A 55,412-nucleotide genomic window follows, 5' to 3' on the forward strand; every position below is an offset into this window, starting at 1 on the left:
GGGCGCGGTGATGTCGTTCGTGGCCACCTTGCTGGTGCTGGTGTTCTTTGTCACCTCGGGCGACTCGGCCACGTTGGTGCTGGGGATGATGAGCACGGGCGGGCAAGAGAACCCGTCTGCGCGCGTCAAGATCATCTGGGGCGTGCTGGTCTCGGGCATCGCCATCAGCCTGCTGCTGGCCGGCGGCGTGAAGGCGGTGCAGACCGCCACCATCGTGTTCGCCTTGCCGTTCACCCTGGTCATCTTGCTGATGGCATGGGCGCTGTGGCGCGGCGTGAAGGCCGACTGGGAGGCCGACGACCGCCGCGACCGCGCACTGCGCCGCCGCATGCGCGAGATGGTGGAGCCACCGGCTGCCACCAAGGCCCCGCCACCGGCCTCACCGTAACGTTTTGCGCCTTTGATGCTGCCAGCGCCCGTCTGTTATGAGCTGGCAGCTATGAAAAACAGAGTGACACAAAAGACGCTGCCGGGGCGCGTGAGGGTGCGTCTATCATCCGCACCCACACCTGTGGTGCGGCGGCTGTCCGGGCATGTTCGGCACCGCTCCCCCTGACGCAGCCGACCGGCACCCGACACACGATCTCCTCCTCCCATGCAAATGCTCCTGTCCGCCTGGCCTGCCATGGTCCTGCTGTTGCCCGTGCTGTGGCTGGTGTCGGCCGTCGTGTTTCTGGCCAAGGGCAACCGGCGGGCGTTTGCGCAGCTGATGGCCCTGCTGGCCTGCTTTCTGATCGGCGCGCTGCTGATGGAGTTCTTCACCTTCATGGGGGCCCTCATGGCCCGCTCGGGCAGCCCGCAAGCCACCCCTGCGTTGGGCACCGGCACGCGCCAGTTGCTGGAGACCATCGCCAACCCGCGCTCCATCACCGCGCCGCCGCTGTCGCTGGCGGCGTTTGCGGCGTACAGCATTCCGGCAGGCTATCTGTGGCTGCTGGTCGCCTGGGTGCTGCACCTGCGGGGCAAGAAGTCGGGCCCCGCCAAGAAGAAGTCCACCAAAACCCCGCGCAAGGCGGCCAAGGACTGAAATTTGGGTATTTCTACCTTCTAGCGCTTGATGAATAAGCGCCTGCAGCTATTAATTAGGTAGCAGCGTCACGCCATGGCTTGACGCAAGGCAAAGCCCGCCCAGGCCCGCCCACCCACAATGGCGCGTGGCCTCCCCGCACCGGGGCAGGCGCTTTTTTTTTCACGCCATGACCACCCACCACAGCGACGTGCTCATCGTCGGCGCAGGCCCGGCGGGCCTGTCGCTGGCCATCTCCCTGGCACAGGCCGGGTTCACCGCCACCGTGGTGGAGCAGCAGAGCGACCGCGCGCTGGCCGCACCGGCGCCCGACGGCCGCGAGATCGCCCTCACCCACCCCAGCCGCGACACCTTGCAACGCCTGAGCTCCTGGGCCCTGCTGGCCGACCATGAGGTGGGCACCATCCGCGAAGCCCAGGTGCATGACGGCCCGCTGGGCCACCACGGCGCGCTGCAACTGAACACCCAGGGGCGCCCCGCAGGCGCCGCGCCCGGCGCGCTGGGCTTCATCGTGCCCAACCATGCGCTGCGCCGCACCGCCTATGCCGTGGCGGTGCGCACGCCGGGTGTACAGCTGATCACCAGCGCCCAGGTCACGCGCGTGGCCACGCTGGCCAGCCATGCAGAACTGGACCATGTCCCCGCCAGCCCTGCAGGCGCGCACTCTGCGGTGGGCGCTCCGCCCCATCGCCTGACAGCCCCGCTGCTGGTGGCGGCCGACAGCCGCTTCTCGGCCACGCGCCGCCAGTTGGGCATGGGCGCGCAGATGACCGATTTTGGCCGCACCGTCATCGTCTGCCGCATGCGCCACGCCCTGCCGCACGGCGGCGTGGCGCACGAGTGTTTTGGCTACGAGCGCACGCTGGCCGTGCTGCCCCTGCCCGACGACCCGCAGTATGGGTTCCCCCTGTGCTCGGTCGTGGTCACGGCAGGAGCGGCCGACGCCGCCGCGCTGATGGCACAGAGCCCGGACGCATTCGCCGCCCAGGTGCAGGCCCAGTTCAACGACCAACTGGGGGCCATGGTGCTGGTGGGCGATCGCCACGCCTACCCGCTGGTGGCCGTGTATGCGCAGCGTTTTGCAGCCCACCGCTGCGCGCTGCTGGGCGACGCCGCCGTGGGCATGCACCCCGTCACGGCCCATGGCTACAACCTGGGCCTGGCCGGGGTGGAGAGGCTGACCGCCGCACTGGTCAGCGCGCGCCAGCGGGGGCAGGACACGGGCAGCGCCGACGCACTCGCACCCTATGCCCAGGGCCACCACCGCCACGCCTGGCCCATTTACCAGGGCACCAACGCCATCGTGCGGCTGTACACCGACGCACGCCCCGTGCCACGCCTGCTGCGGCAACTGGTGCTGCAGGGCGCCCGGCACCTGCCTCCGCTGCAGGCGGCCATCGTGGGGCAGCTCACGGGCCAGGCGCCCCGGTGGATGCGGGTGCTGTCGCCCAGACAGGCGACAGCGCTGCACAAGACCTAGGGATCCTGTGCACGAATCAAGTGGTCAGGGTGCGCTGCGGATCGGGACGGGCTGCAAGGCGCAGAACGCAAAACGCAAAACGTAGCAATAGCGGTAGCCATTGCGAGTATTTGCAACACGGCAGACCGCCCGGGGCCGCAGATGCACACGGCACGCTGATTCGTGCAGAGGGTCCCTGGCCATTGCGGCTCAGGCGGGTCTGTCTCTTCCTCCATCGGGTCGGCATCATTGGACGTCCACACCGGTTCGGGCTGAACCTGTCGAAGCCTCGCGCGGGGCTCACACAGGCGCAGCGTGAACGGCTTCAGGTGCCTTGACGCCGACTCAGCAGCCATTGCAGCGGCAGCATCAGCTCACGGTGCATCAGTCTTTCACCGCCAAAGTGGCCACCCCATACACCGGCGCCCCCAGCCAGGGCCGCCACAGCGCATCCAGCGTGATGCCCGCCCAGCCATAGCCTTCCGCCGCACTCTGTTCGCGCAGCAGCCGCAGGCGCGGGTGCGCAGTGGTCAGCTCCACCATGCGGCCCACGCCCCAGCAAAACTCCGCCCCCGTAGGCCCCACGCTGGGGTGCCGGGCAGCATGGCCCACGGCCTGGCGCGTCAGCACATCCAGCACGATGCGCGAACCCGGCGGTGCGCACTGCGCAAACTCGGCCAACACGGCATGCACCTGTGTGGGCTGCAGGTACATCAACACGCCTTCACACACCAGCAAGACCGGCTGCGCGCTGCTGCGCGAAGGCAACCCCAGCCGTTTCCACCAGCCCGGCTGCGCGAGGTCTACCTCAGCATGGCGCGCACGTGGCGCACGCGGGGGCAGCAACGGCTGGCGCAACGCCATCACCTCGGGCAAGTCGGCATCCAGCCACTGGTTGGCCCCCGTGTCCAGCCACTGAAAATGGTGGGTCAGCCCACACCCCAGGTTGACGCCCAGGGCCTGCGGGTGCTCGGCAAAAAAGGCCCGCCCTGCGTCCTTGATGGCCCGGGTGCGCCACAGCACACTGAGCACCGTGGGCAGGTCATCCAGGGTTGCCGTGACGTCGGCGCCCAGCTGGGCCAGCAACGCCTTTGCCACCCCATCGTGGCAATCGAGCCAGGGAAAGTAGCGCCCGCCATGGGCACGCGCCGCCAAGGGAATCAACAAGGTGCTGGGCACGGGCTGCAGTTGAGCGCGCTCCAGCAGGCAGGCCTGACGATCGGGTGCAAGGTCATGGCAGGGTGCGGCGGTGGGGGTGTCGGTGGATCGAACACGGCGTCGGCTTCGGGGCTGCTGCACGGGGCTCTCCTCCTGTGGCGGAGTGCGCCACGGTTGTGTGGGGTGCGGGAGGCCCACGGCACAGGCCTGCGGCGTTCATTGTGAACGGGATATGCAGAAGATGAAGGACTTATTGCGCAGCCATGTCCCGGGTCTCTGCAGGCTCGTCGTCACACTCCTTTGCTTTCCGGGATGGCACAGCGCCATGGCCACATCTCTGCATGGGCGCGCCTATCAGCCAGGGCGTTATCACCACACGGGCCTCACACACATCCCAGCACTCACGGGACCTGCGGTCTATCCACTCAGCAAAGCGCACGGAGCTCCTGAGTCACGGGGCTTGGAACACACCATCACAGAGCCACAAACTCCCGCTAGTCTTTCACCAACGCCCACACCAGCGCCACCCCCGCCGCCAGCAAATCCCCCGTGAAGGAGCTGTCATCCGCATCGCTGGTGCCGGTGAATGCCCGCTTCTGACGTGCGCGCTCAGCCTGAGTGCGGTCGCGCTCCAGGGCCACCAGTGCGTCGCCGATGTCCACCGGTGATGCAGGCGCTGCCGCCAGGGCCTTGGCGCGTGCACCGGCCTGGGCGTAGCCTTCCATGGCACGCACCACGGCCTCGGGGTCGATGAGGGAGAACGCCGCACGGCAGTGGGGGCAGGCGTGGTCCTTGCGGATGTCCACCGGGGCGCCGCAGCTGGTGCAATAGATAGCCCCGACGCGCTTGGCCAGGTTGTCGATCTCAGGGCGCGTCATGTGGCGCACGAAACCCTTTTCGATCATGAACGATGAGAAGGTGCTGAAGCGGCCATGCTGGCGCGTGCAGCGGTAGATCATGTAGCGGCCGCTGCGGACCACATCGAAGCCCTTCTCCAGCGGGCGCACACAACGCGGGCATGCCATGCCGTCAGAAAGCGGCTGGTGCTGGTCCACACGGTGCTCATGCAGCAGGCGGAACAGCTCGACCACCGAGGTGGGTGTGAGCTTGAGGTTTTCGTGTTTGTCAAACCACAGGCCCTGGCAGGCAAAGCAGATGTCCAGCTCCAGTGTGTCACCCAGGTTGCTGGCAAATCGGTGTTGCTGCATGGGCTGGCGGCAGGAAGGACAGGACGGCAGGGGTGACATGGCGGCTCTACGGTGCAGTGCGAAACACGGGGTGGACCAAATCCTAACCCTTCGCGGGGCCACTGCCGACCCACCGGTTGGCTGCAGCGCACGCATTCAGCGACTAGCATCCACGCCTCTACAACAAGGAACCGACAACATGGGATTCATGAACTGGCGCGTGAAAAGCGCTGAGGTGTTGCAACAAGGCGGTGTCATTGCCCCCGACGAGCGGCTGCCCTGGCCGCAGACTGCGGTGATGGGCGTGCAGCATGTGATTGCGATGTTTGGCGCCACGGTGCTGGCGCCCATCCTGATGGGCTTTGACCCGAACGTCGCGATCTTGATGAGCGGCCTTGGCACGCTGATCTTCTTTCTCATCACGGGCGGCAAGGTGCCCAGCTACCTGGGTTCGAGCTTCGCTTTCATCGGCGTGGTGATTGCGGCCACGGGCTATGCGGGCCAGGGGCCCAACGCCAACATGGCCGTGGCACTGGGCGGCATCATCGCGTGTGGCCTGCTGTACACGCTGATCGGCGTGCTGGTGCAGGCCGTGGGCACGGGCTGGATCGAGCGCTTCATGCCGCCCGTGGTCACGGGCTCGGTGGTGGCGGTGATCGGCCTGAACCTGGCGGGCATCCCCATCAAGAACATGGCGGCCAGCAACTTTGACAGCTGGATGCAGGTGGTGACCTTTGTGAGCGTGGGCCTGGTGGCCGTGCTCACGCGCGGCATGGTGCAGCGTCTGCTGATATTGGTGGGGCTGATCGTGGCGAGCATCATCTACGCGGTGCTGACCAATGGCCTGGGCCTGGGCAAACCGATGGACCTGTCCGCGCTGGCCCATGCGGCCTGGTTTGGGCTGCCCAATTTTGCGGCCCCGGTGTTCGATGGCAACGCCATGCTGCTGATTGCGCCGGTGGCCATCATCCTGGTGGCCGAGAACCTGGGCCACGTGAAGGCCGTGACAGCCATGACCGGCCAGAACCTGGACCGCTACATGGGCCGCGCCTTTATCGGCGACGGCATTGCCACCATGGTCAGCGGCAGCGCGGGCGGCACGGGCGTGACCACCTATGCCGAGAACATTGGCGTGATGGCGGCCACCAAGATCTATTCCACCGCCGTGTTTTTGCTGGCGGGTGTGTTTGCGCTGGTGTTGGGTTTCTCCCCCAAGTTCGGCGCGCTCATCCAGACCATTCCGCTGCCGGTGATGGGCGGCGTCTCCATCGTAGTGTTCGGCCTGATCGCGGTGGCGGGCGCCAAGATCTGGGTGGACAACAAGGTGGATTTCTCGCAGAACAAGAACCTCATCGTGGCGGCCATCACGCTGATCCTGGGCACGGGCGACTTCACGCTCAAGTTCGGCCAGTTTGCGCTGGGCGGTATCGGGACGGCCACGTTCGGGGCAATCCTGCTGTACGCGCTGCTGCAGCGCAAAGGATGAGACCATTGCTCCGCAAAAAGGGGGGGATGTTCTTGTAAGGGTTAACCCTTGTTCTGTAAGGAACGCTTGCTAACATCTTTGGCTTTGCCTGGGGTCGCCCTTCTTTTCCCTGCGGGGCAGGCGGCCCAACTCTCTTGAGCGGAGCTTTTCACATGTCACTGGCCCACCGGGTGCTCTACCCCGATTTTCTCTCCCGCACCATGTCCGCCGACGAGGCCGCCGCCTTGATCCCGGCGGGCGCCCATGTGGGCATGAGCGGCTTTACCGGCGCCGGCTACCCCAAGGCAGTTCCCGGTGCACTGGCAAGGCGCATCCAGAGCCTCAACGCACAGGGCAAGGGCTTTCGGATTGGCTTGTGGACGGGAGCCTCCACCGCGCCGGAACTCGACGGTGCCCTGGCGCAGGTGGACGGCATCGAGATGCGCCTTCCCTACCAGTCCGACCCCACGGTGCGCCGTCAGATCAACGCCGGGCAAATGCAGTATGTGGACATCCACCTGTCACACGTGGCGCAGTTCGTGTGGTTCGGTTTTCTGGGCAAGCTCGATGTGGCGGTGGTCGAGGTGGCGGGCGTGCTGCCCGATGGCCGGCTGATCCCGTCGTCTTCGGTGGGCAACAACAAAACCTGGCTGGACCAGGCCGACAAGATCATCCTGGAAGTGAATGCCTGGCACAACCCGGCCCTGGAGGGCATGCATGATATTTACTATGGCACCGATGTGCCGCCGCACCGCAAGCCCATCCCGATGACGCGGCCCGATGAGCGCATTGGCGAGCCTTATCTGCGCTGCGACCCGTCCAAAGTGATTGCGGTCGTGATGACCGACCAGCCCGACCGCAACAGCGTGTATGCAGCGCCGGACGACACTTCCAACCGCATCGCGGGCCACATCATTGATTTCTTGCAGCACGAGGTGAAAAAAGGCCGCCTGCCCCAAGACCTGTTGCCGCTGCAATCGGGTGTGGGCAACATCGCCAACGCGGTGCTGGCGGGGCTAAACAACGGCCCGTTCGAGAACCTCACGGCCTACACCGAGGTGCTGCAGGACGGCATGCTGGACATGCTGCGCTCGGGCAAGCTGGCGAGCGCTTCGGCCACGGCGCTGTCGCTGAGCCCTGCGGCCATGCAGGACTTCAACGACCGCATCGACTACTACAAGCAGCGCATCGTGCTGCGCCCGCAGGAGATCAGCAACCACCCCGAGCTGATCCGCCGCATGGGGCTGATCGCCATGAACGGCATGATCGAGGCCGACATCTACGGCAACGTCAACAGCACGCACATCATGGGCTCGGCCATCATGAACGGCATCGGTGGCTCGGGCGACTTTGCGCGCAATGCGTACCTGTCGATCTTCATGACGCCCTCGCTGGCCAAGAACGGCAGCATCTCGTGCATCGTGCCCATGGCGTCGCATGTGGACCACACCGAGCACGATGTGCAGATCCTCGTCACCGAACAGGGCCTGGCCGACCTGCGTGGCCACTCGCCCACGCAGCGCGCCGAGATCATCATCGACCGCTGTGCCCACCCGGACTTCCGCCCGGCATTGCATGACTACGTAGCGCGCGCGAAACGCAGCGCCGTGGGCCAGCACACCCCGCACCTGCTGGGCGAGGCGCTGTCGTGGCACCAGCGGTATGTGGAGACAGGGTCCATGAGGAAGGGCTGAAGCCCCCTGTGGCTCTGCGTGCACGTTCCCGGAGGGGGCAACACCGCCAGTGGCGCGGAAAGCCTCTCACCATGAGGGAGGCAGTCAACATAGGCGACAGGCATTTGTCACACACACTCGGTAAAATAAGGGTTATCCCTAGGTCTATCGACCTGCTCTTATTCACCTCCACCAGCCCCCACCCGGGGCTGGTGGCTTTTTGTCTGCGAGTTTTTCTTCACCATGCAACGCCGTCAGTTCACCCAATCCATCGTGGCCGCCAGTGCGGGCCTGCTCCTTTCTGACCTGTCCCGCGCCGTGGGCGTGCAAGACCCCATGGACGCCAAGAGCGTGACCATTGGCTGCTCGCTCGGCACCAGTGGTGCGCTGGCCAGCCTGGGCAAAGAACTCAAGCAGGGCCTGGACGCCGGTTTTGCACAGGCCAATGCGCGCGGCATCCACGGCCGCGAGATCAAGCTGCTGGCCATGGACGACGGCTACGACGCCGCGCGCTCTGAAGACAACGTGCGCAAGCTCATTGCCGATGCCAACGTGGTGTCGCTGATCTCGTGCATGGGCACGGCCAACAACCAGCGCATCCTGCCGCTGGTGGACGAAGCCCAGATCCCCTACGTGGCCCCCCAAAGCGGCGCCACGTCGCTGCGCAAGGCCGAGTACCGATCGGTGTTCCACGTGCGTGCCAGCTACACCGACGAAGCCCAGCGCCTGGCCCAAAAACTGGTCTCGATGGGCATCACCGACCTGGCCATCGTGTACCAGGACACGGCGTTTGGCCGTGAGTTTCTGGCCGATGTGAACAAGGCGATGGCTGCGGCCAAACAGCCGGCGCCCAAGGCTTTCAAGCTCGATGCGCAAGGTGCGCAGGTGGCCGACGTGGTGGGCAAGGCCGTGGCCGCCAAGCCCACCGCCGTGCTGCTGGGCACAGCGGGTGACATCACCGCCACGCTGGTCAATGAGTTCAAGAAAGTCTCGCCCAGCACCCCGCTGGCGGCCACCAGCGTGGCACTCTCGGGCGACAACCTGCGCCAACTGGGTGGCAAGGCATCGGGCATTGCGCTGTCGATGGTGTTGCCCGACGCGGGCCGCACCAGCGTGGCCGTAGTGCGCGATTACCAAAAAGCCATGCGGGCGCTCGGTTTCCAGGAATTCTCGGCCCGCAGCTTTGAAGGCTATGTGAACGCCCGTGTGCTCGCAGAAGGCCTGGAGCGCGCGGGCCGCGACCTGAGCCGTGCCAAGCTGCGCACGGCATTGGCCGGTATTCGCAGCAACGACCTGGGTGGCCTGTCGATCGACTACGCAGGCGGCGCGCCGTACGTGGGGTCGCGCTTCCTGGACCTGGGCGTGATGGGGGCCAACGGCCGGTTCGTGGGCTGAGCGTTATCTGAGAACGTCGTCACGTTCTCATCGGGATGCCCGGCAGCGGCAACGCGCCGGACACCCCCCCGATCACCCCAGAAAACGGCCCGCGCCATTGAGCACACCGAGGTCAATGAAGCGCGAGCCCACATAGGGCGACTGGCCGCTGTAATCGACCACAAAACCACCCATGTCCCAGTTGCGGATGCCGGCCAATGCCGTGCGCAGCTTGGCGCGGCTGGGGTCTGACCCAGCACGCTCCAGGCCCTCGGCCAACACGCGCATGTTGACGTAGGCCTCCAGGCTCCCCAGCGTGAAATCCGGCTGTCCCTTGGCGCGCATGGCGGCCTGGTAATCGCGCACCAATTGGGTCTTGGCGCGGTTGGGGTCGGGCATGACCATGGTCACGGCAATGCCGCTGCCTGCGTCGCCCAGTTGCTTGAGGCCATCGCTGGTCAGCGTCACGCTCACGCCGGCCATGAGCACACCCGGCACCGTCTTTTTGATGCCACGCACCAGCTCGATGGATGCCGAACCTGCCGTGGCCAGCAACACCGCAGCGGGTCGGGCCTCGGCCACCTTGGCCAACACGTCTGCGAGGTTCTTGCCATCGGTGGCCAGAGCGGCCTGGACAGAAGGCTTGATGTTTTGCTCGGCCAACGAGCGGGTGGCGTCTTCCAGCATCTCGCGACCATAGCCGTTGTCGAGGTACACCACACCGATGCCCTTGAGCCCCATGCCCGCCAGGCGCTGCACCAGGCGGCGCACCTCGTCGGTGTAGCTGGCGCGCACATGGAACACGTTGCGCCCGCCCTTGCGCAGCGACGAAGCGCCGGTGAGCGGAGCCACATAAGGGATGCCTGCCTCTTCGATCAACGGCAGGATGGCCGTGTTGTTGGGTGTGCCCACACAAGACAGCAGGGCAAAGGCGCTGCCCTGCCCGATGATCTGCTTGATGTTGTCGGTGGTGCGCTGGGGCACGTAGCCGTCGTCCACCATGTTGAACTGCAGTGTGCGGCCGTGTACGCCACCCCGGCCGTTGATGTGTGCCAGAGCCGCCTCGGCGCCCTGCTTGATATCCTGCCCAAAGCCCGCCAAGGGGCCGCTGAGAGCGGCCGAGCAGCCGATGGTGAGCGTCTTGCCCGTGATACCCCCCTCTTGCGCCCATGCGTTGCGCATGAACACGGGGGCAGCCAGAACGGCGGTGGTGTGGGAGGCAAGGGTGACAAACTGGCGACGCTGCATGAGAAACCGACTCCGGGAAAAACGCACAATGCACAACCCGGACATGCAGGGAGAACCTGCATGCTGACCCGGCAAGCCGCCGACCCCCGGGGGAACCCAGCATTCTATGGAGACCGCTCGCTACGCGGTAGTGTGCTGCCTCTATCCCCGCCCCATTTTGAGACCGCCATGCCCATCTGGAAAAAACCCGCCAACCTCGCTGAATTCAACGCCGCCAACCACAACACCGCCGCCCAGCACCTGGGCATCGAAATCACCGAGCTGGGTGATGACTTCGTGCGCGGCCGGGTGCCGGTGGACCATCGCACCAAACAACCGTTTGGCCTGCTGCACGGCGGGGTGAGCGTGGTGCTGGCAGAGTCACTGGGATCGATTGGCGCCTATTACGCCAGCCCTGTGGGCCACAACGCGGTGGGCCTGGACATCAACGCCAACCACCTGCGCTCAGCCACCAGCGGCTGGGTCACAGGCACGGCGCGACCGGTGCACCTGGGGCGCACCACCCATGTGTGGCAGATCGAGATGGTGAACGAGGACGGCGAGCTGACCTGTGTGTCGCGGCTGACGATGGCGATCCTGGCACCGCGATAAGGTACGTGCCCCTGAGCGGCTTCCCCCCTTCCCTCTTCTCTCGGCGCACTGCGCACTCCAGGAACGGGAGCACCGCCAGTGCGGCGGACCTGGCCTGGACCGCGCCAGTTTGGGATGCCAGTGGGAGTTTAAGAAGAATTGGGCACTAACGCATGCCCATCAAGCGCTAACAGCTATCTATTCAGTAGCATTCTGCTGCGCCAGACGCTCGCTTTTCCAGTACACATCGTCGCCTCCGTCCATGCGGTTGAGCACACGGGCGAGCACAAACATCAGGTCGGAAAGGCGGTTGAGGTATTGGCGTGGGGCGTCGTTGATGGGTTCTGCGCTGCCCAATGCCACCACCACTCTTTCTGCCCTGCGCGCCACCGTGCGGCACACATGGGCCTGCGCGGCAGCGCGGGTGCCTGCGGGCAGGATGAATTCCTGCAGGCGGGGCAGCGCCGCATTGTGGTGGGCCAGGGCCTCATCGAGTTCCAGGACGGCGGCGGGCTTGAGCAGCTCAAACCCCGGGATCGACAACTCGCCCCCCAGGTTGAACAGCTGGTGCTGCACCTCCACCAGCAGCGTGCGCACCGCTTCGGGCAGTGGTTCGCACAACAGCAGACCGATATGGGAATTGAGTTCGTCCACATCACCCAGCGCATGGATGCGCAGGCTGTCCTTGGAAACACGTTCGTTGTTGCCCAGGCCGGTGGTGCCGGCGTCGCCGGTGCGCGTGGCGATTTGTGTGAGTCGGTTGCCCATGGCGGTGCCTTGGTAAAAAAGTGAGGGCGCGGGCAGCAGGGATACCACCCACGGGGAGAAATGGAAATGCGTGATTTTCCGCCAGTACGGCAGGCCGGTCCGCACGGCTGGGCGCCTTGGACGACGTACGTCTTGGAACATCACCGCCACACAGCGACACAAACGGGGCCCTCACGGTTACATCACGCAGGCAAATGTTGGTCAGGGCAACAGTCGGCAAGAATGCTGGCGCACAAGGGCCTGCTGCGGTGGAATGAATCCCTGTTCAACTTCGAAGGAGCTTCGCTTCCCATGAAAGCACTGCAACGACGCACTTATTCGTTCGACACCCGCAGCGTGATGCTTTTCGCGGCCCTCTCACTGGGCGGCGTGGGTGCATTGCAAGCACAGACCACTTCGTCTTCCACAGCCCCTTTGTTCGGCCCGCAAGGCAAGGGCGCAGCCCAGGCGGGATCCGGCTTCTCCGTGGGCCCCGGCAATGTGTCCACCGCTGCGACCGCAGCCTTTGACCGCGCGGACGCCAACAAGGACGGCCAGCTGAGCGCGCAGGAAGCCATCGCCCTGCCAGCCATCAGCCAGCGCTTCAAGGAGTTGGACACCGACAAGGATGGCTCACTGTCACGTGCCGAATTCGACAAGGGGGTTCAGTCCTGACACCGCACGGAGCGTAACCGCGCGGCGTCCACCACGCCTGGGATCAAAGAAGGAAGAAAGAATAAAAGGGCCTGCCCGCGCTGGAACTCCAGGGCGTGGGCAGGCCCTTTTGCGTGCTTAGTCGCTCCGTCAATCGTGCAGCGACGACAGAAACTGCTGCAGTTCAGGCGTCTGCGGACTGCCAAACAGCTGGGCGGGTGTGCCCTGCTCATGCACCCGTCCCTGGTGCATGAAGATCACGCGGTCACTCACCTTGCGGGCAAACGCCATTTCGTGCGTGACCATCATCAGCGTCATACCCTCCTGCGCCAGCGACTCCACCACGCGCAGCACCTCGCCCACCAGTTCGGGGTCGAGCGCCGAGGTGATCTCGTCGCACAGCAGCACCTGCGGCTCCATGGCCAGCGCGCGGGCAATGGCCACGCGCTGCTGCTGGCCACCCGAGAGCTGGTCGGGCATGGCGTCAAATTTTTCGGCCAGGCCCACACGTTCAAGCAGCTTGTGCGCCTGCGCCGCCGCCGTAGCGGCATCCCGCGCCTTGACCAAGGTAGGCGCCAGCATGATGTTGCGGCCTACCGAGAGGTGCGGGAAAAGATTGAAGCTCTGAAAGATCATGCCCACCTGCTGGCGCAACGCGCGCATGGCGGCCGGGTTGTCATGCAGCAGCTTCTTGCCATGAACGCTGAGAGCGCCCTCCTGGAACTCTTCCAGCCCGTTCACGCAGCGCAGTAGGGTGCTCTTGCCCGAGCCACTTTTGCCGATGATGGCGATCACCTCGCCGCGCTGCACCTTGAGATCGATGCCCTTGAGCACTTCGTTGCTGCCGTAGGACTTGCGCAGCGCCGTGATGTCCACGATGGGTGGCTCGCCCACCACAATGCCGTCGTGCGCGGGGGTCGGGGTTTCAACGGCGATTGCCATGGAGTTTCCTTTCAAGAGACTGCGCGACCAGGCTCACCGGGAAGCACAACACAAAATACAAAAGCGCAACGCAGGCATAGACCAGGAAGGGTTTGTACGTGGCGTTGGAGATCATGCTGCCGGCCTTGGTCAGCTCGACAAAGCCGATCACCGACGCCAGCGCCGTGCCCTTGATCACCTGCACCAAAAACCCCACGGTGGGCGGCACCGCAATGCGCAGCGCCTGTGGCAGCACCACATGGCGCAGCTGCTCACCAAAGTTCAGCGCCAGACTCTGCGCGGCCTCCCACTGCCCCTTGGGGATGGACGCCACGCAGCCACGCCAGATCTCGGTGAGGTAAGCGCTGGTGTACAGCGTGAGGGCCAAGGCCGCCGCCGTCCACGGCGAGGTCTTGATGCCAAACAGCGCAATCCCGAAGTAGGCCAGGAACAGCTGCATCAGCAGCGGCGTGCCCTGGAACACCTGCACATAGACGCTGACCACGCGCTGCGCACCACGCAGTTTGGACAGACGCAGCACCAGCAACAGCAGGCCCACCAGGCCGCCGCCAATGAAGGCGATGAGGGAGAGAGACACCGTCCAGCGCGCTGCCATCAGCAGGTTGCGCAGGATGTCCCACAACGAAAAATCAACCATGGCGTGTTACCTCCCCACCAGAAATCGCGCGCCCACCCACATCAGCAGGCGGCGGGTCAGTATGGACAGCGCCAGGTACACCACCGTGGCCAGGATGAAGGCCTCGAACGCACGGAAGGTGTTGCTGGAGATCAGGTTGGCGGCGTAGCTCAGCTCCGGCGTAGAGATTTGCCCACACACGGCAGAGCCCAGCATCACAATGATGATCTGGCTCACCATCGCGGGCCACACCTTCATGAGCGCAGGGGGCAGCACCACGCGGCGAAAGGTCTGGCCTGGCGTGAGCGCCAGACTGTGTGCCGCCTCGATCTGACCGCGCGGTGTGGCCTCGATGCCGGCGCGAATGATCTCGGACGAGTACGCGCCAAGGTTGATCACCATGGCCAGCACCGATGCCAGCTCGGGCGACAGCTTGAGCCCCAGCGCCGGCAGGCCGAAGAACAGAAAAAACAGCTGCACGATGAAGGGTGTATTGCGCACCAGTTCCACATAGCTGGCCACGACGCCACGCAGGGTTGCGGAACGCGGGCCCAGGTTGCGGGCGCGCGCCCAGGCACAGGCCGTTCCCAACAGCAGGCCCAGCACCGTGCCCACCAGGGTGAGTCCGATGGTCCACAACACGCCGCGCACCAGCAACGGCCAGGACGACAGCACGGCAGAGAAATCCAGCGCAATCAGCATGCGGTTGCCCTGCAGCACTTGTCGCGCCGCAGGCCTGTTCGTTCGTTCATCGATTCGGCCAAGGCCCAGCCTGTGCGGTCACAGGGGCAGATCGCCTGCCGGACGGCCCAGCCACTTGCTCGACAGCTTGTCGATGTCGCCAGACTTGCGCGCTTCGGCAATGATTTCATTCACGCGCAGGCGCAGCTTGTCCTCGCCCTTGGCTACGCCGATGAAGTTGGGGCTGTCCTTGAGCAGCAGCTTGTACTCGGTGGCCAGGTTGGGGTTCTTGACCATGATGGTGCCGGCCGTTGATGCGCTGGTGGCAATCGCCTGCGTCTGGCCCGACACAAAGGCCGAGATGCTGGCGGCATGGTCCTCGAAGCGCTTGACGTCCACGCCGGCGGGCGCGACCTTGGCCAGCTCCTGGTCTTCCATGGCGCCGCGTGTCACGGCCACCGACTTGCCCGCCAGGTCGGCAAAACTCTTGATCGACAGGCTCTTGCTCGCAAACACCGCCTGGAAGAACGGTGCATAGGCGGCCGTGAAATCGATCACCTTCTCGCGCTCGGGGTTCTTGCCCAGGGTGGAGATCACCAGGTCGGCCTTCTGCGTCTGCAGGTAGGGGATGCGGTTGGCACTGGTCACGGGGATCAGCTCGACCTTCACGCCCATCTTGGCGGCGATGTAGTTGGCCATCTCCACGTCCAGGCCCTGGGGCTTGAGGTCGGTGCCAACAAAGCCGTAGGGCGGGTAGTCGGTGGGGATGGCGATCTTGATTTCCTTGGCCTTGAGGATGTTGTCCAGCGCGTTCTGCGCGTGGGCAGTGGGCGCCATCAGTGCGGCCCACAGGCCAGCGGCGGCCAGCAGGCCCAGGGTGGAACGGCGGTGGGTGGATGCGCGGGGGGTCATAGCAGGGCTCCTAGGTAGGTGGATGCGTCGTCTGACGGTGGGGGAACGGGTTGCTTGGCGGCCGCCTTGCGTGTGGCGCGGGCCTTGGCCGGTGCGGTGGGTACCGGTGCGTCGGCAGGCGTGGCCCCGGTGCTCTTGCGCACGGGTGCCAGGGCGTCGCGCAGTTCGGCCAGTGGGTCGGTGCTGGCCTGCAGGCGCAGGGCCGACTGCACCGTGCCGATGTGTTCAGACATGAGCGCCTCGGCGCGGGCAATGTCGCCGGCCTCCAGGGCCTCGACGATGCGCACATGGTCGGCACAAGACTGCGCCGCATCGTGCGACGACTGGTAGAGCATGGCGATCAGCGTGGTGCGCGCGGTGAAGTCGCGCAGCGTGTCGGCCAGCAGGCTGTTGCCCAGGCATTCGGCCAGGCACACGTGGAAGTCGCCCAGCAGGAAGCTGCGGGCACCCACGTCGCTGCCCGCCAAGGCCGCCTTCTCGCGCTGCAAGTGGTTTTTAAGTTGGCGCACAGCCGCCTTGTCCACCGTCTTGAGCTGGTGCAGCAGGCCCAGCTCGATCACGCGGCGCGCCTCGAAGGCCTCGCGCGCCTCGTCTTCCGAGGGCTCGATCACATACCAGCCGCGCCGGGCACTCACGGTGACGATGCCGCGCGTGGACAGCCGCGTGAGCGCCTCGCGCACGATGGTGCGGCTGCAGTCGAACAACATGGCCAGCTGCTGCTCGCCCAAGCGCGAACCGGGGGCCAGCTTCTGGGCCATCACGGCTTCGATGATGCGATTGCTGATGTCGGTGGCGGTGGTCATTGCCTGCAGCAACGCAGGTTCCGTGCCAACTGGTATACAAGCCAGATGCACCACAGTGGCGCGTCACCCAACGCCACACGCCTCCAACCGGTGCAACACAGATAGGTGGCGCGCCATTCCCGCCCTGGCTTTACCCGGCTTTGGTGCTTCTTTACCAAAGCCATACGCGATCTCCCCAATCCCTCCGTAGGCTCTGCACCAGTTTTGCCCCCTGCACCCACAACCCTACAAGGAAGCACGCCGTGTCCCATTCCAAGCAAGCAGCCCCTGCGGCACATCTACAGGCCCCCGGCCGCCGCCATCTGCTGATATCTGCACTGGGTTTGGTGGGGGGCAGCAGCTTGCTGGCACTGACGGGCTGCGGCGGCGCCTTTGCGAGCGAGGCCAGCGTGCGCTTCATCAACGCCACGGTGGATGACACCCAGGCCGACTTCTACCTGGGCAGTACGCAGGAGGTCTCCAAACTCTCCAACGGTGGCGCCGTCACCAGCTGGCGCACGGTGGATGCCGAATCCACGCAGTTTGCGCTGTACAACGGCGGTGGCTCGTCGGCCCAGCTCACCGAAACGCGCGCACTGGAAGAAGACACCTACACCAGCGTGCTGGCCTACGGCTCCCTGGCCAACAGCCTGCGGTTCCGCTTCTTTGCCGAATCCAACGCCAGTGCCGACAGCGGCAAGGTCAAGGTGCGCCTGTTCCACGCCGCAGAGAACCTTGGCGGCCTGGACCTCTACATCACCAACACCACCAGCCTCAGCGGACTGAGCCCTACAGCCACCGTCACGGCCTACGGCGAGCTGAGCGACTTCAGCACCGTGACTTCAGGCACCTACCGCATCCGCATCACGACCAAAAACGACCAGAGCAACGTGCTGTTCGACTACACCACGCAAATCAGCCTGTCGAGCACCTCGGTGCACACGCTGGTGGTAGTGCCACGCGCCAACGGCTCGTACCCCAACGTGAGCGCGCTGCAAGAAAAGGGCGACTCGGCACTGCTGGCCAACGTGCTGGCATAGCCCGCATCGGCCTACAACAGTTCATCCCACACGGCAAAACAGGCCGCGTCACGGGCCGTTGCGGGGCCCGCTACACAGCGACCGGGCGCGTTGAATACCTGGGCTGCGGGATGGTCAGGCACGTGCGGCGGCCAGCCCGGTGAACCCTGGCATGCGAACTGCACCCACGCACCGTGCATGGCGTCGCGCAGATCCTCCGGGGGGAAGGGCCGGTGAATTCCAGGCCTTGGGCACTGGTCAGGTTGCCCAGAACAAACGGCAGCTCGACAGCGTGTGCAGCGCCCAGTCGCCCGCGCCACTGGGGTGAGGCCCACTCGAACGAGTACCGGTAGGTGGCCATTGCGGCGTCGCTGGCCAAACTGGCAATGCGCATCGCGGGCACGCGATAGTAGTAGTCGGACTGCAGCGCGGAAAGCAGCTCGCCCGGCGAGGGTTCGCGCTCAGCCGGCCAGTGCGCGCGATAGGTCTGCAATGCCTGCAAGGGCAGGCCCACGTCCTGCGCGAAGGCCTGTACTTGCGCGTCGGTCACGCGGTCGATGGCACCGCCGGGTACGTGATACAGGTGCATTTCATCGGCATTGCTCCCCACAAGCACCCGCAGCAGCGCAGGGTGTTCCATCCACACCGTACGCATGGCCTGCAGCGGAGGTGCCTGCAGCACCTGTCCATCCACCACCGGGCGCAAGGGGAAGAAATTGCGCCCCCCCAACCCATGCTGGGCACGCAGTGCGGGCTCGGCGGCCAGGCGGTGCACGGCATGCAGCAGGGCCTTCAGGGGTGCCTGCTGCAGCCCTGCCCGCGTGGGCGCAACGCCCGCCAGCTGGGCCACCGCGTCGCGCGCGGCAGCGGCCTCGTCCATGGTCTGGCAGGCCACACTGGGGCTTTGCAGAATGGCCTGCGAAAACAACCCCCGCGATGCGGGCATGCCAAGCAGACAGGCCAGCGCCCCGGCCCCTGCAGACTGGCCACACACCGTGACCCGCGCGGGGTCGCCACCCCAGGCGGCGATGCTTTGCTGCACCCATTGCAGCGCAGCCAACTGGTCCAGCAGCCCCCGATTGGCAGGCGCACCGTCCAGTTGCACAAATCCGTCGACTCCCAGCCTGTACTGCAACGACACCCACACAACACCTTGGCGCGCAAACGAAGTGCCGTCGTACAAAGGGTCGCTCGCGGCCCCCCGAAAAAAACCACCGCCATGGACCCACACCATCACCGGCAGCCGCGAACCGGGCTCGCAGGCAGGGGCCCACACATTCACCGCCAGGCAGTCCTCGCCCCCCAGCGGCAGAGCGTCTGGCCTGGCGTGGCGGGCCAGTTGCGGGGCCATGGGGGCAAAGTCGCACGCATCCCGAACGCCCGACCACGGCGGCACCGGCACGGGCGCAGCAAACCGCAACGCGCCGAAGGGTGCCTGGGCATAGGGCACGCCGCGGAACACGCGCACCCCGTCGGCGGCCCACGCACCGCGCAGCCGGCCGCCATGGGGCAGCACCACCTCGGGCCAAGGGGGTGTTGATGTCACTCCGTCGCCAAACCCAGTTTGTCGATCAGCGGGCGCCACACTGCCGCGTCACGCGCAGCCCAGGCACGTGCATCGGCAGGGGCCGAGCCGGTGAGGGTCACGTTCATGGCTTCCAGGCGCGATTTGTACTGCGCGTCGGCGCGGCATTTTTCTGTGACGGCGTTGAGTTTTTGCACGAGCTCTGGGGGGGTGCCCGTCTTGGCCACCACCGCGATCCAGGCGGGCCGCGCGAGATCGCTGGCAGCGGGCAGGGCTTCGGCAATCGTGGGTACATCCGGCAGCAATGGCGAGCGCTGCGCACCAAACAAAGCCAGCGGCACCAACTTGCCTGCCTTGACCTGCGCAGCCGCCGTACCGATGACCAAGGTCATTGCATGGATCTGCTGCCCCATCAGCGCAGTCAGACCCGCCCCTTCGCCCACAAAGGGAACATGCGTGCCGGGTATGCCCAGGCGCTCCACCAGCGCCGAGGTGAGCAAGTGGGCGGGGCTGCCCTTGCCCGGTGATCCAAAGTTGATTCCACCCGGTGTGGCGCGGGCCACTTTCTCCAGATCCGCCAGTTTCGCAATGCCCAGCCCGGCCGGAACGGCCAGCACCAAAGGCGACGTGCCCAACACAGCGACGCCGTCGAAGTCGCGCAGCGGGTCGTAGGGCTGCTGCTTGTACACGTAGGGCGTGATGCTCATCTGCGACATGCCGATGCTCAGCAGGTTATAGCCATCGGCAGGTTGGCTTTTGAGGTAGTTGACCGCCAAAATGCCATTCGCGCCCGGCTTGTTTTGCACCACCACGGCCTGGCCCAACTCGCGGGCGGCGCAATCTGCCCACACGCGTGTCATGGCGTCCGAGCCGCTGCCAGGCGGCTGCTGCGCAATGAGCTGGATGGGCTTGGCCGGATAAGCCGCCGGCTGTGCGCCCGCCGCACCCGCCAGCAACACACAGGCGCCCGCGAACCAGGCGGTGGACGAAGGCCGCAAAGTGCCGCGAGAGAAAATATTCATGCTGACTGTCTCCTGTTTATTTGAGGGTAGATAAGGCCAAAGCGGCAGCGGTGTGTGGGGTCAAACGCCTGCCCGGCGCCGGCCGACCCGGGCCGTGGGGGCTGCCGATGCGCGCTCGCAGCGCGAGGCGATGAGATCGGCAAGGCACGCCAGCTGGGCCTCTTGCGCGGCTTGCACGGCCCTTTCGGCCGCGGGCGAAAAAAGCTGCAACATGCCCATGCCCCGCAGCGAAGAAAACACCAGTCCCAGGAACCCGGTACGGTCGGGGGCATCCGCCAACTCAGGAAAGGCCTCAAAAAAACCCTCCTGCATGCGCGCGTGCAACGCCTGACGCAGCTGGGCAATGTGGGCCAGCACATCGGGCTGGTTGCGGCACCCCAGGTAGATGTTCCACGCCACGATGAAGCGGGGCTGCGCATAGACCAAGGCCCAGGCCGCCTGCACAAACTGGTGCGCGCGATCGCGGGCGTTGAGCGTTGCGGCAGGCCACAGCTGCCCGCCCTGCACGCCCGATTCGATGAGTTCGCTGAGCACGCGCATCATGAGCACGGCCTTGGACTCAAAGTGGTGTTGCACCGCCCCAGAGGTCATGCCAGCCGATTTGGCCAACTCATGGATGGACATCTCCTCCAGGCTGCGGCTCTGAATGACCTCAATGGCGGTGGCGATCAGGTGCTGCTGCGTGGCGGCGCTGCGCTCTGCGTGCGTGCGGCGCGGCGCACGCACCTGAGGGGAAACACGGAGGCTCATGGCGTGATAACAATATACATTTCAAACGTAATGTAAATAACCAGATCCCACCCGCCCATCAGGGCATACCCGGGGAAGGATGTGGAAGGCTCGACCGCACGCTTTCAGCGCTTGCGCCCCCTTCCACCTAAAATCTTTCACCACCAGCCGCCCACCGGAGACACCGCATGAACGCCCCCACCGCCGCCGCCCATCTGCTCCCCGCAATCCACCTGCGCGATGTGCCACAGGCACTCATCGAAGCGCTGCAGGCACGCTTTGGTGCGCGGTGCTCACTGGCCCAGGCCGTGCGCGAGCAGCATGGGCGTGATGAAGGCTCGTTGCAGGCACCGCCCCCATCGGCCGTGGTGTTTGCCGAGAGCACGCAGGACGTGGCCGACGCCGTCCGACTGGCCAGCCAGTACGACGTGCCTGTGATCCCCTACGGTGCTGGGTCGTCGCTGGAAGGCCACCTGCTGGCCGTGCAGGGCGGCATCAGCATCGACGTGAGCCGCATGAACCAGGTGCTCAGCATCGACGCTGAAGACCTCACCGTGACGGTACAGCCTGGCATCACGCGCAAACAGCTCAACGAGGCCGTCAAGGACACGGGCCTGTTCTTCCCCATCGACCCCGGTGCAGACGCCAGCATCGGCGGCATGAGCGCCACGCGCGCCAGTGGCACCAACGCCGTGCGCTACGGCACCATGCGCGAGAACGTGCTGGCGCTGGAGGTGGTCACGGCCAGCGGCGAAGTCATCCACACCGGCACCCGCGCCAAGAAAAGCAGCGCGGGCTACGACCTCACGCGCCTGATGGTGGGCAGCGAGGGCACGCTGGGCATCATGACGCAGATCACCGTGCGCCTGTACCCGTTGCCCGAAGCCGTATCGGCCGCGATCTGCTCCTTCCCGAGCATTGAGGCTGCCGTGCGCACCACCATCCAGACCATCCAGTTGGGCGTACCGATTGCGCGTGTGGAGCTGATCGACCATCACACGGTGCGCATGGTCAACGCCCACAGCAAGCTGGGTTTGCGCGAAGAAGCCATGCTGCTGATGGAGTTCCACGGCTCACCCGCCAGCGTGAAAGAGCAGGCCGAGTTGGTGCAAGACATTGCCAGCGAATTTGGCGGCCAGGCCTTTGAATGGGCCAGCACGCCGGAAGAGCGCACGCGCCTGTGGACCGCGCGGCACAACGCCTACTTTGCCGCCGTGCAAAGCCGCCCTGGTTGCCGCGCCATCAGCACCGACACCTGCGTGCCCATCAGCCGCCTGGCCGACTGCCTGCTCGAATCGGTCGACGAGGTGGAAGCCAGCGGCATCCCCTACTTCCTCGTCGGCCATGTGGGCGACGGCAACTTCCACTTTGGCTACCTCATCGACCCCCACAGTGCCGAAGAACGCGCCAAGGCCGAAGCCATGAACAACACCCTGGTGGCCCGCGCCTTGAGCATGGGCGGCACCTGCACGGGCGAGCACGGCATAGGCATCCACAAGATGGGCTTCTTGCTGGACGAAACCGGCGCCGGCGCCGTGGACATGATGCGCGCCATCAAACGGGCACTGGACCCAAAGAACATCCTGAACCCGGGCAAAATTTTCGCACTGTGACCGCACGACGACGCGGCTGAATCCACAGACGAAGCGCCGCTTGCGGCGCTTCTTTTTTGATAGCTGCAAGCGCTTATCCAACAAGCGCAAGAGGCATTTTCCGCATAAATCTGCATGGAACCGCAGAGGCTCAGCGTGCCCTGTGGTTTGCCGATGGTGGATGCCACCGAAGGGAATCCGCGGGCGTCTGGTCCCGGTCGTCCATCCCATAGTCCCGCACCACGGTGGCCACGCGCAGGCGGTAGCTGTCGAAGATGCCAGCCCGCCCGGCCTGCTGGGTGGCACGGTGGGCTTCCTGCTGCCGCCAGCGGGCCACAGAGTCCTCGTCCCGCCAGAACGAGAGGGACAGCAGCTTGCCCGGCTCGCTGAGGCTCTCAAAACGCTCGATGGAGACAAATCCATCCACCTGCTCCAGCAAGGGCCGCAGCGCAGCGGCCGCGCCCAGGTAGGTGCCCTTCTGGCCTGCCGCGGGAAACACTTCAAAGATCACAGCCATCATGCGCCCGCCCCCTGGGCGTGCGCTGGCAGGCCCAGGGTGCCTTCCACGCCCTGGGCAAAGGTACGCTCCTCGCGCAGGATGAAGCGCTTCTCCTGCGCCCATGCGAAGTTGGTACGGCCTTCGGGGTCTGTGCGCAAGCGGGCGCGGTAGGCCTCGTAGGCGGCCAACGAATCAAAGCCGATCAGCCCCCAGGCTTCGTAGTTGCTTCCCTCGTGCGGCAAGAAGTAACCCAGCAGGTGGCCGCCGCAGCGCGGGATGATCTGGCCCCAACGGCGCGCGTATTCGGCGAACAGATCGCGCTGGAAAGGATCGATTTCATAGCGGATGAAGCAGGTGATCATGGTGTGAAAAAAGCGTTCTAAGGTCTGTCGTTGGCAAGGGCTTCACGATAGGCCGTTGACGCCCATGAATGGTTCGCCCAAGATCGAACCATGAAAGACGGCCCCCACATCGCGCGCATCGCCGCGCTCATTGGCGACAGCGCGCGCGCCGAAGTCCTGACCGCGCTGATGGCCGACCGCGCCCTCACGGCCACGGAGCTGGCCGACATCGCCGGTGTCACCAAGCAGACCATCAGCGCCCACCTCGCCAAGATGCTGGACGCCGGCCTGCTGGCCGTCGAACACCAGGGCCGCCATCGCTACTTTCGGCTTGCCGACCAGGACGTGGCACACCTTTTGGAGTCGCTGATGAACGTGGCCTTCCGCGCGGGGGCCGTGCGCCTGCGTACCAGCCCGCGCGAACCGGCGCTGCGGCGCGCACGGCGGTGCTATGACCACCTGGCGGGCGAGGTCGGGGTGCAGCTGCACGAAGCTCTGTTGCACCAGGGTTACCTGCAATCCACCGATGACGGCCTGGTGCTGACCAAAGCCGGGGCCGATTGGTTTGCGCACCAAGGCATCGACACCGCCGTGGTGGCACGCCAGCGGCGCATGTTGTGCCGCCCTTGCCTGGACTGGAGCGAGCGCCGTCACCACCTGGGTGGCGCACTGGGCGCGGCGCTGTTGCAGCGGCTGCTGGAGCGTGGCTGGGCGCGGTGCGACAAGGGGTCGCGCGTGGTGCATTTCTCCGCACAGGGAGAGCTGGCCCTGCGCGCCTGGACAGCGCCCGCGGCGGGCGAACCCGCGTGCAACAACGACGCGTTGCACGCGAAGCGGACGCAGACGCAGGTCAGCACGTGAAAACTCTGCTGCTCTTCGTGGCCACCGCATTGGCCGAGATCGTGGGCTGCTACCTGCCCTGGCTTTGGCTGCGGCAAGGCAAACCCATGTGGCTGCTGCTGCCCGCAGCCGCAAGCCTGGCGCTGTTTGCCTGGCTGCTCACGCTGCACGACACCGCTGGCGCAGGCCGCGTGTATGCGGCCTATGGCGGCGTCTACATCGGCATGGCGCTGGCCTGGCTGTGGGCGGTCGATGGCATCAGGCCCACTCCATGGGATTGGGCCGGGGTGTTGGTGGCGTTGGCGGGCATGGCACTGATCATGTTTCAGCCCAATCGCTGAGTCCCTGACGCCCATCACGCCGCTCCGCTCAGCATGGAGATATTGCGAGACTGGCGATGCAGTGCCTGCCCTGGCCGTCCCCGCGCACCTGCCATTGACTCGGTTCGCAGGGAAACCCGCTCAAGGTCTTTGGGATACCCCGCAAGGCACAGACAGGTGACACCCGTTGCGAAAGAGCAGGTGTCACCGCCCCGCCAGCGGATAGCGCGCCGCACTGCGCTCCGTACCCACCTGCAGCAAGTTGACGACCCCCATCACATCGTCCACCAGCCACACAGCCTTCTCCATCGCTTCGGCTTCTTCCTGCGTCTGCACACAGCCCATCAGCGTGACCAGCCGCCGCTCACCCAACACCCACACACTGGTGTTGTCAAAACGGCCGTCTTCGCGAAGATAGCGGTGTACGCGCGGGATGATTTCAGCGTCGTACAGATACGAGTTGGGCAGCCTGCAGCGCCCCACCCTATGACAGCTGCCACCGTGCTGGGCGCGCACATGCGCCAGCGCACGCACCTCCGCCTCGCTGTAGAGCGGCCCCTCAGGCACAGGGCATGGTGCGATGGCCGAAGTCACTTGCACAAACGGGTCGTTGAACGCGTTGGTGCGGCCAGGCACCGTCTCTTGGTCCTGGGCTGCCACCCGTCCAAACATGTCTGCGAGTCCGACCAGCAGGCACACCGCACGGGTCCATCGCCACGATATAGGGGTCAACAGCATCCAGAACATCTTTCATGCACGCCGGAGATGCCCCATGGTAAAGCGCTGCGCTGGGCACATCCGCGACACCGGCCATGGCGCGCGATGCGCATGCGGCGGCAACCTTAGCCACCGCCGCAAGCGCGGGCGCCGGGGCCTCACAGGGCAGGACCGGGCACCGCGAACTCCGGTCGGCTCCTGCACTGCAGGCCCCTGCGGAGGGCCCCGCATCGAAAAAAACTGCTTTACCCCTCGGTAAATTTTGCATTATGAGATTCGATTGCAAAAACACTGGGCGCAGACAGCCCCGAGCAAGGAGAATCAGAGAGCATCCGCGTTTGGCCCCGCTGCAACGCAGCCGGGGGCATTTACATACTCTGTTTCGTGAGACAAGCCATGACGACCCAGCAACCCACCATCATCTACACCCTGACCGACGAGGCTCCCCGTCTGGCCACGGCGTCCTTCCTGCCCATCATCCGCACGTTCGCGGCACCGGCGGGTATCCATGTGACGGAGAGCGATATCTCCGTGGCCGCCCGCGTGCTGGGCGAGTTCCCCGAGTTTCTGAAGGAAGACCAGCGCGCTCCCAACACCCTGGCCGAGCTGGGCAAGAAGACGCTGCAGGCCGACGCCAACATCATCAAGCTGCCTAACATCAGCGCGTCGGTAGGCCAGTTGATCGCCTGTATCAAGGAACTGCAGGGCAAGGGTTATGCGCTGCCCGACTACCCGGAAGATCCGAAGACGGACGAAGAGAAATCGATCCGCACCCGGTATGCCAAGTGCATCGGCAGTGCCGTGAACCCCGTGCTGCGCGAAGGCAACTCGGACCGCCGCGCGCCCAACGCTGTCAAAGAATACGCACGCAAGAACCCCCACAGCATGGCCGAATGGAGCCAGGCCTCGCGCTCACATGTCTCGCACATGCATGCTGGCGACTTCTACCATGGTGAAAAGTCCATCACGCTGGACCGCGCCCGCGACGTGAAGATGGAGCTGCTGACCAAGAGCGGCAAGACCGTGGTGCTCAAGGCCAAGGTGTCGCTGCTGGACCGCGAAATCATCGACAGCATGTTCATGAGCAAGAAGGCGCTGGTCGAGTTCTACGAAAAAGAAATCGAAGACGCCCGCAAGACCGGCGTGATGTTCTCGCTGCACGTCAAGGCCACGATGATGAAGGTGTCCCACCCCATCGTGTTCGGCCACTGCGTGAAGATCTTCTACAAGGACGCGTTCGCCAAGCACGGCAAGCTGTTTGAAGAGCTGGGCGTTAACGTGAACAACGGCATGGCCAACCTGTACGAAAAGGTCGCCACGCTGCCCACGGCCCAGCGCGAAGAGGTGCTGAAAGACCTGCACGCCTGCCACGAAGGCCGCCCCGAGCTGGCCATGGTCGACTCGGCCAAGGGCATCACCAACTTCCATTCGCCCAACGACATCATCGTGGACGCATCCATGCCCGCGATGATCCGCAATGGCGGCAAGATGTGGGGCGCCGATGGCCGCCTGAAGGACGTGAAGGCTGTCATGCCCGAATCGACCTTTGCCCGCATCTACCAGGAGATCATCAACTTCTGCAAGTGGCACGGCGCGTTCGATCCCAAGACCATGGGCACGGTGCCCAACGTGGGCCTGATGGCCCAGCAGGCCGAAGAGTACGGCTCGCACGACAAGACGTTCGAGATCACCGAAGACGGCGTGGCCAACATCACCGATCTGGCCACCGGCGAAGTGCTGCTGAGCCAGAACGTGGAAGCGGGCGACATCTGGCGCATGTGCCAGGTCAAGGACGCCGCCATCCGCGACTGGGTGAAGCTGGCCGTGAACCGCGCCCGCAACTCGGGCATGCCCGTGGTGTTCTGGCTGGACTCGTACCGCCCGCACGAAGCGCAGCTGATCACCAAGGTCAAGATGTACCTGCACGAGCACAACACTGTGGGCCTCGATATCCAGATCATGAGCCAGGTGCGCGCCATGCGCTACACGCTGGAGCGCGTGATCCGTGGGCAAGACACCATCAGTGCCACTGGCAACATCCTGCGCGACTACCTCACCGACCTGTTCCCCATCATGGAACTGGGCACCTCGGCCAAGATGCTGTCCATCGTGCCTTTGATGGCCGGTGGCGGCATGTATGAAACCGGCGCGGGGGGCTCGGCCCCCAAGCATGTGCAGCAACTGGTCGAAGAGAACCACCTGCGCTGGGATTCGCTGGGCGAGTTCCTGGCGCTGGCGGTGTCGCTGGAAGACCTGGGCCTGAAGACTGGCAACGCCAAGGCCAAGGTGCTGGCCAAGACGCTGGATGCCGCGACCGGCAAGCTCTTGGACAACAACAAGAACCCCTCGCCCAAAACCGGCCAGCTCGACAACCGTGGCAGCCAGTTCTATCTGGCCCTGTACTGGGCCCAGGAGCTGGTCGCACAGACCGACGACGCAGACCTGGCGAAGCTGTTTGCACCGCTGGCCAAACAGCTGGCGGCCGACGAGCAGACCATCGTGGCTGAACTGGCCGCCGTGCAGGGCGCGCCCGCCGACATCGGCGGCTACTACCTGCCCGACACCGCCAAGCTGGACGCCGTGATGCGCCCCAGCCAGACGCTGAACAAGGCACTGAAGGCGGTTGCCGCGTAAGCGACGCGCGTTTGCGCTTCAGACAAGGCCCCGCGAGTCGGGGCCTTTTTTTATGGCCACGTCGAGGTGGCCTGAGAACACTGACCCTGTCTATCCGGCGGTGATCAGGGCCGGTCGCGATCCGCCACGCGCATGTTCAGCGCCGCAGGCACATAGCCCGGCACAAACGCGCAACCCTTGCCAAACTCCGCCTCCCGGTCCGCGCACTGGCGGGCGATGTTTTCGGGGGTGGGCTTCACGCCGTCATCCACCCAGCGCAGCAAGGCGGACAGCAGCGTGGGATAGGTGGGGTCGCTCAGGTAACTGTGGGTGTTGTGCTGGGTGAAGGTCTGGACCAGCCGCTCTGCACTCCCACCGCGCTCCATGGTGGTCTTGAAGGCCGCGTCCAGTTCTACAAAAGCCGTCGGGTCGTCTACCCCCTTGACGGTCAGCACAGGCACGGGGATGCGGCCACTCAGGTCCGTGTCCTGCGCAAACCGGGCCACGGCATCCGCGTCTGCACGGTAGCGCAGCACAGAAGCGTTCAGGGCCGCATCGTCGGGCGAGCCTTTGTACACAACGCCCCGGTTGCCAAAGGGGCTCGCACCGCCTGTGCGGTGCTGCACCACATCGCGGTAATGGAACGTGGCCCAGTTCATATGGCCCTGGAGCGAACTGGCGGGAATGCGGATCACATCCACAAGCGTCTTGACCCTGCGCTGCTGCTCAGGCGTGCGTTCTGCAACGGGTTTGTTCAGTGCGAGGCACTCAGTCAACCGCGCCTGCAGGTCGGCCTGCGTCATGGCCGCATCGCGCGGCAACCCGATATTGAGGGGGTAGGCCGTCTCGGTGGGGCGAGGGTGGTTGTTGCACAGATATTGGTAGACCACACGCAGATCCGTGCGGAAGTCGTACGAGCGTGTGCCTCCCGCCAGCACGCCGCTGGTGAGCAGCACGGCGTCGTAAGGGCGTTTGCCACCGGCCGTGGTCTGGAACATCTCGGCGCCTTTGGCCGCCACACTGGCACCCCATGACTGACCGTGCAGGATGGTGCGCTGCGGCAGGGCCACATGCTGCACGAAAATCTGCCGCAAGCGCTCGGTGTCCTCGGCCGCTGCACGCACCTCCACGCCCCCCTGACGGAAGGTGCTGCCCGCCCACGCATACCCTGCACGCACCATGATGGCCCAACGCTCCAGGTCTTCCACCGATCGCTCGGGCTTGGGCGCGCCCAGCGCCGGACCGCCGTGGGCATGCAGCACGAGGCGGCCGTTCCATTGCTGCGGCATGGCGATCAGGTAGTAAGCCCCGGCGGAATCCTGGCCCGACAGGCAGCGGGCAATGGGCGCAAGGTTCTGGGGGCATGGGGTGGCCGTGGGCGCTGCCTCGGCTGCGGCCGCGACCTGCTGCGGAGCCGCAGAAGGCTGGAGCGGCAACGGAGAGCAGGCAGCCCCCAGGCTGGCCAGACCGGCCAGCGCCCAGCGTGAAAGCAGCGGCGTGCGGGAATCAGGGCTCATGGCAGGGGTCTCCTCAGAAAGGCTCAGGGATGGGCGAGGGCATCGCGCGCTCCGGACGACGACGCCATTGACTCCCATATTGATAGCAGCTCAGGCATGTTCTTCCGGCGCATCCACCGCTTTTGGAGCCAAAGTCATACAGTGGACAGGCCCCACCATGCCCCTGACGACGGTCAGGGCGCGATCAATATTGCCCCATGTAGTCGCGCTTGCCCAGCTCCACGCCGTTGTGGCGGGCGATGGCGTAGGTTGCGTTCACATGGAAGAAGAACTGCGGCAGACCGTAGTGCAGCAGGTAATGCTCGCCCACAAACTGCTTTTCGCGCGGCGTGCCGGGCTGGATGGTGATCTGGCGCGTGGCGGCATCGGCAAACGCAGCCTCAGGCAGGCCTTCGACAAATGCCAGCACGGTGTCGATGCGTGTGTTCAGGTCGGCAAACCCGGGGTGTTCCGCATCGGGGAACGAAGGCACCTCCACCCCGGCCAGGCGCGCGGCCACGCCTTTGGCAAAGTCGCAGGCAATCAGCACCTGGCGCGCCATGGGGAACATGTCGGGGAACAACCGGGCTTGCAGCAAGGCGTCTGGCTCAATCTTGCGGGCCGTGGCGTGGGCCTCGGTCTTGGCCAGCACGTCTTTCAAGGAGCCCAGCATCTGGCGAAAAACCGGGATGCTGGCGTTGTAGATGGGGTAGGTCATGGGGTGTCCTGGGTGTGATGTGGAAGGCCGCGCAGCAGCCCGTTAGAACAGGCGCTCCGCGCAGACGAGAGCGATTGCAACACAAGCCCAAGCTGCGCGCTGACCGGCACACAGAGCCCCTGGTACGACAGGCCTATCTGGCTCTGGCGGGTGCGCTGCCTCTGTTTCACACGCTCAGGCGGCCGCCGCCAGCGGCCGCGCCGCCCGTGCAGCCACCCCCACGCCCACCAGCGCCGCCGACACCACACTCAGCGCCAAGGTCACGGCCGAGCCGTAGAAAATGCCCGAGGTCATGCCGTGGTCAAGCATGGCGCCAAACACCGGGGCCGCCAGGCAAAAACCCAGATCGAGGCCCGAGTACACCGTGCCATACACACGGCCTGTGGCGCCAGGGGGCGCTGCCCGCTTGATCAGCATGTCGCGCGAGGGGCCTGCGAGGCCAGTGCCCAGCCCGGCCACCGACGCCACCACCAGCGCGGCCATGCCGGGCAACACCCCGGATGCGACCACCACCAGCAGCGCGGCGGAGCCCAGCAGACACACGGAGATGATCTTCTCCAGCCGCTGCACACGCCCCACCAGGAAGCCGCCCACCAGCATGCCGGCCGCGCCGCACAGCATGTAGCCCGTGACCACCATGGCCGTCACGCTGAGCGGCAGGCCGTACAGGGACTGCAACGCCGGGCTGGCAAAACTCTGGATAGCGCTCAGCGCACAGGTGCTCCAGAAGAAGAACGAGAAACACAGCCACACCGAGGGCAGCTTGAGGAAGGCCATGGGGTGCTCGGGCTTGGCAGCCCCTGCCCCGCCCTTGGCTTGGTGCGCCCAGGCACCCTGGCGGTCGTCAATGGCATCACGGTTCCACACCATGATGGCCAGCACCACGAGGGCAAACAGGGCCCCGCACAGGCAGGCCGTGCGCCACGAGCCCGTGGCCGTGGCAATGCCCGCCATGAACACTGGCGCCGTGGCCCAGCCCAGGTTGCCACTGATGCCATGCACCGAAAAACCATGCCCCAGGCGCTGCGGCGACACGCGCTTGTTCAGGATCGTGAAGTCCACCGGGTGGAACGGCGCATTGCCCAGCCCGGCCAGTGCCGCTGCCAGCAAGAGCCCCGGGTACCCCTGGGCCGTGCCCGCCGCCAGGCCTGCGGCGGCAAAACTCGACAGCGCAAAAAACATCACCGGCCGCGCGCCCACGCGGTCCACCAGGAAGCCCGACAACGCCTGGCCCACGCCCGAAATCACAAAGAACACCGACACCAGCAGGCCCAGCTCGGAGTAGCTGAAGCCAAACTCGCCGATCAGCCACGGGAACAGCGGCGGCAGCAGCATGTGAAAAAAATGCGAGCTGCCATGGGCCAGACCGATGAGGCCGATGGTGCGGGCGTCCTGCCGCAAGGGGACGGGGTTGGCATTGGTGGCGGTGGCGCCGGAGGTGGAAGCAGTCATGGGGTTGATCTTAGGCAGCATGCACTCGGCAGGTTTACGATAGACGGCCAATTTCTATCGCAAACATGCCAAAACCGCCCACCGGACACCCCACACCGACCGAACCGATGGTGGAACACTTTGCCGCCCAGGTCGTGCCGCGCCCCCAGGCCGGCAAGCCGCGCGGGATGTCGTATGTGGACTCGCTCACGCCCGAGCTGTTTGTGCCCACCGCCGCCCGCCCCGTGCGCGCCAAGCTGCGCTGGCTGGCCGCCGACACACAGGTGATGCCCCACAGCCACCCCTGGGCGCAGGTGGCGATATCGACCACGGGCGTGATCCGGCTCACGGTGAACCACGGCACCTACATCGTGCCGCCCTCGCGCGCGCTGTGGATTCCGCCCGGTGTGGAACATGCCGTGACCATGGTGGAAGACGCCGACCTGCGCACGCTGTACTTTCACCAGCCCCGGGGGCGTTGCGGCCCCGGCGTGCCGCGCGACCAGGAAGACGCCTGGCGCCAGTGCCGTGTGCTGGAGGTGTCCGACCTGCTGCGCTCGCTGGTGCGCGAGATGCCCACCACCCCCGACGGCGGCCCCACGATCAGCCCCGCCGCGCTGCGGCGCGAGCAGCACCTGAGTGCCCTGGTGCGCGACGAACTGGCACGCGCCGCCGCCGTGAAACTGGGCGTGGACCTGCCGCAGGACAAACGCCTGCGCCACCTGTGCGAAGCCGTGCTGGCCGACCCCACCCGCCACGAAACCCTGGCCGACTGGGCGCAGGACACCGGCGCCAGCCCCCGCACCGTGGCACGCCTGTTCCGCTCCGAGCTGGGCAGCACCTTCACCCAGTGGCGCCAGCAGGTGATCCTGGCCAAGGCCGTGTCGCTGGCCGCCGGGCGCATGCCCATGGGCCAGATCGCCGCCGAGCTGGGCTACAGCGCCAGCGCCTTCAGCGCCATGGTGCGCAAGTCGGTGGGGCAGCCGCCGGGGCGGTTTCTGGGACAGCAGGATTTCAATGGATCTGCGGGTGGCAGGCCTGTTCAGTAACGGCATCGGGCAGCACCAAGGTGCCGCCACCGAATAAGCCTTCACACCCTGCGGCCCCGCTTGGGCAATCAGTCAAAAGTCATCGTCAAAGCGTAGTCCCTCTCCCCCAGCGCAGCGTTGACGGTGCCCATGTCCACCACCTTGAACGGCTGAAAACACCCACCGTCGGGCTGGAAATAAGGCTCTCTTTTCACGCCCCAATCCCTTACCCAGTCGCGGGAGCCCGGCCCGACCTTCTGACCACTTTCTGCAAGGACAAGAAAATCCTGACCGGTCCACATCCCGATATTTGCGTTACGCCCCCGACCCACGTACCAGTGGCCAACGATCAAGGCGTCTTTGGGAATTTGCATGCACGTCATCAATGGGAATAGCCTCCAAATCAACCTTCGCACCAAACATGAACCTAAACAGCCTTTGCTCCGAAGGAGCCGGGTTATCCACCGTTGAGCAACGTATCGACGTGCGACAGGAACTCGTCACCCGCAATCCAGTTGCTTCTAAGCTTCTTGCCCACGCCACCTTCTGCAAGGTCACACTTGTAGGCCTTGGAGCGCAATTGTTCAAGGGTCATGGACGGGAGCACTGAACGCCAGTTTTTCAGCCCCACAACCCAAGAGCCCCCCTCCGTGCGGCACCGATTCAGGAGCGCATCGAAATCGAGCACGTCCCGGTAGTTCCTGGCCCCAGAGGCGGAGGGCACATCGCCATTGCGCAACCGGCGCGTGAGCGCATCCAGCGACAGCAGACTGCTTCGCACAGCGGGCCACTGATCGGCATAGCCGTGCGCATCGAGCGACTCCGGCAGGTCTGCGAACGACAGCCATGCCCAACCTTCCTCGCTGGTTGGCCAATCCACGGGCTTGCTCACCTGCGGGGCCAGATAAATGACCCTGGCGTGCTTGCAGTGGCCCAGCGCCTCGCGCAGTCCATTGCCGTCAGAGCAACCAAACCCTTGTGCCAGCAGGTTGCGAACGTTCTGGTATTTGCCCCGCTCCTGGGAGGCGGCTCCGATGGCGGCCAGATCATCCAGAAGGAACGCCGCCGACCCCTCGCGGGCAATCTTGCTCTGAAACTCCCGATAGATCGCGGCCTGCTCTGGGCGAAAGGTGGTGTCCGTGGTCTTCAGTTCCACCAAAAGCAGTTCTTGCGTAGCAAGGTTGAGCATCAGCCAGTCGATATTGGTGGACTGATTGTTACCAGCTTTTTGGATAGGAAATTCAGGGCACAGCATCACGATGTCATCGTCTGGCGCAGTCGCGAGCGCATCTGCCAAGAAGAATCCGATGATCGGGCCGATAGAGCGCTCCACCTGCACCTTGGGAATCATCGTGCCTTGCATCAGGTGCTGCATAAGGGCCGTGAAGAACGTAGTACGAATTGCGGCTTCGGAATGCGCTGGGGATTGCATCAACATGGCTTTTCTCCTTGGGTATTGCCTGTGGGTTGGGGTATCGAAAGGTTTTGCGAAAATTTTTCCCAGATCTCCACCATCGCCCGTGTGTCAAGCGCGCAATAGGCCAAGAGTTCATCGCGAATCAAGGCCTTGCGCTGTGACGAAGTGGCCGGAGCAACGGCTTCTAGGTAGGCCGCTATTGCCATACTCCCGTCCTGCACACCAAGCAGTCCGTCATATCCACGGTCGGGTGTGATGGTGGGCAGCACTTTCTTGATGCTCCAGCTTCCGTGCTGGCGCGGATGGTAATAACGTGCCTGTGCAATCGGCAGCAAATCCACCAGTCGGCCACGAATCTCGTCGAGTTGGGCGCGAACAGCAGGAAAGCGCTGGGCGAGTTCCCTCAGACGGCGGCCCTCGAATCCAGCGTGGTAGACGAAGACGGGAATTGGCTCTGCGCAAGCGAGGGCCAGCTGCACCGCAAACGCCTCCGAAGGATCGTTACCGGAAAGGTCTAGAAAATCCTGATGGCTCAGTTGCCCCTGCGTGTCCATCCTGTGCAGACTGAACTGAAAAGGCAGCATCTGAAATGGCCGAGTCCCTGCCCACCGAGGTACACCGAACTGGATAGTTTCGAAATCCAAGAAGTAGGCAGGCAATGGGTACTTGAGCAAGTCTTTCTTGGCCCCTTCCGCATCAAAGTACGCTTGTCCCAAAAGGGTTGCATCACGCACACGGCGTTGCAGGGGGGTCAGCAATGCCTCAGGGACATCCCGCATGTCTTGCGCACCGCTTTGAATCAGAAAATCCTTGAGCGCGTTGGACGAGATGCGCGGAAGCCAGGCGATAGGAAACTCCGCGGGAGGCTCGTTCTCTTGGCAATACTTCTGAAACCCACAGGGAAAGGGGGATCCGCACTGTGCCCCCGTCTGCACATCTGGAGGCGCGGCCTGCGCGGCCACTTGCTGCGCGCGGGCAATCCACGCCGCCACTTCTGCGTAGCGTGCAAAGGCAGCTTCGGTCACATCTTTCTCGACGAGCAGACCCTTGTAGTCGCCACCACCCGGGTAAATCCAGGCCGCGTCGATGTGCGCGATGGACACACTGCGCACATCAACGTCGGCAGCCCGAGCGATATAGCTTTGAATGGCTGCGTCGTCTTCCTGGTAGGTTTTGACAGACGTCGATGATTTGACCTCCACCATCTTCCAGGCAGGCGTTTCACTCTCAGTGATCGGCAGCATCACATCGGCGAATGCGAGTCCACCTGCGGCCTCAAAACCGGCTTCAAACAATGGTTTGCGGGTCTGGAGAAGCGCGCGGGTGCTCTCCACCGCTGCAGCCACGCCCTCTGCCCGCAAATCAATGGTTGCACCTTCGCCCGCCGGGTCATAGATTTGCTGCGCCACGGCCCCGACCTCATGGCCTGTCTGGAAAACGGCTTGTGTGGCGCAGGAATCTTCACGCGCATCAGGTTGGTGGATTTCCAGCCAGAGTCGCTTGGGGCATTGCCTGAAGGCGATCAGCTTGGATTTCGACAGGGCACGCATTGCGTTCCTCCGCTGAAAAGTTGTTCGAACCACTGCACGGAATGTTTTCGAGCGAGCGTGGCAACAGACGGAAAATCACGGGGCGCTGTTTTTAGCGAGCTTTGCGAACCCAGATTCCATCGCGCCAGCGCTTGCTCCAAGCCGTGCACCAGGGTCTGGTGCCACGCCAAAGGCTGCAGAATGCGCACATGCGGCAACCAGTAGCGCACCACGGGCAATAGCTGACTCAGATGACTGACATGGGTAGTGACGAGCAATGAACCATCCGCATCCTTCCTGTGCTGCTGCTCAGGGAGGATGGCGCGGCGCACAAAGTAGTGCGCTGTCTCAGAATCAACGCGCAGCAGCACCTCGGTGGTGCTGGCGGTGAACCACACATCGTCCTTGCGATTGATGTAGCCGTGGTGCTGCGGGTCAGGGGTGAAATGGCGGGCCTCGTCCGGTTGCAGGGACTGAATCAGCGCCACGCTGAAGGTCTTGAGCTGCAGCCCTTCCACGGCGGCCAGATACCACACACCGTTCTTGTGAATCAGTCGATATGGCTGGACTTGACGATGTTTGGCCTTGTAGGTGAAACAACATTCGTACTGCTGCTCAATGGCCCTTTGCAGCAGGGCAAACTGCGACCCATGCCCCTGCAGATCTTCATTCGGCATGGACTGGATCAGCAAAGGGTACTGGGCTGACTGCTGCGCTTCCAATTGCTCCAGCAGATAGTGCACGCTGCTGTCAGGGAACAAGTGCTCGGCGCCTACAAGCCGAGCATAAGTGTCAAGGTGGCTCACCGGGATCGTGGCGCGTGCAGCAAGAGTCATTTGCAACCGTCCTTCGACGGTGCGCTCGGCGATTCCGTATAGGCGTTCGCCAAGGTCGCGCTCGATGGTTCGCACATTCACCTGAAAATCCTGTGCCAGCCGATGCTTGTCGATAGCGCCCCCCTGGTGCAACTGCGCCAAGATGTGGGACAAACGTTGCGCCAGCTTTGCTGCTTTGGCGCTGGTCTGGCGGAGTTCACAGGTATTCATCGACGGTGGCCGGTTGGTGCGACTCAGCGAATGTAGGCACACACCCCGACAGGTTGTGCCGCGGCGCGAATATGCCATCAGAAAAGAAATGTAACTTTATTTACATCCCATCCTGACGTCCGTTTGCGGCGGGAATGAAGCCAACCGGGGCACAGTATTGCGCGAGATGCCAGCGAAGAGTGCCATGGGTGTCGATGCCAAGCACCCCACGCCCGCCTAGTGAGCTGTCTCGTGAAATTTGTGACAAATTGAGGTCTAGCGTTTAACAGTCTCTCGCAAGCAGCTATACAAATAATAGCAACCTGATGCCTAGGTGCCAGCAGCCCCCTCCCAGTACCGCTAAGGTGGCGGCACATCCCCAGCGCCGCACACACCATGACCCCCCCCTTCGCAACCTCCACAGCTACGAACCTCGCAACGGCCACGGCCTGCCGCACGACCCGTTCAACGCCATCGTGGGGCCACGGCCGATCGGCTGGATTTCCACGCAAAGCGCCACGGGCGCGACCAACTTGGCGCCCTACAGCTTCTTCAACGCCTTCAACTACGTGCCGCCCATCGTCGGCTTTGCCAGCATTGGCTACAAGGACACGGTGCGCAACGTACAGGAGACGGGCGAATTTGTGTGGAACCTGGCCACCCGCGACCTGGCCGAGGTAATGAACCAGAGCTGCGCCGCCGTGCCGCCCGAGGTGAGCGAGTTCGCGCTGACGGGCCTGAACCCCCTGCCCTCCACCCGCGTGCGCCCGCCGCGCGTGCTGGAGAGCCCCGTCACCTTTGAATGCCGCAGCACGCAGATCCTTCAGCTGCAGGGCGTGGATGGGGCCCAGGTGGACACCTGGCTGGTGCTGGGCGAGGTGGTGGCGGTGCACATCGACAAGGCGCTGCTCAAAGACGGGGTGTACGACACGGCAAACGCGGGCCACATCCTGCGCGGCGGTGGGCCGGCCGACTATTTCACCGTGGGGCCGGAGCAGCTGTTCAAGATGTACCGGCCGCGCTAAGCGGCTGTGGCGGTCACTGCCGCAGCGGCGCGCACAGCCCGGCGGCCGGGTTGCGCGCCCATTGTTCGGTCCAGGCCCACACCTGCTGCATGCCGTCCACGGCCTCCCCATCGGCCATGCGGCGCTGCAGGCCATGGTCGGCACCATCCATGCGCCGTGCACAGTAGAGCGCTGTGCGCAAAGAGGCCCGTTCGGCAAAACGCGCGTAGGCCACGGCAGGCACCAGCGCATCGTTGGCGCCCCACACCTGCAACAGCGGCCAGGGGCTTCGCAGCAGCGGCAGGGTCAACGGCCAGTTCCGAAGGTCGCGCCAGTAGCCCAGGCTGCGCCCCTGCACCACCACGGTGTCGGCAGGCGCGCCCGCCACGATCTGCGACAGCGCGGCCCAGTCGGCCTCCACGCCCAGGCGACGGGCCTGCAGCGCGCCGGCCTCCTGCGGGTCGAGCCCGCTGGCGCCGATGAGCACCAGGCCCGCCAGGTGCGGCACCTCAGGGGCCAGTGCGGGCAACAGTTCTGCCCCTTCCGAGATGCCGATCAGCAGCTGCGGCAACGCGGGCTGCCCCTGGCGCAAAGCCGCATCGGCGCGCAAGGCCGCACGTGCGTGTGCCAGCCAGGTGGAGTGCCGGTCTCGCAGCACAAAGGGGTGCGTGCAATCGGCGGGGGCTGTGCGCGCCTGGGGGTCCACCCCGGGCTTGTGCAGCACCAGCACCTGGGCGTGCAGCAGGCCCGCAAAGTAGCGATCCGCGATGGGCCCCATGCCCGTGCAGCCCGAGCCGGGGATGACGATCACGCGGTAGCGCAGGGGCGTCGTTCGCTCACCGCGCTGCAGGGTCTGGAGCATGGCGCCGCCGACGCCGGGCAAGGCCCGCAGGGCAAACCCCGCGTCTTGCACGGGGGCGGGCGCCTGCGGATCCACCGATGCGGCCATTGAAGAATGAGGTGCCACCACACCGTCAGCCGGGCGTGCGGCTGCGCAACCACTCAGCACCAAAGCCACGGTGGCAGACGCAAAAAAGGCCAGCACGGGGCTGGCCTCGGGGCTCCGTCGGGCAGCAGCCAGGGCTGTCGCCAGGGAACGGGTGGTTGTTTTCAACCGCCTGCCGTGCACGGTGGTGTGCACCACGGCTTACTTGAGGATCAGCACCTGTTCGGGCTGCTGAGGCTGCGGCACCGGCATGGGCTGGCCACCTTGTTGGTACACCACCGGCGGGCGCACGCCGCGTGCGAGGTTCGCGTCGGTGTAGCCCAGCTGCACCGCCATCTGCTGGTACACGTCCTGCGCGAGCGAGAGCGAGGTTTCACGCATCACCTTCGCCCGGTTGGGGGGGCAATGTCGCCACGGACCGACAGAATCTTGGTGTCGTTGCCTTCGCCCTGGGCGGAGAACGCTGCCTTGATCTCGTAGGTCTTGGTATTGATGAGCGAGAAGTCGGCCAAGAGCTGCAGGCCGTACTGGCGCGTGGCGCTGGTGGTGCCCTGTAACGGTGACAGCGCGTCGGTGAAATCAATGGTCGACACCACACCAAACAACACGTAATCGGCGCCCGCAAACTCGCCCTTCTTGATGCGCGCGATCACATTGTTGACCTGGGGCTGCGCCTGGGGCGTCGCCATCTTGCCGCCTTGCACCTGGTTGAGCACCTGTTCGGCCTTGCTGGGCTGGGGCTTGCCCGCGTCAAAGCCTCTGCCCTGCACCAGACGGAAATACGTGCCCTGCAGGATGGCGCCCTTGATGTCGTTGGTGTAGCCACCCAGCTCGCGCTGCTCGATGTAGCTGTAGCGGCCGGCCACATAGGTGCCGCTGGCCTGTTCGGACGCCTGCATGGACTGCTGGCCCGAATACGAGCCCCCGCCGCCATACATACCTTGGCTGTAGCCACCGCCCTGGCTGCCTTGCGCGCTCATCTGGCTGCTGCGCTGGTAGGTGCCCGCCATGAAGTATTCGGACACGCGCTGGGCATAGGCCAGGTCGGTCACGGCGATCTTGGGCGCGGCGCCGGGCTGCTGCGCCTGAGCAGCGGTGCCCCAGGCCAGCGTGGTGGCGGCGATCACGGCCAGGGCCGTGTGGAGAGTGGTTCTGCGTTGCATGGTGTGCTCCTTGTGAGCTAACGGGAATTCATGGATCAATCAACCGACGAAGGTACTGCACACCAACGTCGATACTGGCGCGCCCCACGCGCGGGACGCCAAGCAAGGGCCGCCCCGCAGCGAGAGCGGGGGGAAGGCGCGCAGCGCCTCAGGGGGGTGTCCTGCTTCAGCGCTTGCTGGTCTTGCGAATCTCTTTTTCGTCCTGCCATTCGATCGTGCCTTCCTGCACATCAAACAGCTTGAGCGTGAACTTGTAGTACACGTCCTTGGTGGCATTGTTCTGCTTGACGATGCTGGTCAGCTCGCCTTCCATGGTGTATTTGGCGGCCGTCATCTGGCCGACCTTGGCGGTGGTGCCCTGTTTGTACAGGCCGCTTTGGTTCTGGCGCTGCAATTCATCCACGCCTTGCTGCATTTCGTTGATGGAGCGCACGAAGCGCACCTTGCCCGACTTGACCAGCGCCGTCTGGATGGAGCTCATGACGTTGGTGGTGTCGATGTACTCGCTGGTCTTGTTCTTCACCGTGGAGATGGTCACCGTGGGGCGGCCCTGGAAAATGCCGGTTTCGAGCAGGCCACCGGTCATCTTCTCGGCAATCATCTGCAGGTCAGTCGAGCCGAACTCGTTGGTCACCAGCTCGACGGCCTTGGCGTCGCCGTAGTTGACCTGGCGGTCAAAACGCACGGTAGGCGAAGACAGGTTCTGGCAGGCCGTGAGGGCCAGGGTGCTGGCCGCAAAGGCCAGGATCAGCGCGCTGCGCTGGATGGTGTGTTTTGTCATGGTGTTAACTCCTCACTCAATCTTTGTGATTCGGGCGCCGACCTCAGCGCGGCTCTACATTCATTTCCAGGCGCAGGTCCACGGCAGCGCTGGTGGGCGCCACGCTCTTGACCGTCTGCTGGCCCAGGCCGAGCACGCTCATTTGCTTCCAGGACTCACCGTCGCCCACCTGGTTGCCCACGTTGTCCAGCCACTTGAAGCGGTAGAACACGGTGCGATCGGTGCGGCCCATGTTGGACATGTCGGCCTGCACCACCAGGATGTCGTTCTTGCGCACGATGCGCATCTCGCGCACGGCGATGCTGTTGGCTTCGCCGCGCAAGGCGACCTTGGAGGCCACGGCCAGCGGGGTGGCAGGGTCGTGCAGTTGGGCACTGGCACCGGTGGCCAGAGTGAGCGCCGCGCACGCGATGGCGGGTGCGGCAGCAAGGACAAAACGGGTTCTCATGCCAGAGGCTCCTTGAAAATGGGACATGTGCGGTTTCAGTTCTTGGCCGCAGCGGCAGGGGCTGTGGCCGTAGGCTTGACGGCCGACTGGGGCACCGTGCGGTTGCGGCTGTTGTTGGTTGTGCGCACCGGGGCGGCCGCCGGTGCTGTTGCCGCAGGGACGGGCTGCGCAGCAGCCACAGCAGGCAGCTGGCCCAACATGGCCACATCGCCCATCAGCACGCTGTTGTCATACATGCGCAGCGGCACCAGGGCGTACTGGCCATCGATCTTGATCGGCTGGGGCAGCTGGCGGCCGTTGACGGTGACCATGTGTTCGCCTGGGGGCAGATAGCCACGGGCCACATAAACGCGGCCTGGCAGCATGCGCCACATGCGGTCGTCGGCCTGCTCAGTGGCCACCGAGGCCGCAGCACCAATGAGGCCGCCGATCAAACCGCCGCGCTTTTGCAGCTCGTTCTGCAGCACGCCCTTGGCCACGGCGCGGGTGAAGCCACGCAGCACCATGCCGGGCATTTCGTCCTTGAGTGCGCGGCGTGCCATCACGTTCACGTCCACTACCTTTTCGAGCTTGAGGTCGGTGCCGGCGGCAGAGATCGTGGTCAGCAAGGCATCTTTGGAAGGCTCGATCACAGGATAGGAAATGCTGGCCGTGACCAGCCCCCGGCCCGTGGGCACCGGGATCGTGAAGGCCTTGGGCTTGCGCGCAGGGGCATCACCGGCTTCGACGATGAAGAGCACGTCGGTCATGCGCTGGCGGCGCTTCCAGGTGAAGCCGGTGCGGTTGTCCAGGCCGCGCAGGCCTTCTTCGAGCACCCCGGTTTCGGGCTTGAGTTCGATGGCCTTGCGGTAGCCGGGCGCAGCCAGGCCGGGCTCGTTGAGCATTTCGTACAGGAAGCCGGCCAGGTAATGGGACAGGGCGTTCTGGTAGCCGTTCTTGAGGGCCAGCACCTCGGGGTCGTTGAGCGTCTCGACGGGGTAGCCATTGAGTTCCTTGCCACCGGATGCGGCGCCCTTGGACTTGGCCTCCTCTTCGGCGGCCAGCGTTTCCTTGGAACGGAACTCGGCAATGATGGCTTCGCGCTCGTGCGTGCGCTTGATGTCCACGCGGGCGTTTTCAAAGTCGCCCACGGCCATGCGGTTGAGCGCCAGGCGCGTGGTCACCCACACTTTTTCATAGTCCTGGCCTTCGTAGACCTTCAGGCGTTCGCTGATCAGCGCAGCGCCCACGGTGCCCATGAGCTTGCTCGGATTGGTCTTGGCGGTCTCTTCCCATTCCTTGACCTTGTTGTCGGCCAGCAAAAAGGCGTTGGTGCTGTCGGGATAGCGGCGGTCCATGCGCAGCAGCTCGCCACGCTCCATGTTGAACAACAGTGCAGTTTTCTCTTCCTCGGTTTTTGCAGTGCTTTCGAGCTGGGCGATAGCCGCAGGAATGCCGCCGCTGCGGCCGGCGGTTTGCATGTCCGTAGCCAGCTTGTCGTGGCTCTGCATGGTCGCGCAGCCTGTGAGGGCAGCGCTCAGTGCCAGTACCCACAGAAGGCGTGGACGGAAACGGGGCTGGTGATGGGTCATGAATACTCCTTGCAAATCGGTCGGTTGCTCACCAGAAAACCCCGGCGTTGTCCACGCGGCAACGGCACCCCCTTCCCGGCGAGCCCTGTGACAAAGGCCCACAGTGGATGCAGGTGCTGCTTGCGCTTGGAAAAACCGGACAAGGAAGTTGCCGATGGCCCGTACGCCCCCTCCCGGTGCGTAGCTGTGCCTTGTGCGTCCCCCTCTGGCTGTGAGTTTCTTGGTTGTTTTGTATGGGTTTGTAGCCAGGGACGCAATGTAGCAAAAGCTTGTATCTTTTCTGTAACCGCGTGCAGTGGCACCCGCAGGTGGCCAGGGTCTGTCGGGAAGCTGCGCATTTCAAGACTCCACATGCGTCAACGGCATGCGATAGAGCCACACGACACGCCCCCCTGGGGCACGCAGCTGTGCGCAAGGCAGCACGCCAGGCACCGCAAACTCCAGGCTCACCAGCCAGGCGCCCGGGGCCAACTCGGCCTGGGCCTTGGCGGCGGCACGGGCCATGCTTTCGGGGCGCTGGAACAGGTAAACCAAGCGGTAAGGGCTCCAGTCGGCCTTCCACATGTCGGCACGGCGCACCTGGGCCCAGGGGCACCGTGCAGCGCACAGCAGACGCAAAGGCCAGCTCCATTCCAACCCTTCCAGCTGGGCGGCGGGATAGGCGTGGCGCAGCGCCTTGAGGCCATCGCCCAGGCCACAGCCGGCATCAAGCACCCGCGCACCCAGCGGCAACGGGGCCTGCACAGCCAGGGATTGCAACGCGTGGCGGGGCGTCGGGAAAAGCGGGGCATCGCGCCAGGCATTCAGCGGGTACACCAGCAAAAGCAAGGACAGCGGCACCAGCCACGCCCAAGTGGGCAGGCTGGCGGCGCCCAGCAGCGCCAGTGACAAGGGAAAGCCTGCGGCAATCAGCCCGCGCCGCCACCAGCTGCCCCCGAGCACACTGGCGGCCGTGCCCAGCAGGCACGCCGCCAGCAAGGCCGCCACTGGTGGCACCGCACGCTGCAGCGTCACAAAAATCAGCCATGCGCACGCCCACGCCATCAGCGCGGGCAGGGGCCAGAGCATGCGCAGGGCTGCCATGGGTTCAGCGCCCGAAGAGGCCGCGCAACAGGTTGGCGGGGTTCACTACATTGGCGGGGGAACTACCTTCGGACGGCGAATCACCCGCAGCTTGCCCGCCCGACATACCGCTCGAATAGGCGCCCCCGGATGGCGCGCCGGGCGCAGCGCCCATGCCGCTGCGCCGCCCCTGCATCTCCTCGCCCAGCATGGCCATGGTGTGCGACTTCACGCGCACGCGCACAGCCCATTCGGGCTCCCACGCTGCCTTGGGGTCGGCCGGGCGGGGTGGGTACACGATATGGCTCTCGCCACCGTAGGCCATCATGCGCAGCATGGGTGTTGCATCGCGCCCACCGCCTGCAAAGATGCCCTGCGGGACGGCGCACTGTGTGGTTTCGGGCTGCAGCAGCACGCGCTCCTTGAGCCAGCGGTCGATGGTGGCGGGCGACAGGTAGTCGAACAGGCCCATGCCCGTGTCCGGTGTCTCTGCGCTGGACCACATCACCAGGTCATCCCCGTTCTGCGACATCGCATGCAGGTAGTAGGCGCGCGCGTTGCGCACAGGCTGCCAGCTGGTGCCCATGCTGTCTTGCGGCTTGCCGGTGGTGCGCAGGTCGATGGCGGGCATCAGATCTTGTGAGGCGCCCAGCGTGAACTTCATGGACGCTGGAACCCCATCGCCACGCACCTGGTGCTCCCCCACCAGCGAGCTGTCGCGCGACAGGTTCACCGCGTTGCGTTCGTTGGGGTACAGCGCATAGGCCGGGCCCACACGCGGGCCGCGGTCGGGCACGGCGCGGCCGGCAAAAGCCTGGGCGTAGTCGGAGGGCTTGGCACGCGCCAGGTCGATGACGCGCGGCTGGCCCGCACGCACCATAGCGCCACAGCCCCAGTACAGCAGGATGCGGCCCTTGGGCTGGTGCTGCTGGTATTCCTGGGGCACCTCGCCGGGTTCGGTCTGGGTGGGCTGCGCGCGCGGCGGGATCAGCGGCAGGGATTCGCCCATGCGCATGCCCGCCGGAATGGCCTGGCTGGCCTCGACGCCGGGGCGCAGCGCGTTGTGCAGTGCGATGTCGATGACCCGCGGCGGCATGATCGACATGGCGCGGGCGTGGCCATAAGAGGTGTTGCTGGAGCCCCCCCTGCCCTGTGCAGCGCCGCCGCCCATGAGACCCCCGAGCATTCCGCCACCACCGGGCAGGCTGTCCATCTCGGGCATGCCCGCCATGGTGCCGGTGGACACATCCATCCACAGCTGGACCTTGGGAGTTTTGGTGGTTTGGGCGTGGGCGCCCAGGCTGGCGGCGCACAGGCCTACGGCAACGCACGCAGGGGTCAGGAGAAAGCGCAAGGGGGTCATGGGGTCTGCTCCAGGAGATACACATGGATCACCCGGCAAACCATCGTGGACCACAGTACAGCGTCGCTGTGCTGGAGAGGCCTTGCGGTCAACCCGGGTGTGTTGAACGCAGCGCAGTGTAGGCCTCGCACAGACGCATTTTGCCTGTACGAGTTACCGATGGAAACTGATTCTGTGCGCTATTTCACGCACAGGGTCGGCAGGCAAGAGATACAGACGACGCCCTCTATGCATCGCAGGTAGCGCGTGAAACCGGCGCGGCCCAAGCCAGAGATACCGAGCAAAGGCCGCCGCCCCGCCCCGCCCCGCAGTGAGGGCGCCGTCCCCTTTGAGGCGGAGGGAGGGCCACAGCTCCAAGCCTGGCTGCGCAGGCTTGGACGTGCCCGAAGGGCAGGCACCTCTGGCGGGTCGCACCGAGGCGCCGAAGGCGAACCAGGGGGCCTGGTCAGCCGCGCAGCCGGTCGATCAGCCCGTTCAAGGCCTCCAGCGAGCCAAACTGGATCGCCAGCTCGCCCATGTCTTCCACCCGGCCATGGCGTTTGACGCGTTTTTTCACACGCACCTCGACCTCGGCCATGAGCAGGTCCGAGAGTTCTTCTTCCACGCGCTTCATGTCGCGCGACTTTTCCTTCTGGGGCTTTTGCGGCACCAGGCTGAACTCGGCGCCGATCTTCTTGACCAGCGCTTCGGCCTCGCGCACCGACAGCTTCTTGGCCGCGATCTGGTTGCCCGCCGTGATCTGCGCGGCGCGGTCGAGCGACAGCAGCGCGCGCGCGTGGCCCATGTCAATGTCACCCGCCATCAGCATGGTCTGCACGGGCTCGGCCAGGTTCAACAGGCGCAGCAGGTTGCTGGCGGCGCTGCGCGAGCGGCCCACGGCCTGTGCTGCCAGCTCGTGCGTCAGGCCAAACTCCTTGACCAGGCGCTGCAGGCCCTGGGCCTCTTCCAGCGGGTTGAGGTCTTCGCGCTGGATGTTCTCAATCAGCGCCATGGCCGCCGCCGACTCGTCGGGCACATCGCGCACCAGCACCGGCACCTCGGCCAGGCCCGCCAGGCGCGAGGCCCGAAAGCGCCGCTCGCCCGCGATGATTTCGTACTTGCCCGCGTTGTCCCCGCCCGTCAGGCGACGCACAAGAATCGGCTGCATGACGCCCTGGGCCTTGATGGATTCGGCCAGCTCGTACAGCGCCCCCTCGTCCATGCGCGTGCGGGGCTGGTACACGCCAGGGACCAGTTCGGACAGTGGCAGGCTGTTGGGCAGCCCGGCCTCGGCCGCCTGGGCCTGCTCCACTTTTTCTTCGACCTTGGGGCCCAGCAAAGCTTCAAGACCGCGCCCCAGGCCCTTGGGTTTTTTGGTGACCATGTTTTTATTCAATCTTTCAAAAAGGTGTGCAGCAGCGCCTGGCCCTCCGGCCAATCGCCCAGGCCCGACTCGGCGTTGATATGGCCCCGGTCGCCATAGTCGACAAACCGGGCGCCCCAAGCCTGCGCCATCCCCTCGGCACGCTCAAAACTGCAATACGGATCACTGCGGCTGCCCACCAGCACAGCCGGGAACGGCAGGGGCTGGCGCGCAATGGGCGCCCAGCCGTGGATCTGCGCGGCCAGGTCGGGCCGCTCCACATCGCCCGGGGCCACCAGCAGCGCGCCGCGCACCTTGGCCGCGTGGCGGGTGTGGGCAGCCCACCATGCGGTGAGGACGCAGCCCAGGCTGTGCGCTACCAGCACCACGGGGCCGTCAGCATCCACCACAGTCTCTTCCAATCGCGCCGACCAGTCGCCTCGCAGCGGACGCATCCAGTCGTGTTGCTCTACGCGGTGGTAGCCGTGCGCGGCCTCCCAGAGGCTTTGCCAGTGGTCGGGGCCAGAGTTCTGCCAGCCGGGCAGCAGCAAGATGTTGGAAGCTTTCATCACTATCAATTTAATAGCTGCTAGCGCTTGTCTATCAAGCGCTAGGTGCCATTTTTGCCATAGAAGATGCTGCCGCAGGCATGGTTTGCACCCGCTCGACCATCTCTTGCGCAAATTCGACAAAGGCCTGGCTGCCCTTGGCCGCCGGATCAAACACCACACCGGGCAGCCCGTAGCTGGGCGCCTCGGCCAGACGCACATTGCGCGGGATCACGCTGTTGAACACCTTCTCGCCAAAGTGGCCCTTGAGCTGGTCGCTCACCTGCTGCTGCAAGGTGATGCGCGGGTCGAACATCACGCGCAGCAGGCCGATGATCTGCAGGTCGGCATTGAGGTTGGCGTGCACCTGCTTGATGGTGTTGACCAGATCGGTCAGGCCTTCGAGCGCGAAGTATTCGCACTGCATGGGCACGATCACGCCATGCGCGCTGCACAGGCCGTTGAGTGTGAGCATCGACAGCGACGGGGGGCAGTCAATGAGCACAAAGTCGTAGTCGGCATCCACCTCGACCAGCGCGGCCTTCAGGCGCTTGTCGCGGTTGTCCAGCGCCACCAGTTCCACCTCGGCACCCGCCAGTTCGCGGTTGGCACCCAGCACCCAGTAGCCACATTTTTCCGACAATACGGCCGCCTCTTTGACCGAGGCGGATTCGAGCAGCACGTCGTACACCGACAGCTCCAGGCTGCGCTTGTCCACGCCCGAACCCATGGTGGCATTGCCTTGCGGGTCCAGATCGACCATCAGCACGCGCTGGCCGATCTTGGCCAGGCCCGCAGCCAGGTTGACGGTGGTGGTGGTCTTGCCAACGCCACCCTTCTGATTGGCAACGCAGAAAATTTTGGCCATGTGGGTGATGCAGTCCGTGTGGTGGTGGTGGTTGTTTTACTTGGAGATCGCCAGCTTGATGCCAAAGCCGATCAGAAAGACGCCCGCCACTTTCTCCAGCACGCGGCCGATGCGGGGGTTGGCGCGCATGCGCTCAGCCAGGTGGTGCGTGAGCAACGTGGCGACCAGCCCGTAGATGAAGGTCAGCACTGCGACGGTGGCCGCCATCACACCAAAGGTCAACAAACCCTGGTGACGGGCCGGGTCCACAAAGAGCGGGAAAAAGGCCATATAAAACACGATGGCCTTGGGGTTGAGCAAAGTGATCAGCCCAGCCTGCTTGAAGTAATGGCGAGGCTCGATGTTGAGAATCGGCTGGGCGCCGGGCTTGGCCGTGAGCATCTTGAAGCCCAACCACGCCAGGTAGGCCGCGCCCAGCCACTGCACGGCATTGAAGGCTGTGGGGTACGTGGCCAGCAAGGCCGCCACACCGGCCACGGCCGCCCACATCAGCACCTGGTCGCCCGCAATCACGCCCATCGTGGCCGCCAAGCCGCCACGCACGCCGCCCTTGCTGGTCGAGGTGATGAGCGCCAGATTACCGGGGCCGGGAATGGCCAGAAACAACACAATGGCGGCAACAAAAGCGCCGTAGTCTGCGATGCCAAACATGATTTCTCCCGGTGCACTGCGTGGGGTGGATGCACAGAAGGCACCCACGATGAGCAGCCGAGTTTACGCGACCACCCTGCACCGGCCGCTGAAAAGTCAGTACCCAGTGGTCAGACAGGCTTCATCCAGATGATGCAGCGCTCGGCGTCGAGACCAGGCACAACGAGTTGTTCCACGTGAAACACCGACACATCGGCGGGCAAGGCCGCAATTTCATCCTCGGGGTGCTTGCCCTTCATGGCCAGCCAGACTCCGTGCGGTGCCACCAGGGCAGCGCGCGACCAGGTCACAAAGTCGGGCAGCGAAGCAAAGGCGCGGCAGCTGATGATGTCGAACGGCGTGCTCAGGGTCTCCACGCGCGCGTGCAGGCCATGCAGATTGCGCAGCTTGAGCGCCACCGCCGCCTGCTGGATGAATGCCGCCTTTTTGCCCACGGTGTCCACACAACTCACGTCCACCTCGGGGCAGCAGATCGCAAACACCACGCCAGGCAAGCCGCCGCCCGAGCCCACGTCCAGCAGACGCACCAATGGATCCCTCCCCTCGCTCGCCAGCACAGCGGCATGGCGCCTCAGCGGTGCCACCGCCGTCAGACTGTCGAGCAGGTGGTGCGTCATCATCTCCTGCGGATCCCGCACGGCCGTCAGGTTGTAGACCTTGTTCCATTTCTGCAGCAGGGCCAGGAACTCCATCAACTGGGTGATCTGCGCATCGCTCAACCCCAGCGCGAGGGCCTCAGCGCCTGCCTGCAACTGCACGCGCAGCGCTTCGTTGGTGGTCGCTACCGTCATGCCGCCACTTCGCCTTCTGCTCTGACAGATGATGCAGGAGCCGCTGCAAAGTCCTTCAGCCCCCCCTTCTTCAAATGCACCAACAGCAGCGAGATCGTGGCGGGCGTGATGCCCGTGATGCGCGAGGCGTGGCCCAGCGTTTCAGGCCGGTGGCGGCTGAGCGCCTGACGCGCCTCGATGCTCAGGGCGCTGACCTGCAGGTAGTCCAGATCGGTAGGCAGGCGCAGCTTTTCAAAATGCGCGGCGCGCTCCACCTCATCCTTCTGGCGGTCGATGTAGCCGGAGTACTTGGCTGCAATCTCCACCTGCTCCAGCACCGGCTCACTCAGCGTACCCAAAGTTTCACGTGAAACATCGCCGGATGCATACTTGCCGCCATCCATGGACATCAGGTTGGCGTAGTTCACATCCGGGCGGCGCAGCAGCTCAAACAGGTTGTACTCATGCTCGATGCTTTTGCCCAGCACGCGCTCCGACTCGGCGGCGGGCAGGTTGCGCGGGTTCACCCAGGTGGCTTTCAAGCGTTCTGTTTCACGTGAAACAGCATCGCGCTTGCGGCTGAAAGAGTCCCAGCGCGCGTCATCCACCAAGCCCATGCGCCGTCCTGCTTCGGTCAGGCGCAGGTCGGCGTTGTCCTCCCGCAGCTGCAGGCGGAACTCCGCCCGGCTGGTGAACATTCGGTAGGGCTCGGTCACGCCCTTGGTGATCAGGTCGTCCACCAGCACGCCCAGGTAGGCCTCGTCGCGGCCGGGCAGCCACGCGGCTTCGCCCCGGCATTGCAGCGCGGCGTTGATCCCGGCGAACAAGCCCTGGGCCGCCGCCTCTTCATAACCCGTGGTGCCATTGATCTGACCAGCAAAGAACAGACCCTGAATCTGCCGCGTCTCAAAGCTGCTCTTGAGCGAGCGCGGGTCAAAGTAGTCGTACTCGATGGCGTAGCCGGGGCGCAGGATGTGGGCGTTCTCCAGCCCCTTCATGCTGCGCACCAATTCATACTGGATGTCGAACGGCAGGCTGGTGCTGATGCCGTTGGGGTAGAACTCGTGCGTGGTTAGCCCCTCGGGCTCCAGAAAGATCTGGTGACTGTCTTTGTCGGCAAAGCGGTTGATCTTGTCTTCCACGCTGGGGCAATAGCGCGGGCCGACGCCTTCAATCTTGCCGGTGAACATGGGGCTGCGGTCAAAGCCGCTGCGGATGATCTCGTGGGTGCGCTCGTTGGTGTGCGTGACCCAGCACGGCATCTGGCGCGGGTGCATCGCCGCACCGCCATGGGCGTGCGCCATGAAGCTGAACACCGGCACCGTGCCTTCGTTCACACCCCCGGGCATGCCGTCGCCGGGCTGTTCGCCACACTTCGAGAAATCAATGCTGCGCCCGTCCAGCCGGGGAGGCGTGCCGGTTTTCAAGCGCCCCTGGGGCAGCTTCAGCTCCTTGAGGCGCGCCGACAGCGACACGGCGGGCGGGTCCCCTGCCCGGCCCGCGGCGTAGTTGTTCAAGCCCACATGGATTTTGCCGTCGAGGAAGGTGCCCGCCGTCAGCACCACGGTGCGGCTGCGAAACTGAATGCCCACCTGTGTCACGGCGCCCACCACGCGGTCGCCCTCGACCATCAGGTCGTCCACCGCCTGCTGGAAGAGCCACAGGTTGGGCTGGTTTTCGATCATGCGGCGGATGGCCGCCTTGTACAGAATGCGGTCGGCCTGCGCCCGCGTGGCGCGCACGGCGGGGCCTTTGGAGCTGTTGAGAATGCGGAACTGAATACCGCCCTCGTCCGTGGCCAGCGCCATCGCACCGCCCAGCGCATCCACCTCTTTGACAAGGTGGCCCTTGCCGATGCCGCCAATGCTGGGGTTGCAGCTCATCTGCCCCAGCGTCTCGATGTTGTGCGTCAGCAGCAGCGTTTTGCTGCCCATGCGCGCAGCGGCCAGCGCGGCTTCGGTGCCTGCATGGCCACCGCCGACAACGATCACATCAAATTCCTGGGGGTACAACATGGAAGTGCTCCGGGGCCTGGTGGCCCGACATTCAAAACAGCCCGCCCACATGCGCCCAAATCGCGGGTCGCTGCGGCAGACGCGCCACGGGTCCATCGTCTGGAGTGGCGCAAGGGGAAACCCGCGATTTTCCCACCTTTGCATGCTTTTTGTGCAAACCTTGTGCACCACACCAAAGCACGGTCGTGGTTTCACGTGAAACACCCACAGTCTGAAGCTGCGATCACAGGGGCTTAGCTTGCAGCATTCCTGCTCAGGCCTTGTGCTCCAATGCTTGGCATGACGCAACTCCTCATCTTCGCGGGCAGCACCCGCCAGCAATCCTTCAACCGCAAACTGGCCCACGCCACCGCCGCCATCGCGCGCGACGCGGGTGCCACCGTCACGCTGCTGGAGCTGTCAGACTTCGACATCCCGCTGTACAACGCCGACCTCGAAGCCCGGGGCACGCCCGCCGATGTGATCCGGCTCAAAGAGATTTTGTGGCAGCACCCGGCCTGGGTCATCTGCTCGCCCGAATACAACGGCAGCTACACCGCCTTGCTCAAGAACACCATCGACTGGGCGTCCAGCCCCGTCAAAGGCAACCCCGACTGGCAGGACGGCGGCAAGAGCTTTCGCGGCAAGGTCGTGGGCATGCTCAGCGCCTCACCCGGCGCCCTGGGCGGCCTGCGCTCGCAAAGCCACCTGGCCCCCCTGCTCATCAACGCCGAATGCTGGCTGGCGCCCAAGGCGTTTGCGCTGGGCTCAGCGGGCAGCGCGTTCGACGACAGCGGCGCACTCATCCAGGCTGCCCACCAAGACCGCGTGCGCGCTGTGGTGGACCAGGTGCTGTGGGCATCCAGCCGCCTGCATGGCGATGCTCCTAATGGCCAGTGAGCGCCGTAATTTTTATCAAAACAAGCTCTAGCGCTTTATCCACAAGCGCTAGCAGCTATGCAAACAGTAGCACCTCTCCATGAATTGCCGCCCCGGCTGTGGTGCCTGTTGCACTGCGCCCTCCATCAGCTCGCCCATCCCCGGCATGCCGCACGGCAAGCCTGCGGGGGTGCGGTGTATTCAACTGGGGGACGATGCGCGCTGCCTCATTTTTGGGCAGCCTGAGCGACCAGTGGTGTGCGGGGGGCTGATGCCGTCGGTGGAAATGTGCGGCGCTAGCAATGGGCAGGCGCTGGCGTATCTGACACGGCTGGAGCGGCTGACGCAGCCGGGAAGTGCAGGCGAACCGGAAAAAGTAGAAATGGCGTGGGTGCGACCCTAGCCATTGCACGGCCCCGGGGCTGACAGCACCAGTGCCTGAAACACTGGGAAAATCGCCCCTTTGGCTGAAACAGGCCCTCCCTAGGCAGAAATGAAGGCATCACTTCATTTGTACCGAGACGGCGATGAGGCTCCAGACAATGGCCACCAGCTGGGCCAAGTTGGCCAGTATTGCAACCACGTGGACACGGCGAAACCCGGCGATGGCGCTCATCTCACTGGCCTGAATTTGGGTCCGAAGCGAGTCCATTTTTGGAATGATCGTGCGGCGCAGCACCGTGGCCAGGAGCACGAGGCTGGTGGCGCCAGTGGCAAAGATCAGCCGGTCTGCCACCGCGTAGCTCAGAGCAGCTACGCCTGCTGTGCACATCACGGCCAGGTAATAGGTATCGAAGAAGCCGCGAACGAAACGCGAATCCAGGGGCGTGTCGTGCTTGAGAATCAGCAACGGCAAAGAGCCCATGAAGAAGTACGCCGTGATCACCAGCAGAATCACCGTGAAGATCAGGGCCGTGATCAGCGCAGCAGACATAGGTAGTTGGTGAACGGGGTAAGCGCTCTGGCAGCGTGGCCTGTGTAATCTATCCCCTGTCCCGTAAAACCTGCAAGGTCCACATGGCGGAGCGGGAATGTTCTGTGCCCACTTTACCGGGCAAAGGGTTCCAGGCCCTGGGGGTTCCTGGTCCATGCACTCGACACAACGCCACAGCTTTTTCAGGTGAATGGGTTTAAAAGTAGCTCCAGCGCTTACGCATCAAGCACGGGCAGCTATTGAATAAAGAGCATCGACGGCAACCATGTCACAAAACGGGAGGCTCCAACGTCTGGACAAGACGACCTTCCGCCACGGAAGCCCCGCCGCATAGCAACCCACGCTGACATGACCACACCGACCTCCACCGACCCCTTCACCACCCTGCGCCCGCGCCTCTTCGGCATTGCCTACCGCATGCTGGGCGTGCGGGCCGATGCCGAAGACGTGCTGCAGGATGCCTGGCTGCGCTGGAGCCGCCAGGATGCTACCGCGCTGCAATCGGCCGAGGCCTGGCTCGTGACGGTGGTCACGCGGCTGGCCATCGACAGGCTGCGGGCGCTAAAGGCCGAGCGCGAGGCGTATGTCGGCTGGTGGTTGCCCGAGCCGTTGGTCGATTTGCAAGGCGAGGGGCACCATCACCAAACACCCGAGTCGACCGCCGAGCTGGCCGGCGAGCTGTCGGTGGCCTTCATGTACGTGCTGGAGCGCCTGGGCCCCGAAGAGCGCGCAGCCTTTTTGCTGCGCCAGGTGTTTGACTACGACTACCCCGAGATCGCCGCACAGCTGGGCAAAAGCGAGGCCACCTGCCGCCAGATGGTGCACCGCGCAAGCGAGCGCGTGCAGCAGGCGCGCACCCGTTTTGAGGTGCCACAGGCCGTGCACCACCAGCTGCTGCAGCGCTTCATGCTGGCAGCCCAAAGCGGCGACCGCAAAGCCGTCGAAGCCCTGCTGAGCGAGGACGCGCAGCTGATCGGCGATGGCGGCGGCAAAGTGCCCTCGTTCCCCAAGCCGCTGGTGGGCCCGTTTCGCATTGCCAACCTGTACTGGGCGCAGTTCCGCCGCCTGGGCGAGAAGGTGGCCTACCGCATGGCATTTATCAATGGCGAGCCAGGGCTGCTGCGCTTTGTAGACGGCCAGATCGAATCGGCGCAGGCGTTTGTGACGGACGGCGAGCGGATCGTGGCGATCTATGCGGTGCGCAACCCGGACAAGCTGGCGGGCGTTCCAGCCACGCTGGGTTGAGCGTTGGTGCGGGCTATTTTTCAGCCGCGCTGTCACAGGCGCTTGCTGGGGAACGTCTTGTGGACATGGGCGGTTGCAACACGTTGCCGACGCCCATGACCGACCTTTCACCCCACACCCCTTCATTTCAAGGAGCCTTGCCATGTCATCTAACCAACACACCGCCCGCCTGCCCTATCACAAGCTGTCGTCCAAGGCCTTCATGGGCTTGGTCAGCCTGTCCGAAACGATCAAGAAAGGGCCGCTGGGCACGCGCCTGGCCGAGCTGGTGTTTTTGCGCGTGTCGCAAATCAACGGCTGCGCCTATTGCATGGACATGCACTGGCATGCGCTCGTCAAGGAAGGCGTGGAGCCGCGCCACCTGAACGCCGTGGCGGGCTGGCGCGAGGCGCCTTTCTTCAGCGAGCGCGACCGCGCCGCACTACGCTGGGCCGAGATCATCACCGCCACGCCGCACAGCGATGCCAGCGACGAGGAATACGCCAAGCTGCAGGCGTTGTTCTCTGACGCCGAGATCAGCGACCTGGGCTTTGCGATTGCGGTGATCAACGCCTGGAACCTGCTCAACGCGGGCATGCGCGCGCCGATTCCAGAAACACCGATGGTGTGATCCATTTTTGAGTCAAATCGGCTTCTAGTGCTTATGCATAAAGCGCTAGCAGCTATCATTTTGATTGCAATGGACCACGCAGCCGAGCGCCGCCTGTGTAGCCTGCCTGACAGTCGCCAGCGCCGCTCCGGCCTACAGTGGTGTCTCTCACCCCCACACACCCACGGAGACACCACCCCATGCTCAACATCCCTTCGCTGCAAGGCAGCGTCACGGCCGAAGAATGGCAACTGCGCTGCGACCTGGCGGCGTGCTACCGGCTCGTTGCGCTGTACGGCTGGAGCGACCTGGTCTTCACCCACATCAGTGCCAAGCTGCCCGAATCGGTATCGGGGCCCGACCACCATTTCCTCATCAACCCCTATGGCCTCATGTTCGATGAGATCACAGCATCGAGCCTGATCAAGGTAGACATGGCGTGCAACAAGCTGCACGACTCGCCCTTCCCCGTGAACCCAGCTGGTTTTGTGATCCACAGCGCGGTGCACGAGGCCCGGCACGAGGCGGGCTGCGTGCTGCACACCCACACGCGCGCCGGTGTGGCCGTGAGCGCGCAAAAGGGCGGCGTGTTGCCCATCAGCCAGCAAAGCACCTTCGTGCTGGGCTCGCTGGCGTACCACGAGTACGAAGGCGTGGCCTTCCGTGACGAAGAAAAGCCGCGCCTGCAGGCCGACCTGGGCGAGGCCAACTTCCTGATGCTGCGCAACCACGGGCTGCTCACCGTGGGCAAGACCATTGCCGATGCGTTCTTGTCGATGTACACGTTTGAGAACACCTGCCGCATCCAGATCGACGCGCAGGCGGGTGGCGAACTGACCCAGGTCAACCCGAAGATCGTGAGCGGCGTGGCCCAGGCCATGCGCGTGCAGACGGGCGG

General features: G+C 64.8%; 57 protein-coding genes (1 of these 57 running past the window's edge). 20 read left to right on the forward strand and 37 right to left on the reverse strand.

From position 1 onward, the window contains the following. The 3 genes from CLU85_RS00005 to ubiM all read left to right on the forward strand — a co-directional run. Window positions 1-388 (forward strand): BCCT family transporter (locus CLU85_RS00005; RefSeq protein ID WP_198509118.1); only part of this gene is annotated, 388 nt, incomplete at its 5' end. 207 nt (window positions 389-595) lie between these two features. After that, entirely contained in the window at window positions 596-1,027 is a 432-nt protein-coding gene (locus CLU85_RS00010; protein ID WP_100408493.1) for a hypothetical protein, read from the forward strand. A gap of 169 nt (window positions 1,028-1,196) precedes the next feature. Beyond that, window positions 1,197-2,507: a 5-demethoxyubiquinol-8 5-hydroxylase UbiM gene (ubiM, locus tag CLU85_RS00015; RefSeq protein ID WP_100408494.1), complete on the forward strand. Its 1,311-nt coding sequence runs from the start codon at window positions 1,197-1,199 to the stop codon at window positions 2,505-2,507. 363 nt (window positions 2,508-2,870) lie between these two features. Here the strand turns inward: ubiM and CLU85_RS00020 are convergent, their stop codons facing one another. Both CLU85_RS00020 and CLU85_RS00025 read right to left on the reverse strand, forming a co-directional pair. After that, the gene (locus CLU85_RS00020; protein ID WP_100408495.1) at window positions 2,871-3,785 is read right to left on the reverse strand and encodes a class I SAM-dependent methyltransferase; all 915 of its coding nucleotides are present in this window, start codon (window positions 3,783-3,785) and stop codon (window positions 2,871-2,873) included. A 353-nt stretch (window positions 3,786-4,138) separates the two neighbouring features. After that, complete coding sequence (locus CLU85_RS00025) at window positions 4,139-4,891, reverse strand: zf-TFIIB domain-containing protein (protein WP_100408496.1); 753 nt, start codon at window positions 4,889-4,891, stop codon at window positions 4,139-4,141. Between the two features lie 139 nt (window positions 4,892-5,030). Here CLU85_RS00025 and CLU85_RS00030 point away from each other — a divergent pair, with 139 nt between their 5' ends. The 3 genes from CLU85_RS00030 (at window position 5,031) to CLU85_RS00040 (ending at window position 9,364) form a co-directional block, all read left to right on the forward strand. Further along, complete coding sequence (locus CLU85_RS00030) at window positions 5,031-6,317, forward strand: solute carrier family 23 protein (RefSeq protein ID WP_100408497.1); 1,287 nt, start codon at window positions 5,031-5,033, stop codon at window positions 6,315-6,317. 152 nt (window positions 6,318-6,469) lie between these two features. Further along, entirely contained in the window at window positions 6,470-7,990 is a 1,521-nt protein-coding gene (locus tag CLU85_RS00035) for an acetyl-CoA hydrolase/transferase family protein (RefSeq protein WP_100408498.1), read from the forward strand. Between the two features lie 222 nt (window positions 7,991-8,212). Then, the gene (locus CLU85_RS00040) at window positions 8,213-9,364 is read left to right on the forward strand and encodes an ABC transporter substrate-binding protein (protein WP_100408499.1); all 1,152 of its coding nucleotides are present in this window, start codon (window positions 8,213-8,215) and stop codon (window positions 9,362-9,364) included. A gap of 72 nt (window positions 9,365-9,436) precedes the next feature. Here CLU85_RS00040 and CLU85_RS00045 read toward each other — a convergent pair whose 3' ends face one another. After that, window positions 9,437-10,591 (reverse strand): ABC transporter substrate-binding protein, encoded by a 1,155-nt coding sequence (locus CLU85_RS00045; protein WP_100408500.1) that lies wholly within the window; start codon window positions 10,589-10,591, stop codon window positions 9,437-9,439. A gap of 168 nt (window positions 10,592-10,759) precedes the next feature. Between CLU85_RS00045 and CLU85_RS00050 the strand changes: the two genes are divergently transcribed. Continuing rightward, complete coding sequence (locus CLU85_RS00050) at window positions 10,760-11,182, forward strand: hotdog fold thioesterase (protein ID WP_100408501.1); 423 nt, start codon at window positions 10,760-10,762, stop codon at window positions 11,180-11,182. A 177-nt stretch (window positions 11,183-11,359) separates the two neighbouring features. Here CLU85_RS00050 and CLU85_RS00055 read toward each other — a convergent pair whose 3' ends face one another. After that, the gene (locus tag CLU85_RS00055; RefSeq protein ID WP_100412281.1) at window positions 11,360-11,929 is read right to left on the reverse strand and encodes a cob(I)yrinic acid a,c-diamide adenosyltransferase; all 570 of its coding nucleotides are present in this window, start codon (window positions 11,927-11,929) and stop codon (window positions 11,360-11,362) included. A gap of 291 nt (window positions 11,930-12,220) precedes the next feature. On the opposite strand from CLU85_RS00055, the gene CLU85_RS00060 reads away from it, so the two are divergent. Next, complete coding sequence (locus CLU85_RS00060; RefSeq protein ID WP_100412282.1) at window positions 12,221-12,583, forward strand: EF-hand domain-containing protein; 363 nt, start codon at window positions 12,221-12,223, stop codon at window positions 12,581-12,583. Between the two features lie 129 nt (window positions 12,584-12,712). On the opposite strand, the gene CLU85_RS00065 is transcribed toward CLU85_RS00060, so the two are convergent. From CLU85_RS00065 to CLU85_RS00085, 5 genes are all read right to left on the reverse strand, one after another. Next, complete coding sequence (locus CLU85_RS00065) at window positions 12,713-13,504, reverse strand: amino acid ABC transporter ATP-binding protein (RefSeq protein ID WP_100408502.1); 792 nt, start codon at window positions 13,502-13,504, stop codon at window positions 12,713-12,715. Next, window positions 13,488-14,141 carry an amino acid ABC transporter permease gene (locus CLU85_RS00070; protein ID WP_100408503.1) on the reverse strand — a complete coding sequence of 218 codons (654 nt, stop codon included), beginning with the start codon at window positions 14,139-14,141 and terminating at the stop codon, window positions 13,488-13,490. Before CLU85_RS00070 ends, CLU85_RS00065 begins: the two co-directional genes overlap by 17 nt. Window positions 14,142-14,147: 6 nt before the next feature. Then, entirely contained in the window at window positions 14,148-14,822 is a 675-nt protein-coding gene (locus CLU85_RS00075; protein ID WP_100412283.1) for an amino acid ABC transporter permease, read from the reverse strand. A gap of 78 nt (window positions 14,823-14,900) precedes the next feature. After that, complete coding sequence (locus CLU85_RS00080; protein WP_100408504.1) at window positions 14,901-15,713, reverse strand: transporter substrate-binding domain-containing protein; 813 nt, start codon at window positions 15,711-15,713, stop codon at window positions 14,901-14,903. Next, window positions 15,710-16,516, reverse strand: a complete 807-nt coding sequence (locus CLU85_RS00085) for a GntR family transcriptional regulator (protein WP_100408505.1) — start codon at window positions 16,514-16,516, stop codon at window positions 15,710-15,712. The genes CLU85_RS00080 and CLU85_RS00085 overlap by 4 nt, the downstream gene beginning before the upstream one ends. A 242-nt stretch (window positions 16,517-16,758) precedes the next feature. On the opposite strand from CLU85_RS00085, the gene CLU85_RS00090 reads away from it, so the two are divergent. Further along, window positions 16,759-17,535: a DUF4397 domain-containing protein gene (locus tag CLU85_RS00090; RefSeq protein WP_157803891.1), complete on the forward strand. Its 777-nt coding sequence runs from the start codon at window positions 16,759-16,761 to the stop codon at window positions 17,533-17,535. A 70-nt stretch (window positions 17,536-17,605) separates the two neighbouring features. Here CLU85_RS00090 and CLU85_RS00095 read toward each other — a convergent pair whose 3' ends face one another. The 3 genes from CLU85_RS00095 to CLU85_RS00105 are packed head-to-tail and all read right to left on the reverse strand — an operon-like array spanning window position 17,606 to window position 20,811. After that, on the reverse strand, window positions 17,606-19,060 hold the full coding sequence (locus CLU85_RS00095; protein WP_232727679.1) for a carboxylesterase/lipase family protein: 1,455 nt from the start codon (window positions 19,058-19,060) through the stop codon (window positions 17,606-17,608). Beyond that, the gene (locus tag CLU85_RS00100; protein WP_232727680.1) at window positions 19,057-20,061 is read right to left on the reverse strand and encodes a tripartite tricarboxylate transporter substrate binding protein; all 1,005 of its coding nucleotides are present in this window, start codon (window positions 20,059-20,061) and stop codon (window positions 19,057-19,059) included. Before CLU85_RS00100 ends, CLU85_RS00095 begins: the two co-directional genes overlap by 4 nt. 60 nt (window positions 20,062-20,121) lie before the next feature. Next, window positions 20,122-20,811, reverse strand: coding sequence for a TetR/AcrR family transcriptional regulator (locus CLU85_RS00105; protein ID WP_100408507.1), 690 nt, complete (start codon window positions 20,809-20,811; stop codon window positions 20,122-20,124). A gap of 167 nt (window positions 20,812-20,978) precedes the next feature. Between CLU85_RS00105 and CLU85_RS00110 the strand changes: the two genes are divergently transcribed. Further along, window positions 20,979-22,403 carry an FAD-binding oxidoreductase gene (locus CLU85_RS00110; protein ID WP_100408508.1) on the forward strand — a complete coding sequence of 475 codons (1,425 nt, stop codon included), beginning with the start codon at window positions 20,979-20,981 and terminating at the stop codon, window positions 22,401-22,403. Between the two features lie 130 nt (window positions 22,404-22,533). Here CLU85_RS00110 and CLU85_RS00115 read toward each other — a convergent pair whose 3' ends face one another. Then, window positions 22,534-22,902, reverse strand: a complete 369-nt coding sequence (locus tag CLU85_RS00115) for an antibiotic biosynthesis monooxygenase (protein WP_100408509.1) — start codon at window positions 22,900-22,902, stop codon at window positions 22,534-22,536. Continuing rightward, the gene (locus tag CLU85_RS00120) at window positions 22,899-23,243 is read right to left on the reverse strand and encodes an NIPSNAP family protein (protein WP_100408510.1); all 345 of its coding nucleotides are present in this window, start codon (window positions 23,241-23,243) and stop codon (window positions 22,899-22,901) included. The genes CLU85_RS00115 and CLU85_RS00120 overlap by 4 nt, the downstream gene beginning before the upstream one ends. A gap of 90 nt (window positions 23,244-23,333) precedes the next feature. Between CLU85_RS00120 and CLU85_RS00125 the strand changes: the two genes are divergently transcribed. After that, entirely contained in the window at window positions 23,334-24,083 is a 750-nt protein-coding gene (locus tag CLU85_RS00125) for a helix-turn-helix transcriptional regulator (protein WP_100408511.1), read from the forward strand. Then, a complete protein-coding gene (locus tag CLU85_RS00130; protein WP_100408512.1) occupies window positions 24,080-24,403 on the forward strand; it encodes a YnfA family protein in 324 nt (107 codons plus the stop codon). Before CLU85_RS00125 ends, CLU85_RS00130 begins: the two co-directional genes overlap by 4 nt. A 183-nt stretch (window positions 24,404-24,586) precedes the next feature. Here the strand turns inward: CLU85_RS00130 and CLU85_RS00135 are convergent, their stop codons facing one another. Next, complete coding sequence (locus tag CLU85_RS00135; protein WP_100412285.1) at window positions 24,587-25,054, reverse strand: BON domain-containing protein; 468 nt, start codon at window positions 25,052-25,054, stop codon at window positions 24,587-24,589. A 441-nt stretch (window positions 25,055-25,495) separates the two neighbouring features. Here CLU85_RS00135 and CLU85_RS00140 point away from each other — a divergent pair, with 441 nt between their 5' ends. Further along, entirely contained in the window at window positions 25,496-27,733 is a 2,238-nt protein-coding gene (locus CLU85_RS00140) for an NADP-dependent isocitrate dehydrogenase (RefSeq protein ID WP_100408513.1), read from the forward strand. A gap of 104 nt (window positions 27,734-27,837) precedes the next feature. On the opposite strand, the gene CLU85_RS00145 is transcribed toward CLU85_RS00140, so the two are convergent. The 3 genes from CLU85_RS00145 to CLU85_RS00155 all read right to left on the reverse strand — a co-directional run bounded on the left by CLU85_RS00145 (window position 27,838) and on the right by CLU85_RS00155 (window position 31,378). Next, complete coding sequence (locus CLU85_RS00145; RefSeq protein WP_100408514.1) at window positions 27,838-29,229, reverse strand: hypothetical protein; 1,392 nt, start codon at window positions 29,227-29,229, stop codon at window positions 27,838-27,840. 184 nt (window positions 29,230-29,413) lie between these two features. Continuing rightward, window positions 29,414-29,926, reverse strand: a complete 513-nt coding sequence (locus CLU85_RS00150; protein ID WP_100408515.1) for a DUF1993 family protein — start codon at window positions 29,924-29,926, stop codon at window positions 29,414-29,416. Window positions 29,927-30,100: 174 nt separating this feature from the next. Beyond that, window positions 30,101-31,378 (reverse strand): MFS transporter, encoded by a 1,278-nt coding sequence (locus tag CLU85_RS00155; RefSeq protein WP_100412286.1) that lies wholly within the window; start codon window positions 31,376-31,378, stop codon window positions 30,101-30,103. A gap of 65 nt (window positions 31,379-31,443) precedes the next feature. Here CLU85_RS00155 and CLU85_RS00160 point away from each other — a divergent pair, with 65 nt between their 5' ends. Continuing rightward, on the forward strand, window positions 31,444-32,406 hold the full coding sequence (locus CLU85_RS00160; RefSeq protein WP_369858140.1) for a helix-turn-helix domain-containing protein: 963 nt from the start codon (window positions 31,444-31,446) through the stop codon (window positions 32,404-32,406). Window positions 32,407-32,474: 68 nt separating this feature from the next. Here the strand turns inward: CLU85_RS00160 and CLU85_RS00165 are convergent, their stop codons facing one another. The 4 genes from CLU85_RS00165 to CLU85_RS00180 form a co-directional block, all read right to left on the reverse strand. Then, window positions 32,475-32,759 (reverse strand): hypothetical protein, encoded by a 285-nt coding sequence (locus CLU85_RS00165; protein WP_157803892.1) that lies wholly within the window; start codon window positions 32,757-32,759, stop codon window positions 32,475-32,477. A gap of 83 nt (window positions 32,760-32,842) precedes the next feature. Continuing rightward, complete coding sequence (locus CLU85_RS00170; RefSeq protein WP_157803893.1) at window positions 32,843-33,823, reverse strand: hypothetical protein; 981 nt, start codon at window positions 33,821-33,823, stop codon at window positions 32,843-32,845. Further along, window positions 33,817-35,352, reverse strand: a complete 1,536-nt coding sequence (locus CLU85_RS00175) for a DUF2779 domain-containing protein (protein WP_100408519.1) — start codon at window positions 35,350-35,352, stop codon at window positions 33,817-33,819. Before CLU85_RS00175 ends, CLU85_RS00170 begins: the two co-directional genes overlap by 7 nt. After that, the gene (locus CLU85_RS00180; RefSeq protein WP_157803894.1) at window positions 35,325-36,320 is read right to left on the reverse strand and encodes a YafY family protein; all 996 of its coding nucleotides are present in this window, start codon (window positions 36,318-36,320) and stop codon (window positions 35,325-35,327) included. The genes CLU85_RS00175 and CLU85_RS00180 overlap by 28 nt, the downstream gene beginning before the upstream one ends. 401 nt (window positions 36,321-36,721) lie before the next feature. Between CLU85_RS00180 and CLU85_RS00185 the strand changes: the two genes are divergently transcribed. Further along, on the forward strand, window positions 36,722-37,381 hold the full coding sequence (locus CLU85_RS00185) for a flavin reductase family protein (RefSeq protein ID WP_100408521.1): 660 nt from the start codon (window positions 36,722-36,724) through the stop codon (window positions 37,379-37,381). A 13-nt stretch (window positions 37,382-37,394) separates the two neighbouring features. Here the strand turns inward: CLU85_RS00185 and CLU85_RS00190 are convergent, their stop codons facing one another. The 14 genes from CLU85_RS00190 to mnmG form a co-directional block, all read right to left on the reverse strand. After that, window positions 37,395-38,474 (reverse strand): alpha/beta hydrolase, encoded by a 1,080-nt coding sequence (locus tag CLU85_RS00190; RefSeq protein ID WP_232727681.1) that lies wholly within the window; start codon window positions 38,472-38,474, stop codon window positions 37,395-37,397. 33 nt (window positions 38,475-38,507) lie between these two features. Then, entirely contained in the window at window positions 38,508-38,687 is a 180-nt protein-coding gene (locus tag CLU85_RS23195; protein ID WP_232727682.1) for a hypothetical protein, read from the reverse strand. Then, window positions 38,687-39,469, reverse strand: coding sequence for a hypothetical protein (locus CLU85_RS00195; protein WP_232727683.1), 783 nt, complete (start codon window positions 39,467-39,469; stop codon window positions 38,687-38,689). The genes CLU85_RS23195 and CLU85_RS00195 overlap by 1 nt, the downstream gene beginning before the upstream one ends. Window positions 39,470-39,635: 166 nt before the next feature. Continuing rightward, complete coding sequence (gene lpoB, locus CLU85_RS00200; protein WP_100408522.1) at window positions 39,636-40,250, reverse strand: penicillin-binding protein activator LpoB; 615 nt, start codon at window positions 40,248-40,250, stop codon at window positions 39,636-39,638. A 43-nt stretch (window positions 40,251-40,293) separates the two neighbouring features. Beyond that, entirely contained in the window at window positions 40,294-40,698 is a 405-nt protein-coding gene (locus CLU85_RS00205; protein ID WP_100408523.1) for a YcfL family protein, read from the reverse strand. Between the two features lie 35 nt (window positions 40,699-40,733). After that, window positions 40,734-42,269 carry a COG3014 family protein gene (locus CLU85_RS00210; protein ID WP_100408524.1) on the reverse strand — a complete coding sequence of 512 codons (1,536 nt, stop codon included), beginning with the start codon at window positions 42,267-42,269 and terminating at the stop codon, window positions 40,734-40,736. A 339-nt stretch (window positions 42,270-42,608) separates the two neighbouring features. Beyond that, window positions 42,609-43,352, reverse strand: a complete 744-nt coding sequence (locus CLU85_RS00215) for a class I SAM-dependent methyltransferase (RefSeq protein WP_100408525.1) — start codon at window positions 43,350-43,352, stop codon at window positions 42,609-42,611. 4 nt (window positions 43,353-43,356) lie between these two features. Next, a complete protein-coding gene (locus CLU85_RS00220) occupies window positions 43,357-44,694 on the reverse strand; it encodes a hypothetical protein (RefSeq protein ID WP_100408526.1) in 1,338 nt (445 codons plus the stop codon). Window positions 44,695-45,139: 445 nt separating this feature from the next. Then, window positions 45,140-46,057: a ParB/RepB/Spo0J family partition protein gene (locus CLU85_RS00225; RefSeq protein ID WP_100408527.1), complete on the reverse strand. Its 918-nt coding sequence runs from the start codon at window positions 46,055-46,057 to the stop codon at window positions 45,140-45,142. Between the two features lie 8 nt (window positions 46,058-46,065). Beyond that, window positions 46,066-46,605 carry an alpha/beta hydrolase gene (locus tag CLU85_RS00230; RefSeq protein ID WP_100408528.1) on the reverse strand — a complete coding sequence of 180 codons (540 nt, stop codon included), beginning with the start codon at window positions 46,603-46,605 and terminating at the stop codon, window positions 46,066-46,068. Window positions 46,606-46,639: 34 nt separating this feature from the next. Continuing rightward, window positions 46,640-47,452 (reverse strand): ParA family protein, encoded by an 813-nt coding sequence (locus CLU85_RS00235; RefSeq protein WP_100408529.1) that lies wholly within the window; start codon window positions 47,450-47,452, stop codon window positions 46,640-46,642. A 36-nt stretch (window positions 47,453-47,488) separates the two neighbouring features. Further along, the gene (locus CLU85_RS00240) at window positions 47,489-48,103 is read right to left on the reverse strand and encodes a LysE family transporter (RefSeq protein WP_100408530.1); all 615 of its coding nucleotides are present in this window, start codon (window positions 48,101-48,103) and stop codon (window positions 47,489-47,491) included. A 110-nt stretch (window positions 48,104-48,213) separates the two neighbouring features. Next, entirely contained in the window at window positions 48,214-48,894 is a 681-nt protein-coding gene (rsmG, locus tag CLU85_RS00245) for a 16S rRNA (guanine(527)-N(7))-methyltransferase RsmG (RefSeq protein WP_100408531.1), read from the reverse strand. Further along, window positions 48,891-50,888, reverse strand: coding sequence for a tRNA uridine-5-carboxymethylaminomethyl(34) synthesis enzyme MnmG (gene mnmG / locus CLU85_RS00250; protein ID WP_100408532.1), 1,998 nt, complete (start codon window positions 50,886-50,888; stop codon window positions 48,891-48,893). The genes rsmG and mnmG overlap by 4 nt, the downstream gene beginning before the upstream one ends. Before the next feature lie 279 nt (window positions 50,889-51,167). Here mnmG and CLU85_RS00255 point away from each other — a divergent pair, with 279 nt between their 5' ends. Further along, entirely contained in the window at window positions 51,168-51,767 is a 600-nt protein-coding gene (locus CLU85_RS00255) for an NADPH-dependent FMN reductase (protein ID WP_100412288.1), read from the forward strand. Between the two features lie 79 nt (window positions 51,768-51,846). Further along, window positions 51,847-52,149: a YkgJ family cysteine cluster protein gene (locus tag CLU85_RS23200; protein ID WP_232727684.1), complete on the forward strand. Its 303-nt coding sequence runs from the start codon at window positions 51,847-51,849 to the stop codon at window positions 52,147-52,149. A 99-nt stretch (window positions 52,150-52,248) separates the two neighbouring features. Here CLU85_RS23200 and CLU85_RS00260 read toward each other — a convergent pair whose 3' ends face one another. Continuing rightward, window positions 52,249-52,680, reverse strand: coding sequence for a hypothetical protein (locus CLU85_RS00260; RefSeq protein ID WP_100408533.1), 432 nt, complete (start codon window positions 52,678-52,680; stop codon window positions 52,249-52,251). 348 nt (window positions 52,681-53,028) lie between these two features. Here CLU85_RS00260 and CLU85_RS00265 point away from each other — a divergent pair, with 348 nt between their 5' ends. The 3 genes from CLU85_RS00265 to CLU85_RS00275 form a co-directional block, all read left to right on the forward strand. Beyond that, entirely contained in the window at window positions 53,029-53,925 is an 897-nt protein-coding gene (locus CLU85_RS00265) for an RNA polymerase sigma-70 factor (RefSeq protein WP_100408534.1), read from the forward strand. A 142-nt stretch (window positions 53,926-54,067) separates the two neighbouring features. Beyond that, complete coding sequence (locus CLU85_RS00270; RefSeq protein ID WP_100408535.1) at window positions 54,068-54,535, forward strand: carboxymuconolactone decarboxylase family protein; 468 nt, start codon at window positions 54,068-54,070, stop codon at window positions 54,533-54,535. Between the two features lie 179 nt (window positions 54,536-54,714). Then, window positions 54,715-55,412, forward strand: the 5' portion of a protein-coding gene (locus CLU85_RS00275; protein ID WP_100408536.1) for a class II aldolase/adducin family protein. It continues 73 nt past the right edge of the window; 698 of the gene's 771 nt are visible here — the first part of the coding sequence; the start codon lies at window positions 54,715-54,717; its stop codon lies off the right edge, out of view.

It is taken from the genome of Acidovorax sp. 69, assembly GCF_002797445.1.
GTDB lineage: Bacteria > Pseudomonadota > Gammaproteobacteria > Burkholderiales > Burkholderiaceae_C > Acidovorax.

Bases quoted from the DNA above. Each gene is read 5' to 3' on its own strand.
- CLU85_RS00080 (WP_100408504.1), bottom strand. From the start codon at position 15,713: ATGACCCCCCGCGCATCCACCCACCGCCGTTCCACCCTGGGCCTGCTG.
- CLU85_RS00155 (WP_100412286.1), bottom strand. From the start codon at position 31,378: ATGACTGCTTCCACCTCCGGCGCCACCGCCACCAATGCCAACCCCGTC.
- CLU85_RS00045 (WP_100408500.1), bottom strand. From the start codon at position 10,591: ATGCAGCGTCGCCAGTTTGTCACCCTTGCCTCCCACACCACCGCCGTT.
- CLU85_RS00135 (WP_100412285.1), bottom strand. From the start codon at position 25,054: ATGTTTGGACGGGTGGCAGCCCAGGACCAAGAGACGGTGCCTGGCCGC.
- CLU85_RS00270 (WP_100408535.1), top strand. From the start codon at position 54,068: ATGTCATCTAACCAACACACCGCCCGCCTGCCCTATCACAAGCTGTCG.
- mnmG (WP_100408532.1), bottom strand. From the start codon at position 50,888: ATGTTGTACCCCCAGGAATTTGATGTGATCGTTGTCGGCGGTGGCCAT.
- CLU85_RS00260 (WP_100408533.1), bottom strand. From the start codon at position 52,680: ATGTCTGCTGCGCTGATCACGGCCCTGATCTTCACGGTGATTCTGCTG.
- CLU85_RS00010 (WP_100408493.1), top strand. From the start codon at position 596: ATGCAAATGCTCCTGTCCGCCTGGCCTGCCATGGTCCTGCTGTTGCCC.
- CLU85_RS00050 (WP_100408501.1), top strand. From the start codon at position 10,760: ATGCCCATCTGGAAAAAACCCGCCAACCTCGCTGAATTCAACGCCGCC.
- CLU85_RS00205 (WP_100408523.1), bottom strand. From the start codon at position 40,698: ATGAGAACCCGTTTTGTCCTTGCTGCCGCACCCGCCATCGCGTGCGCG.
- CLU85_RS00085 (WP_100408505.1), bottom strand. From the start codon at position 16,516: ATGACCACCGCCACCGACATCAGCAATCGCATCATCGAAGCCGTGATG.
- CLU85_RS00160 (WP_369858140.1), top strand. From the start codon at position 31,444: ATGCCAAAACCGCCCACCGGACACCCCACACCGACCGAACCGATGGTG.
- CLU85_RS00230 (WP_100408528.1), bottom strand. From the start codon at position 46,605: ATGAAAGCTTCCAACATCTTGCTGCTGCCCGGCTGGCAGAACTCTGGC.
- CLU85_RS00140 (WP_100408513.1), top strand. From the start codon at position 25,496: ATGACGACCCAGCAACCCACCATCATCTACACCCTGACCGACGAGGCT.
- CLU85_RS00225 (WP_100408527.1), bottom strand. From the start codon at position 46,057: ATGGTCACCAAAAAACCCAAGGGCCTGGGGCGCGGTCTTGAAGCTTTG.
- lpoB (WP_100408522.1), bottom strand. From the start codon at position 40,250: ATGACAAAACACACCATCCAGCGCAGCGCGCTGATCCTGGCCTTTGCG.
- CLU85_RS00100 (WP_232727680.1), bottom strand. From the start codon at position 20,061: ATGAATATTTTCTCTCGCGGCACTTTGCGGCCTTCGTCCACCGCCTGG.
- CLU85_RS00210 (WP_100408524.1), bottom strand. From the start codon at position 42,269: ATGACCCATCACCAGCCCCGTTTCCGTCCACGCCTTCTGTGGGTACTG.
- CLU85_RS00220 (WP_100408526.1), bottom strand. From the start codon at position 44,694: ATGACCCCCTTGCGCTTTCTCCTGACCCCTGCGTGCGTTGCCGTAGGC.
- CLU85_RS00025 (WP_100408496.1), bottom strand. From the start codon at position 4,891: ATGTCACCCCTGCCGTCCTGTCCTTCCTGCCGCCAGCCCATGCAGCAA.
- CLU85_RS00035 (WP_100408498.1), top strand. From the start codon at position 6,470: ATGTCACTGGCCCACCGGGTGCTCTACCCCGATTTTCTCTCCCGCACC.
- CLU85_RS00065 (WP_100408502.1), bottom strand. From the start codon at position 13,504: ATGGCAATCGCCGTTGAAACCCCGACCCCCGCGCACGACGGCATTGTG.
- CLU85_RS23195 (WP_232727682.1), bottom strand. From the start codon at position 38,687: ATGCGTGAAACCTCGCTCTCGCTCGCGCAGGACGTGTACCAGCAGATG.
- CLU85_RS00030 (WP_100408497.1), top strand. From the start codon at position 5,031: ATGGGATTCATGAACTGGCGCGTGAAAAGCGCTGAGGTGTTGCAACAA.
- CLU85_RS00215 (WP_100408525.1), bottom strand. From the start codon at position 43,352: ATGGCAGCCCTGCGCATGCTCTGGCCCCTGCCCGCGCTGATGGCGTGG.
- CLU85_RS00195 (WP_232727683.1), bottom strand. From the start codon at position 39,469: ATGCAACGCAGAACCACTCTCCACACGGCCCTGGCCGTGATCGCCGCC.
- CLU85_RS23200 (WP_232727684.1), top strand. From the start codon at position 51,847: ATGAATTGCCGCCCCGGCTGTGGTGCCTGTTGCACTGCGCCCTCCATC.
- CLU85_RS00115 (WP_100408509.1), bottom strand. From the start codon at position 22,902: ATGATGGCTGTGATCTTTGAAGTGTTTCCCGCGGCAGGCCAGAAGGGC.
- CLU85_RS00040 (WP_100408499.1), top strand. From the start codon at position 8,213: ATGCAACGCCGTCAGTTCACCCAATCCATCGTGGCCGCCAGTGCGGGC.
- CLU85_RS00255 (WP_100412288.1), top strand. From the start codon at position 51,168: ATGACGCAACTCCTCATCTTCGCGGGCAGCACCCGCCAGCAATCCTTC.
- CLU85_RS00105 (WP_100408507.1), bottom strand. From the start codon at position 20,811: ATGAGCCTCCGTGTTTCCCCTCAGGTGCGTGCGCCGCGCCGCACGCAC.
- CLU85_RS00060 (WP_100412282.1), top strand. From the start codon at position 12,221: ATGAAAGCACTGCAACGACGCACTTATTCGTTCGACACCCGCAGCGTG.
- CLU85_RS00235 (WP_100408529.1), bottom strand. From the start codon at position 47,452: ATGGCCAAAATTTTCTGCGTTGCCAATCAGAAGGGTGGCGTTGGCAAG.
- CLU85_RS00240 (WP_100408530.1), bottom strand. From the start codon at position 48,103: ATGTTTGGCATCGCAGACTACGGCGCTTTTGTTGCCGCCATTGTGTTG.
- CLU85_RS00265 (WP_100408534.1), top strand. From the start codon at position 53,029: ATGACCACACCGACCTCCACCGACCCCTTCACCACCCTGCGCCCGCGC.
- ubiM (WP_100408494.1), top strand. From the start codon at position 1,197: ATGACCACCCACCACAGCGACGTGCTCATCGTCGGCGCAGGCCCGGCG.
- CLU85_RS00175 (WP_100408519.1), bottom strand. From the start codon at position 35,352: ATGCGTGCCCTGTCGAAATCCAAGCTGATCGCCTTCAGGCAATGCCCC.
- CLU85_RS00110 (WP_100408508.1), top strand. From the start codon at position 20,979: ATGAACGCCCCCACCGCCGCCGCCCATCTGCTCCCCGCAATCCACCTG.
- CLU85_RS00120 (WP_100408510.1), bottom strand. From the start codon at position 23,243: ATGATCACCTGCTTCATCCGCTATGAAATCGATCCTTTCCAGCGCGAT.
- CLU85_RS00145 (WP_100408514.1), bottom strand. From the start codon at position 29,229: ATGAGCCCTGATTCCCGCACGCCGCTGCTTTCACGCTGGGCGCTGGCC.
- CLU85_RS00165 (WP_157803892.1), bottom strand. From the start codon at position 32,759: ATGCAAATTCCCAAAGACGCCTTGATCGTTGGCCACTGGTACGTGGGT.
- rsmG (WP_100408531.1), bottom strand. From the start codon at position 48,894: ATGACGGTAGCGACCACCAACGAAGCGCTGCGCGTGCAGTTGCAGGCA.
- CLU85_RS00070 (WP_100408503.1), bottom strand. From the start codon at position 14,141: ATGGTTGATTTTTCGTTGTGGGACATCCTGCGCAACCTGCTGATGGCA.
- CLU85_RS00055 (WP_100412281.1), bottom strand. From the start codon at position 11,929: ATGGGCAACCGACTCACACAAATCGCCACGCGCACCGGCGACGCCGGC.
- CLU85_RS00125 (WP_100408511.1), top strand. From the start codon at position 23,334: ATGAAAGACGGCCCCCACATCGCGCGCATCGCCGCGCTCATTGGCGAC.
- CLU85_RS00150 (WP_100408515.1), bottom strand. From the start codon at position 29,926: ATGACCTACCCCATCTACAACGCCAGCATCCCGGTTTTTCGCCAGATG.
- CLU85_RS00075 (WP_100412283.1), bottom strand. From the start codon at position 14,822: ATGCTGATTGCGCTGGATTTCTCTGCCGTGCTGTCGTCCTGGCCGTTG.
- CLU85_RS00170 (WP_157803893.1), bottom strand. From the start codon at position 33,823: ATGTTGATGCAATCCCCAGCGCATTCCGAAGCCGCAATTCGTACTACG.